The following is a 56,502-nucleotide window of genomic DNA, read 5'->3' on the forward strand; positions in this document are numbered from 1 at the left end:
CAACGCGAGGCCGCGAACACCATGCGCTTCTCGACCGGGTCCTGCCACGTTGCGATGCGGTCAGCGTCCACGGTGAAGATCTGGCCATTTAGTGGCTCTGATGCGGCCGACATGAGGTAGACCGCCATCGGTGCGATGTCCTCTGGTCCGCCCTTCATGATCATGTTCGACGCTTCGGTCATGCGCGTGTTGGCGACCGGGGCGATGGCGTTGCAGCGGAAAGAGCCGCCCTCCCCGGCCATGGCCACACTCTTCATGAGCGCCACGACGCCTGCCTTCGCAGCGCGGTAGTTGGCGCGCACAGGATCACCTTGCAGGTAGCCGGAGGAGATCGCGACCATCGACACCGGGCGCCCTGCAGTAACAGCCTGCGCTGCGGCAGCTCGGAAGACTGTGAAGTGACCCTTGAGGTGCGTGTCGACCACGAAGGAGAAGTCGTCCTCGGACATCTCCAGGAAAGGCCGGTGGCGCAGCACGCCCGCGCAGCAGACCACGCCATCCAAGCCGCCGAAGGCCTCGACCGCTGACCGCACGATCATCTGCGCGCCGGTCATCGAGGTGACTGATTCACTGACCGCGATCGCGGAGCCGCCCAACTGCTCGATCTCACGCACGACCGCGGAGGCCACCTCGGAAGTCGGCGAGGTTCCATCAAGTCCGACGCCGTAATCCGCGACGACCACGTTGGCGCCCTCCGCTGCCGAGTCCAAAGCGATAGCGCGCCCGATACCGCGACCTGCTCCAGTGATGACGACGGTCTTGCCCTCGAGTACTCCCATGCGGGCGCCTCCTTCCTGTGTCGTGGCGATTGTCCGGGAGAAGGATCAGGCCGTCCACCCCTGCCGCAGAACGGTGCAAGCGTTCCAAGCGACTGAAAATTCGGAATGTCGACTAGTCGATCTAGTCCCTGGCACCACTGAGACCCGTTGGCACACAACGACTCTTCCCCTATACCTATCCCCTGAGATTTGCGGGAATTGCATTCGCCGAAAACTTGCGCCCAATCGTCACGCAGACGCGGGTGCGAGGGTCGGCCCCGTTTCATTCTTCGCTCCTGCTCGGTAGATCACCAACAAGATGATCGCAATCAACGGCTGCAAGATGTCCGATGGAATTGCCCACACATTCGATGGCGCTGTGTTGTCATGAGCTACGTACTCCATGATGTGACCAATCGCGTCGCCGCCGTATTGGATCGTCAGGACGACCACCGCAGCGGTCATCCAGGTCCCGCGGAATCGTTGCCAGGCACAAGCAATGAGCAGCACACAGAGGGCGAAGTCCCCCCAACCAACTTCCCACTGGAACATAGAAGGTGCATAGCCGATCTGCTGAGCAACCTCGCCGGAGATGCCGCTCACATGACTCGTTGCACCAACAAGTCCGAAGACTCCGGTCGTCACCAGCAACCACAACAGCAGCAGTTCGACGACCCGATGCTTCGTACGCCTGTTGGGCACGCGGTCAACGAGAATATGAATGATGGCGCCGATAGCCAGCACGATCCAGGAACTCAGGAAATACGCCATCACGCCTCGCCTCGATTGTCCCGTCGGCAAAGATTAGCGTCGAGTTGGGTCCATGCTGTGACTCGCGACGCGCACTGGCCTACGGCCAGGTCACCAACCACCGCATCCGGATCATTGATGGCGAGCGCAAATCCTTCAGGCACTTTCAAGCTTAGACGTCCTAGCAGCTAGCTCGAGTGATCGAGGTGGCCGTAACTGAATATGTGGAGGCTGACAACGTCGATTTCGCGTCGTGGGTCTCCGAAGAAAGCCGCCAGGCGATTCCTGACTCGAACGAACGGCCGCTCGCGGACACCACCGGCCGCACTCCAGTTTGCATTCGGAACGACCAGGAACAGATGCTGAGAATCTGGCGAGATATGCGCTTTCCATAGGTCCTTGAGGTCATGATTGTTATTGACCGTGCCGCCCCGCTCAACTTCGGCGAGGATTCCGCGATTGTTGGAGATGCGATAGAAGAAGTCTGGACGAGCGCGAGTGACAAATCCGTCCTCCGGCGTTAAGACAATTTCTTCACCAAATCCCAATTTGTTTCGCAACAAGTCCGCCACGATCGACTGAATCGCGCCACTTTGTGCTCCATGGACGTGAGCAACACCAATGCGATCAGCGCTTGCCTCGAGATACTCGGCGAGTTCGTCAGCGAGGCGGTCGACCACCAACATCTCTTCAATCTCGGCGGGAGTCAGATTTGCGCGTGTGAAACGCGCGGACTCGACCCCCATGCTCGCGAGCTTGGCAGCTCAAGGATCCAGAAGCTAGTCAGCGGATGGCATTGATCAGCCATGAGTGAGCCCCAGCCCTGGCAAGCAGGACTGGGGCTCACTTTGTTGTTCGAAGTTGCCTACTGAGCGGCTCGCGGGAAGTTGTAGAGCTTGCGTGCATTCCACTCAGTGATCTTCTGCGCTTCATCGTCAGGCACGTCAGTCATCGTGGCTTCGAGCAGCTTGCGCGTGTGTGGCCAGTTGCTGTCGGAGTGCGGGTAGTCGCTCTCAAACATGATGTTGTCGACGCCGATGAGATCGCGGTTGCGGACACCAGCTTCGTCAACGATGAAGCAGCCGTAGACATGATCCTTGAACAGATCTGAAGGCTTGATCTCGCGGTTGACATCGTTGTACCAACGGTGACGATCCCAGACGTAGTCAATGCGTTCCAACATGTAAGGCATCCATCCGATGCCGCCCTCAGACAAGGCCATTTTCACGCCTGGGAACTTGTGGAAGACCGGAGAGAGCAGCAGTTCCGCGAGCGCGCTGGCCGAGTTCAGGCCGAACAGTGAGATGCCGACAGTGAAGTTGCTGGTGCGGCCTTCATCCGAGACGAGCGGGAAGCCACCACTGCCGAAGTGAAGTGACAGCGGCAGATTTGCCTCTTGGCAGGCAGCCAGAACTGGATCCCAATGCGTGGTGTGCCAGGAAGGCAAGCCAATGCGATCTGGAAGCTCAGGGAAGGTAATGCTCTTGGCACCCTTTGCAGCTGTCCGGTTGATCTCCCTGACCGTGGCCTCAACATCCCAATACGGGACCAGCATCAGTGGGATCTGTCGATCCGGATATGGAGCACACCATTCATCAATGATGAAGTCGTTATAGGCCTGAATCACCAGTTCCGCGAGCTTGAAGTCCTTCGACTGGGCAAGCGCGCTTCCAGCGAAGCCCGCAAAGGTCGGGAAACACAATTGTGCGTGGATGCCCTCAATATCCATGTCCTTGATGCGATCTTCAATCTGGTAGCACCCAAGGAGCATGTCGGAATAGCTGCGAGGCTCCTGACCGAACTCCTTATGAGGCTTGCCCGCGACTGCATTCGTCGCGAAGTTCGATGCCTTCTGGCCTTCATAGATCCACCAGTCAGCACCCTCGATGTTCTCGATGCGAGGAGCTGCATCGGCGTACTTGGCAGGGAGACGATCCAAGAACACCCGCGGGTGTTCGACGACGTGATCATCGACGGAAACGATTTGCGTATCGGCTGGCAGAGCCATGGTGTACCTCCGGGAAATGGTGACTGGCCCAGGTGAATCCTGATGCGCACTAGCCAAGCACAGGGTCGACTTGCTCGGGTCCGAATGCTCGGACTCAGTTGTCCGGCTCCAGCTAGTGACCGGCTTCCTGGACGCGCTCGATCACCACGATGGGGATGACGCGATGGTCTGCCGCGCGCACCTGGTAGCGCGGCAAGCCCGTCACCACCTCGGCCATCAGTTGGAAGAGGCGGTCTCGCTCTGCGCCAGGTTCAACAGTTCTGGCGATTGCCGAGTACTTATCCCCGCGGTACTCCACTGTGATGTGCGGCTCTGCATTCAGGTTCTCGTACCACTGCGGGTTCTTCGGGAGCCCTCCCATGGACCCGACCACGACCAAGTGATCACCGTCGGGCTGCACGGCGATGGGCGTGGTCCGCGGCTGGCCCGAGACGCGACCAGTGGTGGTGAGCACCACGACTGGCATGCCGCCGTCCTCGTAGATGCCCTCGTCTCGATAGCGCTTTACGACCTCGCGATTGTGCTCGCGCATATCGACACGTGCGGGCTGTTCAGCCATGAGTCTCCCTCTCGAGCAAGCGAACCAACGGTGGAGTCAAACACAGATGCGATTCTGTATGCCGCCTGCCATGCTCCGTTGATCCTAGAATCCTGCTATGACGACCAATCCTGATCGTTCGCATTACTTTCCGGCGATCGAGAAGAAGTACGGGCAGCCGATGTCGTACTGGTTTGAGCAGATGGACCAGATAACGGATCGCAAGTACCCGGAGCAGATTGCCTTCCTCAAGGAGAATCACGGTTTCAGCCAGGCTCACGCGAACGCCCTGGTGATGTTTTCGCGAGGTTCAAGGACCACACGTCGCTTCGACAGCTTGGATCAGTACCTCGAGCCCTTCGACGAAACCAAGCAGAAGACGGTGCGCGCGATCTTCAAGGCGATTCAGTCGAAGTACCCGAAGACTGAACTGGTCATCGCCTGGAACCAGCCGATGTTGAAACTCGATGGCCAGTACATCTTCGGCGTGACGGTGCTGACCAACTACATCTTGATGGCTCCGTGGAGCAAGGACGTGCTCGAAGAATTCTCACCGCGATTGACCGACTTTAAGGTCAACAAGAAGACCATTCAGGTGCCGGTCGATTGGAAGCCCGACACCAAGTTGCTGCGGGATATGGCCGCAGCACGCATCGCCGAGTCTGCCCCCTGAGTTCCGAAATCCCCGCCAACCGCCTCAGCCGCAGAATCCAAGTCCGCACACCTGCGTTGAGATCACGACGTCTGTCAAAGTCACCAAGCCGAGGACAATAACTGAAGCGTGCGCGAGCCACGACCATGATCCAGTCAGTGGCAGGCCACGATCCGAGTTCGGTTGCCCTGCGAATTGGCGCTCGAACATCAGCATCAAACCGATGAGCACAGAAGCTGCAACGAAGGCGATGAACCCCCACGACGCAAGATGCAGACCCATGAAGGGGGTAGATCCCCACGAGCTGATCGGTGGGTACGAGGAAACGACGTCGAAGAACGAAATGACGATGCCAAGAACTGCGCTGAAGAGCATCAACCCGTAGTGACTGACGCGAATTCCCCACCGCACGTTCAGCAGCGCCCCCAAGGCAATGCCGGTAAAGCAGAAGCGAATCATCATGCAAAAGGAACAGGGTTCTTGATCCTGGCTGAACTCGAAGAACATCGCGCCGCCAATAACGGCGGCTGCCGCAAGCGCGCCGAGTGCATTGAGCCGTTGCATCACATTCATCACAATCCCAATCCAGGATTGCCCCATTGCAGATGAAGGAAGATTGCCGCGATGCCAAGCATTCCGATGAAAGTCAGCACCAGAACCAATCTTCGGCTACGTCCCCTCCACGCCGCGAGGATCGCAAGGAATGCGAGCAGGAACATCCAGATCACGCCGACCTCCGATTCATGGCAGGACAATCGCATTGGCGACTTGGTAGTCGCTGGGCCAGTCGACTCCCTGCGCCACCAGTCCGAAGGTATGGCTCTTGCCGTCGCAGGTGAACGGAAGCGAAAGCGCACCCTGGGCGTCATAACCGTCGCCTAGCTCCGTTCCGTCGCGAGTCCACGTCACGCCGGTCACCGTTCCCTTGATCTTCCAAGCGACATCGATCCAGGTCTGCGTGCCGTCATCACGCACGCACTTGGCAGACGCCGGAACGGTGAGCGACGTAATCGCCGTGCTGTTGCCACGGTCGTTCGTCGACTGCGGAATGCCCGGAACTGATTGGCCTGCTGAAGGCGTGCTCGTGATGGCTGTTGGCAGCGGAGGAGCAGCACATGCCACGAGCGCAGTCAGCCCGAATATCAACGGCAGCGCCAAGGACGCAGTTCTCTGGCCCCGCCTTTTCAGGGCGAAAGTGTTCACACAGGGAAGCCTGTCAGGGGATTTACGGATTGTCTTGCTCAATGAGCCGATGTTGCGACCCAAGCGCGACACAACTCTATGGCTTTCCACATAAATCCGGCTTAACCTCAAAATCGAAGGTGAGGTGAGCACGATGACTCTGCACCACGATCAAGAAGCAAATGCAAGTTTGGAAGAACACAATCCTCTGGCGGATCTGGGCACTCCCGCTGAAATGCGTTCGGTGAATCAGATTCCTCCTGAAGACGAGGCATTGCGAGCACAGGGGACCCCAACCGCCCCCTATGAGTTCGCGCGGCAACGACGCCATGGATTCAAGGGATTGCGTGACTCAGTGGCCTACTACCCGCAGTGGGCGATGCTGAGTGTCTTCGGTACGGCGGAACTGAGTAGGGAAGTTGATCCGATCGAGCAACTCAAACGTCGATACGGACGAGCGGAGCGCGCTGTCTGAGTCGGGTTCTTGACGCGCTTGATCACACGACGCCGTACAGGCGATCTCCAGCATCCCCGAGGCCCGGCACAATGTAGCCATGCTCGTTCAAATGATCATCGAGTCCGGCCGTGACGATCATGACTTCAACATCTCGATCGGAGAATGTCTGTTCAACATGCTTCAGCCCCTCCGGAGCCGCAAGTAGACAGATGGCCGTGACATCGCGCGCGCCACGAGCAAGCAGCAGATCAATCGCAGCGACCAAGGTGCCGCCAGTTGCGAGCATCGGATCGAGCACGAAAACCTGGCGGTTGTGCAGATCGGGTGGAAGTCGATCTGCGTAAGTCGTGGCCTCAAGAGTGACCTCGTCGCGAACCATGCCAAGGAATCCCACTTCAGCAGTCGGCATGAGTTTCATCATTCCGCTGAGCATTCCAAGACCGGCTCGCAGAATCGGCACGACAACCGGACGAGGATCAGCGAGTTCGACACCCTCCATAGTCGCGACCGGGGTGACGATCTGCACGGCTTGCACCAACAATGAGCGGGTGGCCTCGTAAGTCAGCAAGGTCACGAGTTCCTCTGCAAGAAGCCGAAAGGTCACCGAAGAAGTGTCTTGATCGCGCAGTTTGGTGAGTTTGTGAGCGACAAGTGGGTGATCAATGATCATGGTCCGCATGGAGACGAGGGTAGTGCTGAAATTCCTTTGAGTCAGATCGCAATTGGATCCGCCAAGATCCACGGATGGTTCTTGCAATCGCACCACTCTCGACGGAAATCACCTTGAGGAGAGTCCATGACATTCCCCGACATCAATTTCCTGTCCGTCATTCTTTCCACAGTTACCGCTTTCATTGTTGGCTTCATTTGGTTTGGCCTAAGACCTTCTTCCCAATCTGGTGGCGCGGGCTTGGGCGCTGGCTGCCGACCATGACGTCACTTCGGCTTCTGGTGCATTGATCGGCCTGTGCATCGGAGCGATGATCTATGCAGCAGTGCATGCCGACGAGTAGAGCCGCGCATCGATTTGCGCGTCGTCAGGAATCTGCGATGGCCTCTTTGGATTCCATGTGCCGCACACAGTCATGCGATCGGCAACCACCCATGCACCATCGACCCGTTGCGCAACTTCGTAGTCCTGCAAGTCGTGGCCTTGTCCGTCGCCAACGACAATCCGTGCAACCGCCCAATCACCAGCACACTCAACACTCGAAACTGATTGAAGATCCAAGCCAGCCGACTGCGTTGCCGAAGTCGCGGCGTAGAAGTCGTGAACGGCAGTGGTGATAGCTGGCTGATCGCACGGATCCAATGCGCTTGTTGCACTGCTCGAGGAAGTGATGGTCGGTTGCTCATTGGAGGCGCAAGCGCTCAACACGGAGGCGAAGGCGAAAGTGCAGACAGCAAGCGCAAGGGTGCTTTGCTTCATTCGCATGCTCAAGCTCCTTCACATCGGCAGGTTCAGCATGCCCGAGAAATGAGTCAGGGACGGTCAATGACCGTCCCTGACTCAACACGCACGTACTTACTGCGTTGGCAATTGCCCCATCATCCCGCCCGATGACTGACCGGGCTGACCTGGGAATTGCGGCATGGGTCCCTGCTGACCTTGTGGGTAACTCTGTGAACCGTCCAGCTGTCCTTGCTGTCCTTGCTGTCCTTGCTGTCCTTGCTGTCCTTGCTGTCCTTGCTGGTTCATGTTGAACCCAGGGCGGTGTCCCATGCTTGGCCCAAACTGGTTGCCTTGATTGCTTTGTCCGCTCTGGCCACCCAGGTTGTGTTGAAGCTGTGCCAGACGTGCCGGACGGATGCCACCAAGGTGATTTGAATTCGAGCCGACTGCGTAGCCGACGATGCCGGCAGCTGCGATGAGGAACACGACAAGTGCTCCCGCACCAGCGGCCAGGAGGACCTTCATGGTCGAGTGACGTGATGGCTGTTCTACAACAACCGGTGCCGGAGTGACGGCGACAGCCGGTGCGACCGCTGCCACGGGCGCTGGCTGGACCGGCGGCAGCTCAGTGGTTGCGTTTGTTATGGATTCTTCGTTGTCGGGCATGACCGCTCCTTCTCTGGCTCGCATCATGCGAGTAGTTCCACGGATCTTGCCAAGCTTGTGTCAAGGAGCAGTGGGATAAATGTTTGGGTTCGGTGAATGTGGTACTGCTTGCTCCTAGGCTGCGCTGCATGTCAGCACATCCTGAATCCCAAGGCTCGACCACGCATCGGTGGCTTTTCGGGGCAAATGCCCTGCTGGCATGGCTCGGCCTGGCCATCGCACTGCTGTTGACGATTCTGGGCACATACCCGAACACCAACACCATTCCCACGCTCTATGGCTTCAACGAAGTAGGCAGCGCTGGATTGGTTGGCAGAGTGCTCGACTTCTTCAGTTACTTCACAATTCTGAGCAACATCGTGGTCGCCGTTGTTGCGACTCTGCTTTGGCGCAATCCCAATCGCAAGTCAGGTCTGTTTCGTGTGCTGCGTCTGGATTCATTGATCATGATCACGGTGACTGGCCTTGTCTACGCGATCATCTTGGCGCCGAAAGCGCAACTTCAGGGCTGGGAGTACGTGTCCAACACTCTGGAGCACTACATCACGCCAGTACTGACAGTGCTGGTGTTCATCCTCATTGGTCCGCGAGGCTTGATTCGTGTGCGAACGATTTTTCTCGCGCTGATTCTGCCTTTGCTATGGGTGGCGTATTCACTCTTACGGGGAGCCGTGATTGATTCATACCCCTATGGATTCCTGGATGCTGCCCGATATGGATATGGCACGGTGATGATCAACCTCATCGGCATTGTCGGCATCGGAACGCTGTTTGGCTTTATCTTCCTCGGCATCGAAAAGCTGATAGGAAAGCGCGCAAGCCACTAGTCGCGTGGCCCACGAGTACATGCACACAAGAACTAACGTAAGCGTGTGAGCCGTCGCAGAAAGACGTCCAAGGCGCCGAAGATGACCGGCTTCACTAATCTGCGTCACTACGAAAAGCGCCATCTGCGTGGCGACCTCATTGGTGGCATCACCGTCCTGGCCTATCTCGTCCCACAAGTGATGGCCTACTCCGCACTTGCCGGAATCCCCCCGCAGGTTGGCCTGTGGGTGATTGTGCTGGCCCTTGTCGTCTATTTCTTCGTTGGAACCTCGCGATTGGTGAGTGCCGGACCCGAATCGACGACTGCACTGCTCACGGCGGCGACACTGGCGCCATTCGCCGTTGGTGACCCAGGTCGATACGCGTCATTAGCAGCGCTCCTGGCCATCTTGTGCGGGCTCTTTGCCTTGGCCGCCTGGGCGCTAAGGCTCGGCTTCATTGGGGACGCGCTCTCCAAGCCTGTGCTCGTGGGGTACATGGCAGGCGTCGCGGTCATCATGATCATGAGTCAACTGGGCAAGATCACCGGAGTCGATGTCAGCGGTGACTCGGTCATCACCGACCTCGTGTCCTTCGTTCAGCGCGCAGGGGTCGATACGATTTCGTGGCCAAGCCTGGCCATGGGTGTCACGGTCGCAGGACTGCTGATCGTGCTGAGCAATCACTTTCCGCGATTCCCAATTGCACTGTTCATCGTCGCTGGAGCAGCAATTGTCACCTCAGTCTTCGACCTTGAATCCCATGGCGTTCAAACTGTTGGCGTCATTTCTCAAGGCATTCCTTCGCTGACTTTCAGTGGAGTCACAAGCAGCGACATCAGCATGCTCCTGCTGCCTGCCTTCGGGGTGTTCATTGTTGGATACACCGACAATCTGCTGACTGCGCGCATGTTTGGCGATCGGCATCATCACCACATCGATGCCAATCAGGAACTCCTCGCCCTCAGCGCGGTCAATCTCGTGTCCGGCGTCGCTCACGGCTTTCCGGTGAGTTCGAGTGCCAGCCGCGCAAGTCTCGGTGAGTCAGCCGGCGCACGCACTCAGTTGTATTCGCTTGTCGCAGCCTTCGGGGCGCTGATCGTGCTGCTCGGGCTTGGCGGTCTGCTCGCGAGTTTCCCATTGCCTGCGTTGGGCGGTCTGGTCACCTACGCAGCGCTCAAACTCGTGGACCTTCATGAGTTTCGTCGGCTTTTCAGATTCCGACATCGCGAGTTCTACTTGGCTATTGCGGCAACTGCGTCAGTGCTCGTCTTCGACATTCTCTGGGGAGTGCTCTTTGCCATTGGCTTGTCGGTATTCGAATTGCTGACTCGAGTAGCTCGACCGCACGCTGCCGTTCTCGGCCAGATCTCCGGCATGGCCGGATGGCATGACATCACTGACTACCCCGATGCCCAGCAGATCCCAGGCCTCTTGGTGTTTCGCTACGACTCGCCGTTGTTCTTTGCCAATGCTGACGACTTCGCGACCAAATGCGAGGCGGCAGTCGACACGACGACACCAAAACCGCGGTGGCTTCTGCTGAACATGGAGGCCAATGTCGAGGTCGACATCACGGGGCTCGACGCGCTCGAGCGGGTCCGTGATCACTGCTCCCGAGCAGACATCCAACTCTGCCTGGTGCGTGTGACCAAGGAAATCGAGTCGGAGTTGATGTTGCATGGGGTCGGCGGCCGTATTGGTCGGGAGCACATGTTCCCGACCCTGCCAACGGCAGTTGCCGCCTTTGAACAGGAATAAGGGCGCTTAGGCGCCGTTCACTGCGAGGGGCCCCTGGACTTCCAGAAGCGACTGGACCTCGGTGGCCCGGTAGCGGCGATGTCCGCCAAGTGTCCGGATGCTGGTCAACTTGCCAGCCTTCGCCCAACGGGTCACCGTCTTGGGATCGACCCTGAAGAGGGCTGCGACCTCTGATGGGGTGAGCAGTTGCTCGATATCCGCTCCGCGACCAGTCACGAGAACCTCCTGTCGGCCCGGCCCAATGCCTGACGTGGGACGTACTGTGACATTCACCACGGACTGGGGCAAGCATTTTGGGCGGATATATTCGGAAAATATTCATCACGTGACACTTTCCGAGCCATTCGTGAGGGAATGGTCCACAAATCCGAACCCATTGCATCTGGTCATTACCAAGAACAGGTACGCTACTCACCGCAGCATGGGCGCAGCCCGCTGCACTTTTTCCGTCCAATGAGCCGGGGCGCAGATCCCGGATGAGGGGGTCGAGCCATGGGGCGCGGCCGAGCTAAGGCTAAGCAAACGAAGGTTGCCCGTGCCCTGAAGTATGGGGGACCGCAGACCGATTTTGACCGTCTCCAGGCTGAACTGGCCGGCGGCGAGGTGACTGCTGCCTACGTAGCCGAGATCACCGTGGAAGAAGTCGAAGAGGACGAAGAGGACGATCCCTACGCCAAGTACTACGAGGAAGATGAAGAAGAGGACGAGGAGCGCTAGTCAGCGCTAGTCAGCGCTGATAGTCCCCCCGAAGCAGTACTGCACCGCCCTTGCCGCCTTTTGCCTCGGCATCACCGTGTTCGCCGTCTCGGCGCTCTCGCACTTCACCGCAGATCCACGCTGTGATGCCACGTGATCTCAGCAATGCAATCGCAGAGTCAGCCTCATCGGCTCCCAGAATCGCGACCATTCCGACGCCCATATTGAAAGTTTTTTCGCCTTCGAGGCGAGCAACATTGCCGGTTCGGAGAATGAGATCAAAGATGGGCAGCGGCTGCCAACTGGCTCGTCGGATGTCCGCCGCAAGATCTGCAGGGAGCACGCGAGCAATGTTCGCCGCAAGGCCACCGCCCGTGACGTGACTGAACGCATGCACCTGCACACCCTTCATCAACGCAAGACAATCCAATGCGTAGACGGCAGTCGGCTCGAGCATCTCTTCACCAACAGTGCGACCAAGTTCAGCGATATGCGCATTCAAGCCGGGGCCTGAGTCGCCCAACAGCACAAAGCGAGCAAGTGAATAACCGTTGGAATGCAAGCCGGAAGCGCCAAGTGCGATGACGACATCGCCTGGTACAACGCGATGCGGGCCAAGGAGTTCGTCCGCTTCGACAACCCCAGTTCCGGCGCCCGCGACATCGTATTCATCAGGCGCCATCAACCCTGGATGTTCCGCGGTCTCGCCACCGAGCAGCGCGCATCCGGCCAACTGGCAACCGCGCGCAATGCCGGAAACAACTGCCGCAATGCGCTCTGGTTGCACTGAACCAGTGGCGATGTAGTCAGTCATGAACAATGGTTCTGCTCCACAGACCACGAGATCGTCGACAACCATCGCCACAAGATCGATACCGATCGTGTCGTGAATATCCATCGCTCGTGCAACTGCGATTTTTGTGCCCACTCCGTCAGTCGAGGTTGCCAGAAGTGGCTTTCGGAATCTTGTGAGTGCGCTCGCATCAAACAGACCGGCGAAGCCGCCAAACTCACCAACAGTTTCAGGGCGTTGGGCAGCTGTGACAGCAGCACGCATCAAGGCGACTGCGAGCTCACCAGCTTCAACATCCACTCCGGCGGCCGCATAGGAAGCACCGGTCATACGGGTTCAGCCTCGAATGTCACTGCAAGAGAACCCTGCGCCTCGGCAGCTTTGACCACACGCCGCTCGATGCCATCCATCACCTGCTTGCTGACGACCTCAGGATCGGGGATCTGCACCGGATAGACGCCATCAAAGCAAGCTCGGCACAGTCGATCTGCGGGGATTGTCGTGGCCTCAGTGAGCGCTTCCAGCGAGACGTAGCCCAAAGAATCAGCGCCGATCGAATTGCAGATCTCGCTCACCGTCAATCCGGTCGCAATGAGTTCGGCACGAGTGGCGAAGTCGATTCCGTAGAAGCAAGGCCACTTCACGGGTGGGCTGGAGATGCGCACATGAATCTCCAGAGCTCCGGCTTCGCGAAGCATCCGCACAAGTGCTCGCTGTGTGTTGCCGCGCACGATCGAATCGTCGACGACGATCAATCGCTTGCCGGCAATGACATCGCGCAGCGGATTGAGTTTCAGACGGATGCCCAACTGGCGAATGGTCTGCGAGGGCTGAATGAAAGTGCGACCGACGTAGGCGTTCTTGACCAATCCCTCGGCAAAGGGAATGCCAGACTCCTGGGCGTAGCCGATGGCCGCATAGCGCCCTGATTCTGGAACCGGAATGACCAGATCGGCTTCCACCGGAAACTCATTTGCAAGCCGGCGGCCGATCTCAACTCGAGCAGCCTGTACGCCTCGCCCTGCGATGGTCGTATCAGGGCGAGCGAGATAGACATATTCGAAGAGACAACCCTTCGGATCGGCCTCCGCAAAGCGCTGCGAGCGCAGACCTTGCCCATCAATGGTGATCAACTCACCAGGCTCAACCTCGCGCACGAATGCGGCTCCAACGATGTCGAGCGCAGCCGTCTCACTGGCGAGCACCCAGCCATTCTCGAGCCGGCCAAGTACCAGCGGTCGAATGCCTTGCGGATCACGGGCCCCATACAAAGCGTCGTCATCCATGAATACCAAGGAGAAAGCGCCACGCACATTGGGCAACTCCAAGCGAGCAGCTTCTTCGATGCTGAGATCCGGATGGGCGGCGATCAAGCCAGTGAGCACATCGGTGTCACTGGTGATATTGATCTGACTGTCGAATTGCAGCTCACCTGAGTCCTTCGAGAGCTCGCGCAGTCGGACGCGCAGAGCAGGAGTATTCGTGATATTTCCGTTGTGCCCCAAGGCGATGTGGCCGGTGGCTGTCGATCGGAAGGTCGGCTGCGCGTTCTCCCAGATGCTCGCACCTGTGGTCGAGTAGCGCGTGTGGCCAATTGCGACGTGACCGCGCAAAGACTCCAGACTGGCTTCGTTGAAGACCTGCGAGACCAAGCCCATGTCCTTGTAGACCACAATGTTTCCGCCATCGCTGACAGCGATTCCGGCTGATTCCTGGCCACGATGTTGCAGGGCGTAGAGCCCGAAGTAGGTCAGTTTGGCTACTTCTTCACCGGGAGCCCAGACCCCGAAGACGCCACAAGCGTCTTGAGGGCCTTTCTCACCTGGAAGCAGGTCGTGGGATAGAAGCCCGTCACCTCGCACGGTCGTAGGTTACGCGACTTCTAGCGGAAACCATTGCGACAGGTCGGAGCGTTCGCCACTGGCGTGGACTCTTCCCTCTTTGCTGGCCTGATCCCAGGTGATGCGTCCCACACAGAGCAGCAACCACGTGGTCGCGTCGGTCTCAACGACCGCTGGAGGAGTGCCTCGACGGTGCCGAGCCCCTGGAATGGCCTGAACCGCGGCGAAGGGCGGGATCCTGATCTCGACGCTATGTCCGGGTGCGACTTCGACCAAGGCCGCCAGCGAGTCCTTCACAGCCTGCTTGAGCACTGTGCGTTCAGCGGGCTCACCAGCATCAATCGCAAGGAGAGCCGAAGTGATGGCAGGCGTCATCAGCCGAAGAGCGCCGGAATCGTGCGCGTGTGCGCCTCGCGCAGCTCATCGAGGCCGAAAGTGAACTGCCCGGTGAATTCAAGTGAATCCCCTGCAGTCACCAAGCCGATCTCGGTCACCGGCAGTCGCAGGTGCGAGCAGTAGTCGACGAATGCTCCCGCCAGCAGACTGCTCGCGGCAACGACCGCGCGCGCAGCAGACTCACTGAACAGGAACACAAAGGGATCAGCGTCGTCGGGGATCCGAATCCGTGCACCCAGCCCCGAATGCAGTGCCATCTCGACGAGTACCTGGGCAATGCCGCCGTCGGACACATCATGCGCAGCAACAATCAACTGATCACTCGAAGCCGTGACCAGCACTTCACCAAGCAGGCGCTCGAGCTCGAGATCAACCTTGGGCGGCAGTCCACCGAGATGACCGTGCACATGGTTGGCCCACTCACTGCCAGCCAATTCATCGAAGGTGTCGCCCAACAAGAAGATGCGCTCTCCCGCATTGGCCCATGCAATGGGAGTGCGCAATTCGACGTTGTCGATCACCCCAAGCACACCAACAACTGGGGTTGGGAGGATGGCCGTATCGCCAGTTTGGTTGTAGAAGGAGACATTGCCGCCAGTCACCGGGATGCCCAACTGCAGGCAGCCATCGGCCAGGCCGCGTGTGGCTTCAGCAAACTGCCACATCACTGCAGGATCCTCGGGCGAACCAAAGTTCAGACAGTTCGTCACGGCCAGTGGCACAGCTCCTGATGCCACGACATTGCGGTAAGACTCGGCAAGGGCCAACTGAGTTCCGGTGTACGGATCAAGTTTGGCGAATCGGCCATTGCAGTCAGTCGAGATCGCAACACCCAGGCCCGACTCTTCATCGATGCGGATCATGCCGACGTCTTCAGGCTGGGCAAGCACGGTGTTGCCGAGCACGTAGCGGTCGTACTGCGCGGTGATCCACTCTTTGGAAGACAGATTCGGCGACGCGACCATCGTCAGCAATGTCTCGCGCAACGCTTCAGGAGTCATCGGGCGTTCTAAACGCTCAGGACCATCAGCCTGCAATGCGTCTTGCCAGTCAGGGCGGGCGTACGGACGGTCGTAGATCGGACCTTCATGCGCAACTGTGCGCGGCGGAACGTCGACGATTTGCTCGCCGTGCCAATCAACTGTCAGGCGACCGGAGTCGGTGACCTCGCCGATGACGACGGCTTCGATCTCCCATTTGTGGATGAGCGCCATGAAGGAGTCAAGGTTGTCTGGCGCGACAACAGCGCACATCCGCTCCTGAGACTCACTCATCAAGATCTCTTCTGGCGTCAATGTTGCATCGCGAAGCAGCACGCGATCAAGCCACACGTGCATGCCGCCATCGCCATTTGACGCAAGCTCGCTGGTGGCACAGGAAATTCCAGCGCCGCCGAGATCCTGAATGCCTTCAACCAGTCCGGCGTGCAGCACCTCGAGAGTGGCTTCGATGAGCAATTTCTCCATAAATGGATCGCCGACCTGAACGCTTGGGCGCTTGGTTGATCCGCCCTCGCTGAAGGTCTCCGACGCAAGAACGGAGACGCCACCAATGCCATCGCCACCTGTGCGGGCTCCATAGAGCACGACTAGGTTGCCGACGCCCTTGGCGCTGGCAAGGTGGATGTCCTCGTGACGCATCGCGCCGACACACAGCGCATTGACTAGTGGGTTTCCCAGGTAGCTGGAGTCAAAGACAACTTCGCCGCCAATATTCGGCAGACCCAAGCAGTTGCCATATCCGCCGATGCCGGAGACGACGCCAGGCAATACGCGACGAGTGTCAGCCGCATCAGCTGGGCCAAAGCGCAGCGGGTCCATCACCGCGAGCGGGCGGGCACCCATCGAGATGATGTCGCGGACAATTCCGCCAACACCTGTGGCTGCGCCCTGATAAGGCTCGACATACGAAGGGTGATTGTGGCTTTCGACCTTGAAGGTCACCGCCCAGCCATCACCGATATCAACAACACCCGCGTTCTCGCCGATGCCTACAAGCAGTTTGTCGGTCTTCGGCTGCTTCTCACCAAACTGGCGCAAGTGCACTTTGCTCGACTTGTACGAGCAGTGCTCGCTCCACATGACGGAATACATTGCGAGTTCACTGCTTGTTGGACGGCGCCCGAGGATGTCGCGAATCCGTTGGTATTCATCAGCTTTTAGGCCAAGCTCCGCGAACGGTTGCTGGCGATCTGGTGATTGTTCAGCCTGCGCGACGGTGTCGATGCTCACGCGTTCACCATCGAGGTGAGAACACTCGTGAAGAAACCCAGGCCGTCAAGGGTGGGACCAGTCAGCAGGTCTACGGCGTGCTCCGGGTGCGGCATCAGGCCGACGACATTGCCGCGCGCATTGCGAATTCCAGCGATATCGCGGCGACTGCCATTGGGATTGGCACCCAGATAACGGGCAACAACTCGGCCTTCTGCTTCGAGTTCGTCAAGAGTGCGCTCATCGGCAACGAAGCAACCTTCGCCATTCTTCAGCGGCACCACAATCTCTTGTCCATTGGCATAGCTGCTCGTCCAGGCCGAACTGTTGTCGTCAATGCGCAGCGCTTGATCTCGACAGATGAAGTGCAGGTGATCATTGCGAGTCAGAGCGCCGGGCAGCAGGTGCGACTCACACAGGACCTGAAAGCCATTGCAGATGCCCAGAACCGGAAGTCCGCCATTGGCCGCATCGACCAACTTCGACATCACGGGCGCGAAGCGGGCAATGGCCCCGCAGCGAAGGTAGTCGCCATAAGAGAAGCCGCCTGGAAGCACGACAGCATCAACATTCTTGAGGTCGGCATCGCCGTGCCACAGGGATATTGGCTCGCCGCGAGCAATACGGATGGCTCGGGAGGCGTCGGCATCATCAAGTGAGCCAGGAAAGGTCACAACTCCAATGCGCATTCCTACTGCGCCTCATCCACGACAAGCACGAAATCCTCAATCACCGGATTGCAGAGCAGTTCACCGGCAATGGCGTGGAGTTGTTCACGCAGTTCGGGGGTGACCTCACCGTCAAACTCAATGACGAATTGCTTGCCCTGCCGAACACCAGCCACTCCGGGCACGCCAAGGCGGCCTAAAGCCCCCTGCACGGCACGACCTTGGGGGTCCAGAATTTCGGGCTTGAGCATGACGTCTACGACGACGCGGGCCACGGGCACTCCTGAGGCTTGGGGATGGGCGAAGTCTATCGGCTGCGCTGAGATGTCCACGCCGACCAGGCGGAGGCAACCATTGCCTCCAGATCACGTTGGGCTCGCCAGCCGAGCACGTCGAGAATGCGCCCAGTTGCCGCCGTTGAAGCGGGAGGATCCCCGGCTCTTCTGGACGAAACCTGTGCCTGAACATCGCTGCCGATCACTGCTGAGATGGTGTCCATCACCTCACGAACGGAGGAACCCTCACCGCGGCCGACATTGAATGCGTCTGCCGCAGAGCGGGATTCGCAATGGGCGGCGGCGGCGGCGTGCGCGCTCGCAAGATCAGCAACGTGAATGTAATCGCGAACGCAGGTGCCATCTGGGGTCGGATAGTCATCACCAAAGATCTGCGGCCGCTCCCCCTTGTCCAGTGCTGCGAACACCATCGGGATGAGGTTGTTGATGCTGTCGTCGCCGAGTGCATCGCAGCCAGCGCCAGCCACATTGAAGTAGCGCAGGGCCACCCACGATAGTCCGGTTGCGATGCCCTGAGCAGCCGCAAGCCACTCGCCGACCACCTTGGTCTGCCCATATGGCGACTCTGGCTTGAGGGTGGCTGTCTCTGGAATTGGATTGTGCTCTGGAGTTCCGTACACAGCAGCGGAGGAGGAATAGACCAAGCGCGTGACATCTTCGGCCTTCATGGCCTCAAGTAGCGCAATCAGGCCATCAACGTTCTCGCGGTAGTAGTGCAATGGAAGCTCCACCGACTCCCCTACTGCCTTCTTGGCAGCAAGATGGATCACGCCATCGATCGAGTGCTGCTTGAGGGCTCGCGAGACGGCCTCGCGATCGGCGACATTTGCGTGGACAAACGCAACGCCTTCGGGAATGCGGTGCGCGTGACCTGAAGAGAGGTCATCAAGGACAACAACTTGGCGACCACTGTCCAGCAGTTCACGGATGACGTGCGAGCCGATATATCCAGCACCGCCGGTTATCAGCCAGGTGGTCATGCGAAGCGCTTTCCGGTCAGCCGTTCATACGCTTCAACATATTTGGCACGCGTTTGTTCGATGACTTCGTCTGGCAATGCTGGTGGTGGCTCACCACTGGACTTATCCCAGCCCGACTCAGGCGAGGTCAACCAATCGCGCACGAATTGCTTGTCGAATGACGGTTGCGCTCCGCCGGGTGCCCAGGTCTCGCGCAGCCAGAAGCGCGATGAATCTGGGGTCAGGACCTCGTCAGCCAGCATGATGCGACCCGAGAACCGACCGGTCTTGGCAATGCCGAACTCAAGCTTGGTATCGGCCAAGATCAGATCTCGTTCATCGGCAATCTCCGACGCTCGCTCGTAGATAGCCATGGTCAGACGCTTGAGTTCTTGCGCTTCCTCTTGGCCAATCATGACGATGACCTCATCGAAGTTGATGTTCTCATCGTGATCGCCGATGGCGGCTTTCGTAGCTGGTGTGAAGATCGGCTTCGGCAGCAGCGAACCGTCCTTCAGGCCCGGGGGCAGCCCTACATTGCAGATCGAACCCTTGGCTTGATACTCGATAAGACCCGAACCGGTGAGATATCCGCGTGCAACACATTCAACGGGCAGCATGTCGAGATCAGCACAGACCATCGCGCGGCCCTTGACCTCATCAGGAACCTTGCCGGGGGTGACGTGGTTGGGGACGATGTCCTCCAACTGACGAAACCACCACAGGGAAAGTGCTGTGAGGATGCGTCCTTTATCGGGGATCAACGATGGCACGATCTGGTCGTAGACAGAGATGCGATCACTCGCGACGAACAGCAGTCGACCCTCAGCGGTGCGATACAGATCGCGCACCTTGCCTGAATAGACGTGCTCATACTCGGCGGGCAATCCGTAGTCGGGTACAGCGGTCACAGAATGTCTCCAGGTGAATAGCCAGCGGCTGCAGGGTGCTCAGCGGTGATCGCTGCCACTCGATGGACAATCGATTGGACCTGTGCCGCGGCCGCTCCGGTGAAGGACAGTGGTTCTGCGATCAGGGCCTGCAACTCGTGGAGCGAGAGCTCAAGGCGCGGATCCGCGGCGAGGCGTTCAAGCAGATCATTTTCAGCAGCTGCTTCCTCGCGCATTGCCAAGGCCACGCTGACGGCATGCTCCTTGATTGCTTCGTGCGCAATCTCGCGACCAACGCCTTTGCGTACTGCAGCCATCAGCACTTTTGTCGTCGAGAGGAACGGCAGATAGCGATCGAGTTCTCTGTCTATGACGGATGGGAAGGCTCCGAAATCGTCGAGCACTGTGAGGAAGGTTTCGAAGAGCCCGTCTATGGCAAAGCTCGCATCAGGCAGTGCAACGCGGCGCACGACTGAACAGGCGACATCGCCTTCATTCCATTGATTGCCTGCCAGATCTGCAGTCATCGTCAGATAGCCGCGAAGAATCACGGTGAGCCCATTGACTCGTTCGCATGATCGCGAGTTCATCTTGTGGGGCATCGCTGAAGAGCCGACTTGGCCCGGACGGAAGCCTTCAGTGACCAGATCCAGGCCTGCCATGAGACGAATAGTTGTTGCAAGGCTTGAAGGTCCTGCGGCCACCTCGAGGTAGGCCGAGATGACATCGAAATCCAAAGTTCGCGGATAGACCTGACCAACGCTGTCGAGCAGTTGAGCGAATCCGAGATGCTGCGCGATTCGGCTTTCGAGCGCGGCGAGCTTTGCGGCATCGCCATCAAGCAGATCGAGCATGTCCTGTGCCGTGCCAACAGGACCCTTGATACCACGCAGCGGGTACCGGCCAATGAGGTTCTCGATGCGGGCGTATGCGATCAGCAGTTCATCGGCGGCTGAGGCGAATCTCTTGCCCAGAGTCGTGGTCTGAGCAGGCACATTGTGCGAGCGCCCGGTGATTGCAGTGTCGGAATATTCCAGGGCAAGGCTTGAGAGCCGCTGCAGCGCAGCTACTGTCTTATCACGCACGAGCAGCAGCGACTTCAGTACCTGCAACTGCTCAACATTCTCGGTGAGGTCGCGCGAGGTCATCCCCAGGTGAATGAGTTCATGACCGGCGAGATCGTTGAACTCCTCGATTCGCGCTTTCACATCGTGCTTGGTGACCCGCTCACGAGCAGCAATGGAATCGAGGTCGACCTTGTCGACAACAGCCTCATATTGCTCAATGGCATCGCTAGCAACTGCGAGTCCGAGTCCTGATTGGGCGCGCATGACCGCGATCCACAATTGGCGTTCCATGACGATCTTGGCCTCGGGCGACCAGATCGAGCACATGGCCTCAGATGCGTACCGACCAGCAAGGACATTGGGAAAAGTGGCCGTCACTGGCCCATTCTTTCATGCTCCACTGGCGAGCTCCGCGATGTCACGCCGGTGGTGGGAGCCGGCGAGGCTGATGAGGTCGACTCCGGCATAGGCCCGTTCGCGAGCTTGGGCAAGCGAATCGCCCACTGCAGTCACCGAGAGCACTCGTCCGCCGGCCGAAAACACCTGCCCTTCGTCATTCCGGCTGGTGCCGGCATGCAGAATCTGCACTCCTTCAACCTCAGCTGCGGCAGCCAGACCTTGGATCACATCGCCAGTGCGGGGGCTCTCTGGGTAGCCGGACGAGGCGATCACAACGGTCACGGCCGCGCCCTCATGCCATTCCAAGGGGGGAAATTCGGCCAAAGTGCCTTGAGCCGAGGCCAGGAGCAATTGGCCCAGTGGCGACTTCAAACGAGCCAGGACAACCTGGGTTTCGGGATCGCCAAAGCGCGCGTTGAACTCGACAACGCGAATACCTCGCGACGTCAAGGCAAGTCCGGCATACAAGAGCCCACTGAACGGCGTGCCGCGGTTGCGCATTGCGGCGATCATCGGCTCGAGAACTGAAATTGTGATCTCTTCCACCAGATTCACCGGCGCCCAGGGCAATGGCGAATAGGCGCCCATGCCGCCGGTATTGGGGCCGGCATCGGCGTCGAAGGCACGCTTGAAATCCTGCGCTGGTTGGAGGGGAATAATGACGGATCCATCTGTGATGCCGAAGAGCGATACCTCAGGCCCATCGAGGTACTCCTCAATCAGCACACTCGGAGCATTGTTTTCGAAGCAGGCGCGAGCGTGACGGAGCGCCTCTTGGCGATCAGAAGTGACGACAACACCCTTGCCGGCCGCTAGTCCATCGTCTTTGACAACAAAGGGAGCACCGAACTCGTCGAGCGCTGCGGCCACTGCTTCGATGTCTGTGCACACGCGCGCTTGTGCCGTGTCCACCCCGGCCTCGGCCATCACCTGCTTGGCAAATGCCTTGCTTCCCTCAAGTTGAGCAGCCGCAGCTGAAGGCCCAAAGCAGGCAATGCCCTGCGCGCGAACTGCATCTGCAACACCGGCGACCAGGGGAACCTCGGGTCCAATGACGACAAGATCGGCCGAAATTTCGGCTGCGAGTGCTGCGACAGCCTGAGGTTCAGCTGCCTCCACGTGAAATACATCGATCTCGCTGGCGATGCCGGCATTTCCGGGGGCGCATGCGACATACGTGACGGATGAATCGGTCAATAAAGCCGCAACCAAAGCGTGTTCGCGTGCACCAGAACCGACAACGAGAACACGCATGGCGTGACCCTATCTAGCGCACAGTGCCATCAAGAGATCTAAGAACCGACGTAGTGCCGATCGACCACACTGAACACGGCATCGAGCCGCTTGAGGGCTTCCCGCGTTTCCTCCACCGAAATCGTGCAGGGCGGCACCACGTGAAGTCGGTTGTAGTTGGTGAACGGGAGCAGCCCATTGGCCTTGCACGCTGCAAGGAGATCGGCCATCGCCGGCGAGGATCCGCCGTAGGGCGCCAGCGGTTCGCGGCTGGCTCTGTCCGAGACCAGCTCAAGGGCCCAAAAGACACCAAGGCCGCGCACTTCACCAATCACTGGGTGCTTGTCTTGCAATGCGCGAAGTCCCGGACCAAGCACGTCTGTTCCGATCATCCGGGCGTTCTCGACTATGCCCTCGTCCTGCATCGCGCTGAGCGCAGCAACAATCGAAGCGGCGGCGAGCGGGTGGCCTGAGTAGGTCAGACCACCAGGAAACACCAGCTCGTCGAAAGTGTGAGCGATTTCGTCAGCGATGATCACTCCACCTACAGGTACGTAGCCAGAGTTCACGCCCTTTGCGAAAGTGATCAGATCTGGTTCGATGCCGAAATTCTCGAATGCAAACCAGGACCCCGTACGGCCGAATCCACACATCACTTCATCTGCGATCAGCACGATGCCGAAGCGACCGCACAAGGCACGAACTCCGCTCAGATAACCTTCAGGAGGTACGAGGATTCCGGCCGTGCCGACAACTGACTCCAACAGGATCGCTGCAATGCTCGCAGGGCCCTCGAACAAAATGACTTGCTCAAGATGCGCCAAGGCACGGTCGCATTCTTCTGCTTCGGTGCTTGCCCAGAAACTCGATCGATACAGATAGGGCCCAAAGAAGTGCACGTGACCGTCGGCAAATTCGTTCGGCCAACGACGTGGATCTCCAGTTGCAACAATGGCTGCCCCTGTATTGCCGTGGTAAGAGCGATAGAAGGTCAGCACCTTGCGGCGACCAGTGTGCAGTCGCGCCATGCGAATCGCATTTTCGACCGCATCAGCGCCGCCGTTGGTGAAGAACACCTTGTTCATCTGCTGTGGCGCAAGCGTCGCAATGAGCGCCGCCGCCTCGCTGCGCTGAACATTCGCGTGATTGGGATTGATCGTCGTCAGCACGGCAGCTTGATCCTGAATTGCCTTCACTACCTTGGGGTGCTGATGACCGATATTCACATTGACGAGTTGAGAAGAGATATCGAGATATCTATTGCCCTCGTAGTCCCAAACCCAGCAGCCTTCAGCCCCCTCAACCGCCAGTGGATTCAGCGCGCCTTGTGCACTCCAGGAGTGAAAGACGTGTGCTCGGTCTAGGTCCGCAACCCGTTTGCCCTCTTCAGGATTCACAAGCGCCATCATGCCTTGCTCCCATGCGACGCGCACCGATCAGCCGAACTGAGAACTAACCAATCAAGTCGTGGATCGAAATCGTCGCATCACGATCTTGGCCAACGCCGATCGCACTGATGCGGGTACCGGAGATGTCTTCGAGGAACTGCACATAGGAGCGAGCATTGGCCGGCAGATCCTCGACCGTTTTGGCCTTGGAGATGTCCTCACTCCAACCAGGCAGAGATTCATAGATTGGTATGGCATGGTGAAAACCGGTCTGCGTCATTGGCAGCTCGTCCATCCGGGTGCCATCGACGTCGTAGGCCACGCACACCGGAATCCGGCTGAAGCCGGTGAGGACATCGAGCTTGGTGAGAAAAGTGTCGGTCAGGCCATTGACGCGAGTAGCGAATTTTGCGATCGGGGCGTCGAACCAACCGCAACGACGATCACGGCCGGTCGTCGTGCCGACCTCACCGCCCACCTTGCGCAGGCGCTCACCATCAGCGTCAAGGAGCTCAGTTGGGAAAGGCCCAGAGCCAACACGAGTGGTGTAGGCCTTGAGGATGCCGATGACATTCGTGATGCGCATCGGTCCGATGCCGCTTCCGGTGCACGCGCCACCTGCAGTGGGATTGCTGGAAGTAACAAAGGGATAGGTGCCGTGGTCTACATCGAGCAGAGTGCCTTGACCACCTTCGAGCAACACCACCTTGTTCTCATCGAGGGCTTTGTTCAGCAGCAGCGAGGTGTCAGCCACATAAGGCCGAAGCGGCTCGGCGAACTCGAGTAACGATTCGACAATCGCGTCGACGTCGAGGGCGCGACGGTTATAGACCTTGACCAACACCTGATTCTTGCCATCGAGTGCGCTTTCGACCTTCTGACGAAGAATCGAGGGATCGAAGAGATCCTGCACGCGAATGCCAATGCGCGAGATCTTGTCCGCGTAGGTAGGCCCGATGCCGCGGCCAGTGGTGCCGATCTTGGAGTTGCCAAGGAAGCGTTCAGACACCTTGTCGAGAGTCACGTGATACGGCGTGATCAGGTGCGCATTGGCGCTGATGAGCAACTTTGAAGTATCCACACCTCGCTCATTGAGTCCGCGCATCTCCTCGAAGAGGACGGCGGGGTCGATGACGACGCCATTGCCGATGACGGGGACGACCTCAGGAGTCAGGATGCCGCTGGGCAGCAAGTGCAACGCAAACTTCTGATCGCCAATGACAACGGTGTGGCCAGCGTTATTTCCGCCCTGGTAGCGCACGACGTAATCGACGCGCCCTCCGAGGAGGTCGGTCGCCTTGCCTTTACCCTCGTCTCCCCATTGGGAGCCGAGCAGAATGATCGCGGGCACGGGCCGAAACGCTACCTGAGTCAGGGGAATTCCCCTATTCGGTTTGAGTGCTTGACTAGCCGCATGAGTCGAGAGCGAGGAGTCCTGTTGCTCGGGTACGGGCTGAGATCAGCTGCGCGGAATGCTCGGATCGCAATCAGCAAGGAAAGCCTCGATGCGTTCTGCTTCCTCGGTCTCGTTGATTGCCTGAGCAGCGCGGCCGAGAGCGATCAAGCAGCGAAGGAATCCGCGATTGGGCTCATGGCTCCACGGCACAGGTCCATGGCCCTTCCAACCATTGCGTCGCAGCGCGTCGAGGCCACGGTGATAGCCGACGCGCGCAAATGCATAGGACTCAAGCACTCGGCCTTCGGCCCAGGCCTGATCGCTGACCACAGCCCAGGCAAGGGAACTCGACGGATACTGCTGGGCAACCAGACCCGGATCCTCACCAGCGGCGAGGGAGCCGAGCGGATCTGTGTCTTCGGGCAACAGAGTCGGAGCGGGTCCGCCGAGCAGATTTTCCATCACTATTTGATTCCCTTACTACTTGATCGCCGTCCCCGTCGAACGTAGATCCTCGCAGCCTTGCAGGACACGCGCTGCCATGTTCGCCTCGGCAAGCTTTCCGTAGGTGCGCGGGTCGTACTGCTTCTTATTGCCGACCTCGCCATCAACTTTGAGCACTCCGTCGTAGTTCTTCAGTATGTGATCAGCGATCGGCCGGGTGAATGCATACTGCGTGTCTGTATCGATGTTCATCTTCACGACGCCGTAGTCAAGAGCTTCGCGGATCTCGCTGAGCAATGATCCTGAGCCCCCATGAAAGACGAGATCAAAGGGCTTTGTGACTGCGTACTTGGCGCCGACTGCCGTCTGGATTTCCTCCAGCACCTTCGGGGTCAACACGACATTGCCCGGCTTGTACACGCCGTGCACGTTGCCAAAGGTCGCGGCAACCATGTAGCGACCGCGTTCACCAAGCCCGAGTGCCTCGGCGGTGGCGAGGCCATCTTCAGCACTGGAAAAGAGCTTGGCATCGTGGCTGGCCTCGATGCCATCTTCTTCGCCGCCAACCACGCCAATTTCAATCTCAAGAATGATGTTCGCCTTGTGACAGGCATCCAGCATCCGTTGCGAGATCTCCATGTTCTCTTCAAGTGCAACCGCCGAGCCGTCCCACATATGGGATTGAAAAAGCGGCTCCAGCCCCTGTGCCACCCGCTCGTGGGAGATGACAATGAGCGGCTCCATGAAGCCCTCAAGTTTGTCCTTCGGACAGTGATCGGTGTGCAAGGCGATATTCACGCCGTAACTGCGCCCAATTGAATGGGCGAACTCCGCGAGGGCCTGAGCGCCAGCCACCATGTTCTTGACGGCCTGACCAGAGGCGAACTCAGCGCCGCCCCATGAAACCTGAATGATGCCGTCGCTCTCTGCCTCAGCAAAGCCGCGCATCGCAGCAACAATGGTCTGCGACGAAGTGCAATTAATGGCTGGATAGGCGAACTTTCCGGCCTTCGCACGATCGAGCATTTCTGCGTAGACCTCTGGGGACGCAATCGGCATCGGGTTCTCCTGCGGCTGACGGGCGGCTGACGGCGCTCATCCTTCCACGAAACAGGCCTAGGCCCACATCACGCTGCTGAGTCTGAAACCGCCGACGTCAGTGAGCGCACTGAGCTCGAAAGCAGGGTGAGCAGAATCGCGATAGTGGCGACCCCTGCGCAGATGAGGAAGGCGGTTTGCAAGCCGACCGCACTCACGAGCGGCCCGGCCAAGGCGAGCCCTATTGGACCGAACATGAGTGAACCCATCGCGTCGTATGAACTGACCCGTGAAAGTGCTTCGCGCGGAACATTCGTCTGCAAGGCGGTGTACCAGAGCACTTGGAAGAACTCGATTGCCACACCCCAGGCAAAGGATCCAAGGGAGATGATCCACAGAGGCGCCGCAAAGGCCAAGCTCACTAGCCATAGGGGAAGAGTCAAGGTGACGAGCATTCCGAACAGCATGGGGCGGCGGATATTGATGCGCGAACTCGCGAAGCCACCGGCGAGCAAGCCAGCTGACTGGAAGGCGAGCACGACTGCCCAACCCGCTGCTCCCCCGTACTCATCTATTGCAAGTACCGGACCCATGACCTGCTCGGCGCCATACAGGGCCATCACGATCGTGCTGAAGGAGAACACGACAACCACAACCCAGCGGAAGGACACAAATACTCGCCAGCCATGTGCGAGATCGCCTAGCATCCCCTCGCCTGAGTCGTGCGGCTTTGAAATATTCCGAAAAGTGAAGACCAAGATGCCGGCCACCAAGAACGAGGCCGAGTCCACCGCGATTGCAATGCCCGCTCCCGCTGCAGCCACGATGATTCCACCGATCGCGCTGCCGGCAATCAGACCAACATTTGAGGCAATGCTCAAATATGCATTTGCTGGCTGCAGCAACTCATCTGCAACTACATCAGGGACGAGGCCCGAATAGGCCGGCCACCAAAGGCCATTGAGGCAACCGATGATGAACGACAGCACAACAAGTGCTGGAATCGTCACCGAACTGCTGAGAAACATGTAGGCCAGCACGGCAACAACACCACTCAGGACAAGATCGGTGTAGGCAATTACTCGAGCACGTCCGAGCCGATCAGCGATAACACCTCCCACGGGAAGCACCAATACCAGCGGGATCGCTTGGGCGGCGAGCACGATGCTGAGCGAAGTCGCGTCAGTATTGGGCATCGCCAAGATTCCGAATGCCAGAGCAATTGGAGCAATGCCGTTACCCAGATTGCTGATGGTTCGCGCGAAGAAGAGCTTCCGGTAACGACGATCCGCTGACAAGACCGCAACTTGACTCACTGCGACGACCCGGATGCGCTCCCACCTTGGACAGCCGTGATCACTGCGTGCTGACGAATCCAGGTGTGCATTGCGATTGCTGCGGCCGCTCCCACATTGATCGACCGAGTGGATCCAAATTGCGAAATAGCAATCAGACCATCACATACAGATCGGGCTTCTTCGCTGAGTCCGGTGCCTTCCTGCCCAAACAGGAGGACGCAATGCTCTGGAAGGGCAGCGGTCTCCAGCGGGACCGAACCTTCAACATTGTCGAATCCCAAGATCAGTAACTTTGATGACGTCGCCCAGATTCGAAACTCCTCGGCATCGGCATGGTGATGAATGTGCTGATAGCGATCAGTCACCATTGCCCCGCGGCGATTCCATCGCCGACGGCCAACGATGTGCACCTCGCGGGCGAGAAAGGCATTGGCCGTGCGTACGACGGAGCCAATGTTGAAATCATGTTGAAGATTCTCGATCGCGACGTGAAAGGGATGCCTGCGGGTATCGAGTTCGGCCACGATTGCCTCAAGCTTCCAATAGCGAAACTCATCAACAACATTTCGACGATCGCCGGCCTCGAGCAGATCCTCATCCAAGCGAGGGTCTTGGGGCCAAGGCTGGGGATGTGGGCCAACACCTACTGACGAATCATGGAGATCCACGTCTGCGACGATAGCCTGCCGAGGTGAATCTCGTAATCAGCGCAGGCATCACCGTGCAAACCCTCGGGCCGAGTTGGATGAATCCAGAGTCGATGCTGAACAGCCTCGGCGGCTTGGCTTTCTGGGTGGTGGTCGGCATCATCTTCGCTGAGTGCGGGCTTCTGCTGGGCTTCTTTCTGCCGGGAGACTCGCTGCTCTTCGTCGTGGGCCTGTTCATCGCGCAAGGATCCATCGACATGAATCTCTGGTTGGCCTGTCTTGTACTCATCGTCGCGGCCGTCGCCGGCAATCTCACCGGCTACTGGATCGGCAGGGCAGCAGGGCCCGCGTTGTTCAACAGGCCCGACTCCAAATTCTTCCGCAAGGAATACGTCGACAAGACTCACGAATTCTTCGAGAAGCACGGCGGTCGAGCAATCGTGCTGGCGCGCTTCGTGCCAATCGTTCGAACCTTTATCACAGCAGTTGCTGGCATCGGCCGAATGGATTTTCGCAAGTACCTCATCTACAGCTCGATTGGCGCCGTTCTGTGGGCCGGCTTGGTCACCATTGCTGGCTACTATTTCGGCAATATTGGGTTCGTCAAGAAGAACATCGAACTTGTGCTGATCTTGGTTGTGCTGATCAGCGTGATTCCGATTGTCATTGAGTACATCCGGCATCGCCGGCAGCGCGACCAACTATCAGGCGAGACCCAGATCAGCGAGTGAGTAGGCAGCGCGGTACTCAAGACCACGCTCAACGATTGCAGGACCTGCTCCGCGATCAACGATGACTGCGACAGCAACTGTCGTTGCCCCAGCTTCCTTCAGGGCATCGACCGCCGTGAGCACCGAGTCGCCAGTTGTTGATGTGTCTTCAACGGCGAGCACTGCGAGGCCTTTGACATCAGGCCCTTCGATTCGGCGCTGAAGGCCGTAATGCTTCTCCTCCTTGCGCACAACGAAGGCATTCAGTAGCTCACCATTGCGAGCCGCATCATGCAGCATCGCTGCCGCAACCGGATCGGCTCCAAGCGTGAGGCCACCCACAGCCGCATACTTCAGATCAGAAGTGAGTTCGCGCATGACCGTGCCAACGAGAGGCGCGGCCTGGCCATCGAGGGAGACTCGGCGAAGATCGACGTAGTAGTCGGCTTCCTTGCCACTGGACAGGATCACCCGCCCGCGAACCACAGCTCGTTCGATGATCAGCAGACGAAGGGCTTCCCAGGCTTGTGATGGCACGGCGCGATCCTAGTTGTTCGGGTCGGGTAAATCCGTGCCACTCGATGTGCGCTGTGGGACAAGGCCGACGTACCGTAGATCCATGCGAAGGTTGGGCGCCCTGGCGCTAGTGCTGCTGTTTGGCATGCTCGCTGTGCCGGCCCAAGCCGCACCGACTTCTCGCCCAGAGATCATCAATGGAACGGCATCCAGTCCCGGCACGTACTCGTTCCTGGTGGCCTTGCTCGACACCCAGAAGTACGGATCGGCGGGGGCATTCCAAGCGCAGTTCTGCGGCGGGACGCTCACAAGCGCGACCACGATCGTGACCGCTGCTCATTGTGTTGTCGATCATAAGTCGGGCGCACGCACGCAGGCAGCTTCTGTTCTGGTTGCCCTTGGTCGGTCGCTCAAGGATGTGAGCCTGCGAGTCGTAACTGTCAGCGCTGTTGCCGTGCACCCCGCCTACTCCATTTCCACCGGCGACAACGACGTCGCGGTATTGACCCTGACGACACCTCAAACAGACATCACTCCCTTGTTGCCGGTGAGTGCTGCTGATTCAGCCAGCGTCGACTTGGCAGGCAATCACGTCCAGGTCGTTGGTTGGGGAACCATCAGCACTTTCAGCAAGTCATTTCCGGACAATTTCCGCGTTGGCGATCTCGTGCTGCTGCCCAGTGCCACATGCGGCCAAGGACAGAACTTCGTCCTCAACGGGGTGACGTTCCTCGCCTACAACTCAGACGAGGCGAATCCAGTGACGATGCTCTGCGCTGTCGGAACGACAGCCACGGGCGCAATCATCGACAGTTGCAGTGGCGACTCAGGTGGCCCACTCATTTTTGGCGATGGCGCAAACGCCAAATTGGTCGGCATCGTGAGCTGGGGCCTGAACTGCGCTACTCGGCATCCAGGTGTGTACACCCGCGTCACCGCAATGTCTGACTTCTTGATCTCAACGGGAGTTCTCGCCTCCACCGCGCCACCGCTGGTGCAAATGAGTGGACTCAACGAGCGGATCCGGGTGCTCTTCCCGGCTGTTCTGCCCAATGCGGCCTTCTCCTCATTCACTGCCAGCGCCGTCCAGGCGGCTACCGGCCAGATAACTCAATGCTCGGCGGCTCCCAGCGCTAATCGCTTGTCCGCGAGCTGCGAGCTTCCAGGCTTGCTCAACGGCACGCAGTACTCAGTCTCGGCGACAGCGACGACAGCGACCGGAACGACTGCACCGAGCGCGCCAACGGTTGTTATGCCCGCGGCAGTGCCCGACGCAGGTCAGATCGACCGGGTGGCCATCACTCGTCATCGCATTGCGGTGACCGTGACTAGCTCCACAAGCGAGGGCGGCAAGATCACCGCTGTACGAGTGGCCTGCCTGCCAGTGGCCGGCGGTGCCGGTTTCAGCGCCAAAGTCATCAAGGGCAAGGCTGTGATCAAGCAACTGCCCAATGGCGACTATGCGTGCGCAGTCACTGCCCGCAACGAACTTGGCAGCAGCCGTGGCCTTGACGAACTCGTGACGATCAGCGCCTGATACTCAGACTCGAGCCGTCCGACTCGGCGTCAATCTGCAGCACATCACCATCGTGCACTTCTCCGTTGAGTATGCGCACAGCCAACTTGTCCCCGATCGCTGTCTGCACGAGCCTGCGCAGCGGTCGGGCTCCATAGATTGGGTCAAATCCCTTATCCACCAACCACTCTCGGGCGGCATCAGTGAGCTCGAGGCGCACTCTACGATCTGCCAGGCGAGATTGGAGCGCCTCGATTTGGATGTCAGCAATCCTTGCCAATTGCTCGCGGCCCAAGGGTTCGAATATCACCATCGCATCAAGCCTGTTCAAGAACTCCGGTCGGAATTGCTGCCTCACGGCCGTGAGCACCTGCTCTTTGCGAACCTCGAATGCCGTATCGACATCAACCAGGTATTGGCTGCCAAGGTTTGACGTGAGTATCAGAATCACATTGCGGAAGTCGACAGTGCGACCTTGCCCATCGGTCAATCGACCATCGTCGAGTACTTGCAACAAGATGTCGAAGGCCTCCGGATGGGCTTTCTCGACTTCATCCAACAGCACCACCGAATAGGGCCGACGTCGCACGGCCTCAGTGAGTTGACCGCCCTCTTCATATCCGACATATCCAGGAGGAGCACCCACAAGCCGAGCAACGGAATGCTTCTCGGAGTACTCACTCATGTCGATGCGCACCATCGCGCGCTCATCGTCAAAGAGAAAATCGGCCAAGGCCTTCGCCAATTCGGTCTTGCCGACTCCAGTCGGCCCGAGGAACAGGAAAGATCCGGTGGGTCGGTTGGGATCAGAAATGCCTGCACGCGCGCGACGGACTGCGTCGCTGACCTCACGAAGGGCCTCGACCTGACCAACCACTCGATTGCCGAGTCCTTCCTCCATCCGCAGCAGTTTCTGGCTCTCACCTTCGAGCAGCCGGCCTGCCGGGATCCCGGTCCAACTGGCAACGACTTCTGCGATGTCGTCTGCGGTGACTTCCTCATTTACCATCGCAGGACGGCCATTGGCCTCCTCGCTCGCGCTGGCCAGCTCAGCCTCAAAGTTCGGGATCTCGGCGTACAGGATGCGCGAGGCTTGCTCAAAATCTCCCGCACGCTGGGCACGTTCGGCCACCGCTCGCAGATCGTCAATCAGCACCTTGATCTCACCAATGCGATCAAGTCCGGATTTCTCGGCATCCCAGCGGGCCCGCAGTCCGCGCAGTTCCTCGTCCTTGTCAGCGATCTCAATGCGCAATTTGCCAAGTCGCTCCAACGAGGCTTCATCGCTTTCCTTGGCGATCGCCAGCTCCTCCATCCGCAGGCGATCAATCTGGCGCTGCAGCACATCGATCTCGACAGGGGATGAGTCAATCTCCATGCGCAGCCGGGCGGCGGATTCATCCATCAAATCGATGGCCTTGTCGGGAAGGAAGCGCGCTGTGATGTAGCGGTCAGACAGCGTGGCGGCAGCCACAAGGGACGAGTCGGAGATCACCACCTTGTGGTGTGCCTCGTACTTCTCCTTGATGCCTCTGAGAATCGCAATGGTGTCCTCAACTGATGGTTCATTGACGAATACCTGCTGAAAGCGCCGCTCGAGCGCAGCATCCTTCTCGATGTACTTGCGATACTCGTCGAGCGTCGTCGCACCGATCATGCGCAATTCGCCGCGCGCCAGCATGGGCTTGAGCATGTTGCCGGCGTCCATTGCCCCTTCTCCGCCCGCACCAGCTCCCACGACTGTGTGCAACTCATCGATGAACGTGACGATCTGCCCGTCCGAATCCTTGATCTCGTCCAGGACCGCCTTCAAGCGCTCCTCAAACTCGCCCCGGTATTTCGCTCCGGCCACCATCGCGCCCAGATCGAGCGAGTAGAGAGTCTTGCCCTGGAGGGATGTGGGCACGTCACCTTCAACAATGCGCCTGGCAAGGCCTTCAACGACAGCCGTCTTGCCAACGCCCGGTTCACCAATGAGCACTGGGTTGTTCTTGGTGCGGCGAGAGAGCACCTGGATGGTGCGACGCACCTCCTCATCGCGCCCAATGACGGGATCGATCTTGCCCTCACGGGCACGTGCAGTGAGGTCGATGCCGTACTTCTCAAGCGCTTGGAACGTCTTCTCCGGCTCCTGAGAGGTGACGCGAGCCGATCCACGCACCGCCTGCAAAGCCTCGATCAATGCCATGGGAGTGGCCCCGACCGCGGCCAGGCGATCGGCCACTCCCGGGCCGCCGTCCTTGGCGAGGCTGATCAGCAGGTGCTCGGTGCTGACGTACTCATCGCCGCGCTCCTTGGCTAGATCCTGAGCGGCATCGATCACCTTGAACGAGGCACTGCTGAGCTGCGGCGAGGCAACTGCTGCCCCAGTCGCGCTTGGCAGATCCTGCAGAGCCCTGCGTGTCTCTGACGTGAGCGAGTTGAAGTTGACCCCACTCGACTCAAGCAGCGCGCTGGCAATTCCCTCTCCCTGCTGCAGCAGCGAGTCGAGCAGATGAATGGGCTCCACCTGCGGATTGCCATTGGCAGCCGCAATGCGAACGGCCGCGCCAAGCGCGTCCTGGCTTCTCGTGGTGAATTGAATATCCATTGCCCGTTGTCCTATCTCTGGTTGCGGCGATTTGGTCGCCAGACCACCAATGCTGTTGAAGACTTCTCGCGGTGGAACTCACGAAGCTGACTACGCAGGAGCTCGATTTCCTCTTGCAGAACAAGGATTCTTCGGATCCCCTCTAGCGAAAGCCCTTCGGCCGAGAGATCAGTGATTTCGCGCAGCCGAGCAATATCTCGGCCTGAGTACAGGCGATTACGTCCACCGGCCCTCGTTGGCGAAACCAAGCCGAGTCGGTCGTATTGGCGAAGAGTCTGCGGGTGCAGTCCAGCCAGCTGTGCGGCGACGGAGATTGCGAACACCGGGTGGTCGTCGGCAATCTGGAAGGGTTCCATGTCACTGCCCGGCCAGGTTCATCAGACCCGCTCGCGGATCAAGGTCAGCGGTGGCTTCGGCGTAGGACTCCAAGGCCGCTTTCGCCGAAGCGCTGAGTTTCTGCGGCACCAACACTTCGACAGTCACAAGGACATCGCCGCGGCTATTGTCCCTGCGTGCTATTCCCTTTCCCTTCACACGAAATGTACGACCTGTTGTAGTGCCGGCCGGAATCTTCAGCGTGACGTTGCCATCGCGAGGAGTGGGAACCGTGATGTGTGCACCCAGCGCCGCTTCAACAAATGTCACGGGCACAGTGAAAGCAATGTTGTCGTCCTTACGGGCGAACAGTGCGTGCGGAGTGACGTGCACTTGCACATAGAGATCTCCTGAAGGTCCGCCGCGCTCTCCGCTTCCACCTTTGCCAGCAACGCGAATCCGTGAGCCATCTTTCACACCGGCCGGCATGCGTACTTGCACCGTGCGGGATTTGGTTCCGGTGCCTGACCCGTGGCAGCTCGGGCATGGATCATCAATCACCTGGCCGCGACCGCGACAGCTTGGGCAGGTTTCGGCAAAGGCAAAGCCGCCCGCATTGCGTGCGACCTGACCGCTGCCCTGACACTCCATGCACGTGTGTGCGCTCGTGCCGGGGCGGGCACCGGTGCCTCGACAGGTTTCGCAAGCGGCCTCAGTGCTGAGTCGTAACGGAACCGTCACACCATCAAGGGAATCGTCAAAAGACAGATTCAGATTGCTCTCAAGATCTGCCCCGCGACGAGGTTGGCTGGAACGACCTCCGCGACCGCGATTGAAGATGCCACCGAGCAGATCGCCAAAGCCGCCGTCATTGCCGCCAAAGAGGTCTTCCATGTTGACATTGGACGTTGCCCCACGAGGAGGGCCGCCGCCTTGCCGCCCGAATCCTCCCGATGCGAAAGCCGTGCGCGCCTCGTTGTATTCCTTGCGCTTTTCGACATCGGAAAGCACGTCGTATGCCTCGGAGACTTCCTTGAACTTCTCCTCAGCCTTGGCGTCGCCAGGGTTCTTGTCTGGATGATGTTGTCGGGCCAGCTTGCGGTACTTCTTCTTGATCTCGTCAGGTGTGGCGTCTTTTGCCACGCCCAAGGAGGCATAGAAGTCCTTCTCAAGCCAATCCTTATTCACAAAACTTCCCTTTAGTCGGTCCCAGCAACGGCGACCCGAGCTGGGCGCAATATGCGTCCAGCAAAGCGGTATCCGGGCTGATACACAGCGGTGACGGTCGGTTCAGTGACAACTTCATCACTGACGCTCGTCAATGCTTCGTGCACAGTCGGATCGAATGGCTCTTGGGCTGCTCCGAATGCCTCGAGGCCGAGTTTGGCGCAAGTGCTTTGCAGTGATTCACCGACGCTCTTGAACGCACCCTCAAGATCACCATGCTCGCGTGCTTGATCAACTGAATCAAGCACCGGCAACAATGCCGCAAAGACTGTTCCGATCGCCGTCTCGCGTATGAGTTCGCGATCACGATCCACCCGCTTACGGTAATTCGCATACTCCGCATGCACCCGCTGCAGATCGCTCGTCAACTCTGCGACCTTTGCCTCGACTTCACCGAACTCGCCTTCAACAATCCCACCTTCGTCGGGTGCGCCAACCTCTGAAGGTTGGCGCACCTCGAAGGTGTCAGGATCGATGCGGCGCTTATCGGTGATGCGTACGCCGGTGTCCTCAGACTCTTCGTCGCTCACTTGGTCTCGTCCTCATCGACGATCTCGGCATCGACAACATCCTCATCGGACTCAGCTGAAGCGTCGGCGCCGCCCTCGGCTGCACCTGCGGCTGCCGCCTCCTCGTACATCGCAGCACCAAGAGCCTGGCTGGCCTGGGCAACCTTGTCCGTTGCCTCACGCATGGCCGCGAAGTCGTTGGCAGCAATAGCCTTCTTCAACTCGTCCAATGGTCCGTCGACATTCGAACGGGCATCCGCCGGGAGCTTGTCAGCGTTGTCTGCCAGGAACTTCTCTGTCTGGTACACGAGTGACTCAGCAGTGTTGAGGACGTCTGCCTCTTCGCGGCGCTGCTTGTCTTCGTCAGCGTGTGCCTCCGCGTCGCGCATCATCCGATCGATGTCGTCCTTGCTCAGAGCCGAACCACCGGAGATCGTCATCGACTGCTCCTTGCTGGTGGCGCGATCCTTCGCTGAGACGTGCACGATGCCGTTGGCATCGATATCGAACGTGACCTCAATCTGCGGGATGCCACGAGGTGCAGGAGGCAGGCCTGTGAGCTCGAAGGTGCCAAGGCGCTTGTTGTACGCCGCCATCTCGCGCTCACCCTGGTAGACCTGAATGAGAACCGAAGGTTGGTTGTCTTCAGCGGTTGTGAAGGTCTCTGAACGCTTGGTCGGAATTGTGGTGTTGCGTTCGATCAACTTCGTCATGACTCCACCCTTGGTTTCGATACCAAGTGAAAGAGGAGTGACGTCGAGGAGCAACACATCCTTGACCTCGCCCTTGAGTACGCCCGCCTGGAGAGCAGCTCCGATTGCGACGACCTCATCGGGGTTCACGCCCTTGTGCGGCTCCTTGCCGGTTTCGGACTTCACCAAATCGCTCACTGCCGGCATACGCGTGGATCCACCAACAAGGACTACCTGATCGATCTTGTCGATCGTGATGCCGGCGTCCTTGAGTACAGAACTGAAGGGGGCCTTAGTGCGCTCCAGCAGATCAGCTGTCAACTGCTCGAACTGCGAGCGAGAGATGCTCTCTTCGAGGTGAAGCGGGCCCTCGGCGCTGGCAGTGATGTATGGCAGGTTGATTGAACTGTTCATCGAACTCGAGAGCTCAATCTTCGCCTTCTCAGCAGCTTCGCGTAGACGCTGCATGGCCATCTTGTCCTTGGACAGGTCAACGCCGTGCGCGTTCTTGAACTGCGTGACCAACCAGTCGACAACTTTGTTGTCCCAATCGTCACCACCGAGGTGGTTGTCACCACTCGTGGCCTTCACCTCGACAACGCCATCGCCGATCTCCAGGAGCGACACGTCAAAGGTGCCACCACCGAGGTCAAAGACCAGAATCGTCTGCTCCACATCACCCTTGTCCAGGCCGTATGCCAAAGCAGCCGAAGTCGGCTCGTTGATGATGCGCAGGACATTGAGACCGGCGATCTCGCCAGCCTCCTTGGTTGCCTGGCGCTCGGCATCGCTGAAGTAGGCAGGCACCGTGATGACGGCGTCGGTGACGTTCTCCCCGAGGTAGGCCTCTGCATCACGCTTCAACTTCATCAGGGTGCGAGCACTGATCTCTTGAGCGGTGTAGGCCTTGCCATCAATGTCAACAGTCCAGTTGGTGCCCATGTGGCGCTTCACCGAGCGCACAGTGCGGTCAACGTTGGTCACGGCCTGGCGCTTGGCGACCTCGCCGACCAGGACTTCACCGTTCTTGGCGAAGGCCACGACGGACGGAGTCGTCCGGGCGCCTTCGGCATTTGCAATTACGACGGGTTCTCCGCCTTCAAGTACTGAGACGACAGAGTTGGTCGTTCCCAGGTCAATACCCACTGCACGGGCCATGTTGTCGTACTCCTTCTGCTGTTCCGGTTGAATCGGGCGGTCATTGCGTCCAGTTTGGGCCTCATCTCGCTCTACGGCAAGTCATTTGGCACAAGACTTGAGTCTAAACGACTCATATATGTGTAACTGTCTGCACTTAGGGTTGATTCCCGAGGTGATTACAGAATCTTATGATCTGGATCACATCACACGGTGCGGTCTTGGATCTCCCAAAGGTGATCGGTCAGATGCCAGGGGCGACGCCGAGTTCGATAGCGCTCTGTCCAAGCTCGTCGGCCCAGTGCCATGGCATCCGCGAATGCCGATTGGCAGGCCTCCAGAAGTACAGCTGAGCGCTTGGCCTGAGTCGACGAGGGGCTCAGTTCTTCGATGGCAAAGGCCTTGTCGGGGGCGCCAAAGTCGGTTGTGCTGTTGCCCGGCACTCGCTCAATGATGTCCACGCCGACGAATTGCGGAATCTCAATCCCCGCTCGGCGCGCAATCAAGGAGTATCGGCGAGTGGAGTCGAGCAGCGATTCGACCGCAACTTCCTCCGACTTAGCCGAACGAGCTCACCCAGGAATTCCAGCGCAGAGGCGAAAACCCTTTTAGTACCAAGCTCGATTCCGAGTTGCAATTTCTGACGTGCTGCCACCAGGGCTCAGATCAGACTTGGGTGCGGTGGAAGTTCGCGTAGGACTTGCTTGGTGTCGGTCCACGCTGACCCTGGTAGCGAGAGCCGTACTTCTCTGATCCGTATGGGTGTTCTGCCGGACTGGACAACCTGAACAGACACAACTGACCGATCTTCATGCCCGGGTACAGCACGATCGGAAGATTCGCGACGTTTGAGAGTTCCAGAGTGACGTGCCCTGAAAACCCTGGATCGATGAAGCCAGCCGTGGAGTGGGTCAGCAGACCCAGGCGGCCAAGAGATGACTTGCCTTCAAGTCGCCCCGCGATGTCATCGGGCAGGCTGACGATCTCGTATGTGGAACCAAGCACGAACTCGCCCGGATGCAGAATGAATCCTTCATCACCCTCGGGTTCCAGGAGTCGGGTCAGATCCGGCTGTTCCATTCGCGGGTCAATCACGGAGTACTTGTGATTCTCAAACACCCGGAACCAGCGATCCAGCCGAACATCGATGCTCGAGGGCTGGATCATCGCCTCGCTGAACGGCTCCACGGCGACGCGCCCGCTCTCCAGCTCGGCCCGAATATCTCCATCAGATAGCAGCATGGGACGAGGCTACCGATCAAACATCTGCGGTTCACAGACGGCGGTATCCAGTTCGCGTCACCAAATGCCAGCAAGCCCGCTAGTTTGTCGAAAAAAACGGGAGGACAGGCCGATGACGTTCGAGACGATGGGCTTGGCAGTGCACGAATTGCCGCCCACTGTTGACCAGATCCACGTAACCGAACAGCGATTTGTGAACGGCGCAGGTTTGGAAATCGTCATGAATCAATATGAGCCTGTCGGCATCGAATCCCCAATAGTCATCTGGTGCCTGCCATGCGGCGGTTGCTCGCGGAACTACTTCGATTTCAAGGTTGAGGGAGCCGAAACTGACTCCTTCAGTTTCGCGCGCTACTTTGCGCGTCGGGGCATCACGGTGATCACTGCCGACCACATCGGCGTTGGTGACAGCACCCACATGCCCGAGGAGCCGGAAATCACGACCGCAAACTTCCTTGCCGATCGCATGCACGAGGCCGTTGTCGCGTTCAAGGCTCGGCCCGAATTCGTGGGCAAGCCCTTCGTTGGAGTTGGCCATTCCTTTGGCTCCGGAATGTTGTTGACTCAGCAATACCGCTATGACGATTTCGCTGCGCTAGTTGTGCTTGGTTGGAGCAGCATCCAACTGGCCGTCGTCTACCAGGACGGATCGATTCGAGCTCTCAATACTCCTGGCGACCGTGCGCGCATCTCCGTGACCAACCTCGGATTCGATGCGCCGCAGAAATTGATCGACGCGAACAGGTCAATCGCGACTACCCGCGTCATCCCGGCCGGCGATGAAGTCAACCAACCGGGCTGGTGCGTGCCTGCATCAAAGAGCGTTCGGGTACCTGTGTATCTCGGCTTTGGTGAGTTCGACACCTTGCTGGATCCCTATGGCGAGGCTGAACTCTATTCTGACGCGCCTGAAGTCGTCACATCAATCCTGAGCGGCTCCTACCACTTCCATAATCTGGCTCACGGACGCGAGTTGATGTGGTCAGGCATCATCGACTTTGCAAAGAAGCGCGCAAGCAAGTAGTGCAAGACACGAGAACACTCACGGAACCAAGCGCCAGATGACACGTCAAAGTCTGGTGTCAAGACGAGTGTTCGGGACGGCCGTAGTGAGCCTGGCCATTGCCATGAGCGAGTCGCTTATCACGACGCCAGCTCCAGTGGCGGCTTCTAGTTCGTCAATCGCTGCCAATCTGCCAGCTGAAGTGGCGGCCTTTCGCACATCGATGATCACGCAACTGGATTCCTACTTCAAGGAATACGGCGATCGACTCAGCATCTCTGAACGAAAAGAGATGAACGCGCTGCAAACCCAAGTTGATCGTGAATTGCTTGCGCTGCAAGCCAAGACGCGGTTAACAGCCCGGCTTGAAGCAAAGAACGCACCCGTCCTTAGACGGAAGGCAGCTGCCAGCGCGGCCGCACGGGCCTTCGACTCAACGTACGACCGAGCGATGGCAGGGCTGGAAAAATTTCAACCAATTCTGCAGCCGAAACTTTCACTGTTTGAAGCCTTAAGTGCTAAGTCAGATCTTGACGGGCAACTCTCGAAGTTCGACGAACTCGGACGCCATATCCATCAATTCGCTGGAAACTAGCCAAGCCCTGGCGCAGGCCAGGGCGCTCCTACCGCAGTGCGTGCTCGCATGTGATCGCCGGCAACCAGCACCTCACTCAGGCCAAGGGTGAAGGAATAGACGGCTTCTAGATCTGCTGTCGACAGCTGCGACCAAGCACGCAGGCAGCCGATGTCGGTGCGAAGTTCGATCTCTTCGCGCAAAGCGGCACCCGCTTCAGTCAACGCACCATCACTATCAATCAAGCCGCGCGCTTGAAGTGACGCAACTCCGCGTTGCCAAACCTCGTCGTCAAGTTTTCTCGTGTTTCGCAGCATCTCCACGTCCAGTGCATCCCCCTTCCACAATGCGCCCAGCACCTGTGCCTCAATCACCGTTACATCGTGCGCAACGAGTTCCGCGACATGAGTGTCGCCACGAAATTCGCGAAGAGTCGTCCATGCCCGCCAGAGCTTGGCCCAAGGATCGTCCGGTGAGGTCACCGCTTGGTTCGCTGCTGCAAGTGGGCGACCAGCAGTGTCAAGGGTCTGCGCAAGATCCGTGAGCAGCGCAGCTTGGCGCGCCAACTCGGCTCGATCAACAGAATCCCCAAAAACTCGATTCATCATGACGGGGATGACTGCGTGCGTTCCATCGACGACATCTGACGGTTCGATCGTCTGCCAAATCGGTGTCAGGTGAATCTCGAAACGGGAACGTGGGAATCCATGGAATGCAGCGGCCAGAACTGCAGGCTCGGCCTTCCCCAAGGGAGCTCCACGGAGGGCCAGGAAATTCGATTGCCGCGGCATGCCCAGATTCGCCATAGCTTCGTGCGCTTCCGGAGCAGCCAGCCCAAAGAGGGCAAAGGGTTCCGCGGCAGCCCACAGAGCACGCGAAACTGTGGGCGACAACTGCTGATCACTCACTTGAACCCCGCTCATTGGAATGCACCGCGCCAACCTAGTGCCGCTCAATGCAGGTACGCTCATATCCGCGCAACTGCGTCTCGCGGGTGTAGTTCAATGGCAGAACATCAGCTTCCCAAGCTGACAGTGCGGGTTCGATTCCCGTCACCCGCTCCATCGAAAAGCCTTGCAGCGTAAGAGGTTTTGCTACTTCTGACGAATACTCGACTGACCCCCGGTGACCCGGAATTACCCCAAAATACCCCACGTTGTTCCACGCTAGTTCCACGAAATGAGAGCGGCGACCTGGTCACATCCAGCGAGTTCGCTATCTCTGAGACCTGCCACTTTGACGGGGCCGCGAGCCCCAAACTGCGCGCCGCAGCTCGTCGGCCTCCGCGCCCGTCATCCTGTGCGCACGCCAGCACACTCCAGAAGCGATTTGCTTGCATGAACCGCAGAAACCCGTGCCTCCTGCCGCTATGTCAGTTTGGTGGGACAGGATTGTCTCGTGAAGGTCTTTGTGAGTTCCGTGATCAGCGGCTTCGAGGCAGAAAGAGACGCGGTGGCGACCGCCGTCGCAGCTCTCGGACATATTCCGGTGCGCGTAGAGGACTACCCAGCAATTGTCGGATCTGCACAGGCCGCATGCTTGGCAGGAATCCGGGCTGCCGATGTTGTGATTCTCATCATTGGCGAGCGTTACGGAGCCGTGCAGCTCGCAGGTTTGTCCGCCACGCACGAGGAGTATAGGGAGGCGCGAGACAGTCGACCACTTCTGGTGTTCATCCAGCAAGGTGGGTCGCCTGAACCTAAACAGGCCGCGTTTATTGAAGAGGTTCAGGCGTGGGAACGAGGCAGTCTCACAGCACCTTTTGGGAGTACGGAGGGACTCCGAGACGCCGTGACCCGAGCGTTGCATGAACATGTTCTCGCGATCGAATCGGGATCGCCTGATGAAACGCAGATGATTGCAACGGCGAGCAGCTTGCTTGAGAATCGGCTTCGGCCATTTCACCCCACACTCGAACTGGCTGTCTCGTCCGGCCCGCGAAGAGCGGTCCTGCGACCCAGCGAACTGGAGTCCAATGGCTTGAGCCAGTTTCTCGTTGCCGAAGCCCTAACGGGGCAACACTCGATCCTTGCTATCGCAGATGGGACAGAAGTCACCAGGATGGGCGAAGCCATCGAACTGCGACAGTCAGCAGTATCGCGAATGGTGAGGCTGGACGAGGGCGGGAACATGCTTGTTCGCCAGCCTGTGCTCGCGTCCCACAGCGGTAGGACTGGAATACCCTCGATTATTGAAGAGGACATACACGAAAGCATCCAGAGGACTCTGAAGTTCTTCGCCGTTGTGCTTGACCGTATTGACCCGGCTTCCCGTCTAAGTCATGTCGTTCTTGCGACTTCGCTGGTCGGCGCGAGTTACGTTCCATGGCGGACACGGACTGAGCAGTTGGCGAATCCCAACAGCGCGACACTTAGCACTGGTGCCAGCCAGGGAGCCATCGTGAATCTCAATCCCCCATTGAGGAGACGAGCGGCTTTGTCGCATGAATCTGTGCAGATCGCCGACGACCTCACTGTTCAGCTGCGACGGCAGTTTCGGTCATGACCAACATTCAGGAACGTGAACTCTTGAGGGCACGGTGGCAACGCTCGCTACTGACCTTCGCGTTGGACTCAGAAGCGCGTGAGGATTTTGCAGTGAGCGGCTTGGCCATGCGGCTCACAGACGTGACCGTACAAGTTTTACTAATGCCTGCTGATCCCGAAGCTGATGCTTTTCCAATTGGGGAAACTACTCATCAGTGGATTTCCGAAATCGACGCTATCAATCTGGATGCAATGAGATTCAAGCTTCCCGGAGAAGCACACCGATCTGCACATGCGCTCGTGCTCTCACATCGCTATAACGATGATCGGTGGAGTTCATACGTCGCCGTCCACAGGTCTGGAGCCGTTGAGTGGGGCCTCGGAGCTGACGGCGGTTGGACCAGGGAAACTCGCGACGCCGTGCCCATTCGTCGCATCGCCCTTAGCCCGACCGTTGCTCGTGTTTGGGCAACTCTCCGGTTGGCCTCAATGGTCCAGACCAGTTACGCAATAGCCGGGCCGTACAACTTGGTCGTAGGCATTCGTGGCACATACCAGGCAGAACTCGGATCACTGGGCGAAGGATGGGCTGAGCCAGGAGACTTTCAAAACCGCGTTAGGCCGTGCCCGGAGCGCCACCTGCTCTGGCAGATCGAGATTGAAGAGCTGCCCGACGAGGAGGTCGCCCGACAGATCGCCTACAGCATTGGCGACAGAATCGAAGACGCGTGGGGAGTGAAGCAGCGGCGTTATCTAGCGGAGCGCGGCCCATACCAAGGCAAACTCGATCCGCGCCGGTGCTAAGTCAACATCTGCGTCTGCCACTTGTCTAACAGGCAAATATTCGGAATCCGAGGAGGCCGCGGAATGAAGGATCGACGAATTCACAGTGGGCGTCTCGTTGCGGTTGAGGGAAGAGATGAGCACGGCATGGTGGTCGACGAAGGCAAGAACTTTGGAAGCGTGTATTGCGTCGGAGTCCATTTCGCCAGCACAGGAGAAGTCGTGTTCTACGAGAAGACGCGCGTGCGCACGATTTCCGAGTAGATAGTCAGCAGAACTCGGTGGAACCGACGTCCTATGAGATCTCTTTGCAATAGATCCGGTTCTTTCCGAAGACGAGCTCAGGCGCCCGCTGTCTGCTTCGCTCGTTGAACATTAGAGCGAAATTGCTACTCGTAACGTAAGCCCGGGATTCAAATCCCCGAGGCGGCTCCATTTTCAAACCTACTCTGACCAGCGGAAACCCTAGAATGCGATTAATGGGATTTAGTGGGTGGAAGGCGCCGCCCCTCCAAGGCCCCGGCCATACACGGGAGGCTGGCAAACTCAGCAGTGCCCTCAGGAGGCCACGTGGCTAGAGAAGAGTTCCCTGAAAAGGGGAAGGCGATCGAACTCATCGATGTCGCGTTGATCGGCGCCGCTAGTTCTGTTCCGGTCGTCGGGGGCTTGACGGGCTCAGTCGTCGACCACGCGCTCAACGTTCGGTGGACCCGGCGTGCGAGCGAATGGATCAAGAAGCTAGGAGAGGACGTCGACGAGCTCATCGAGAAGACTGACGGGCTAACTCCGGAGGCCATTGTTGAAAGTGAGGTGTTCGCCGACACGGTGACTCGCGCGACATTCATTGCGCTCGGCGAGCACCGCGAGGAGAAGCTTCGCGCTCTCCGTGCGGCCGTCGTGAATGGACTGCTCCCTGGCGCGCCAGAAGAGGACATACAGATGATGATGCTTTCTCACATCGAAGCTCTGACGCCCTCCCACCTATGTCTACTCAATCTTCTTCACGATCCCTCCGTCGCCTATCCAAACGGCACTGACGGAATGGTGTCGAGCAGTCACAGTCACACGGTGGAGAGCACTTTCGGATGGGACAAGAGCTTCTACGACCAGCTCGCTCGAGACCTTGCCGCACGCGGACTCATCGCGAACGGCAGTCTTCACGGGGCAATGAGCGCGGCAGGAGCCCTTCAGAGCCAGACGACCGATGCGGGCAAGGCATTTCTGCGATTCATTACTGCGCCAGGAGACCAGGCGCCTTTTCTTCCTGACAAAGACATCGATCTTCCGACCGGCCGGGTCAACTAGTCCACGAGCTACCTGCGGCTAGTGCTCCACTCAAACGAATCCGTCAGACTGGTCTCGTGAGTCGGAATCAAGCAAGTGCGCCTCAAGTCCGTGTTTCTAAACCGCCTTCGATTCAGGATGTACTTGAAGGCGCTGCAGTCCGCGTCGTAGAGCTTGCGACGGGCAGGGCTGTGACATTTAATGACGATGGTCGCGAAGACGGCCTCGTCGATCTACTTTTGCTGGATGACGGTCCAAGTGTGGCGATTGAGGTAGTACTCGACGCAGATCCGAAATACGAAGCAGCGATGAAGCTTCTCTTGAAGACAGATGGCGGCTATCCGTCCACTGTCGAGCTATCAAATTGTTGGCGAAGCTGGCAAGTCACTGTCTCGCGTCATGCTGTGATTCGCAACGTCAAGATGGAACTCAACGCGCTACTTTTTCAGCTGGAATCCGAACGGGTTTATCTGGAGTCCGTCATTGAATTTCCTCGACTTTCGAGTGCCAGCCCTCAATCAGTGGCGCGGCTGAGAGAAATTGGTGTTGTTCGGCTGTGCTCAGCGCCGTCGAGTCGTGGAGGCAGTGCGTTGCTGCTCCTAGAAGGCGTGGAAGCTGCAGTGGGCTCTCATTGGGAGACATTGCTCACCCATGTTGAAACGACCCTCGAATCACCTCAATGGGCCGATGTGCAACACAAGCTTGAACAGAGTGGGGCCGATGAGCGGCATGTCTTTCTTGGCTTGACGATGGGGTCGCCGGGCGAGGCGTGGTTTGCCTTGGATGATGGCTCTGCAGACCTGCCTACGCGCGCGCCGCAACTACCGAACTGGGTGACACATCATTGGATGCTGAGACTCCCATACGGACGAGTGATTCATTGGTCGCCGACAATGGGATGGTTCGATCCCTACCGGCCAACTGTGTTCCGTTGACTGCGGGAAGTTCTGAATTTGGCAATTGAGAGGCGAGTTCGCAATACGTTGGTCCCAGGTTCATATCCCCGAGGCGGCTCCACGCGATTGGACTGGGTGTGCTTCTCCCGACACGTCCGGCATGTTCGCGTGCGACAACATGTAGCGATCTAGATGCTGTGCACACGTGCCGCGATTTCTGCTGCACGGTGTTTTGCATCATTAAGTCCACATCCATCAGCCCACACGGAGAGGATAAAGTTGGTCCCGTCGATTGCGGGTTTGAGATTCCATCCCGTGTAAGAGTTGAGTTGCTGGGCGAAGGTCGTGACACCGATGACGGCACCAAAGCAATGTAGTGCGATATAGCTGTCGCGATGGGGGTTCTCCAAGCCGGGAGAATGACCTAGGAGTAGTCGCAAGCCTTCGTCTTCCTTGCTGTGGACGACGCCAGACAGCACGTTCCAATTGGAAGATCCCTTCAGAAGCTGGGTTGTCATCCTTGCTGTGCTGACACGCTCGCCTATGACTGGCAAGGATCTGCCGTCGCGCTTCCACTTGGTTTGGCTGCGCGTTTCCACTGCGCTGAAAATGGCTGAAATCTCAAGTTCGGCTTTGTCCATTCCGCCGGAATCAGCTTGACGTCGAGCTGCATTGAAGTCCTCGCCTGCCCTAGCAAGCGTTTCATTGAGTGTCCGAATAAGACGTTCTGTGGGTTCGACTGGGGTCTGGAGGAGGTATGCAGCGTGAGCTGATGCGTCGAGAATAACGCGGGCTAGGACTAACGGCGCTCTCGAGGTGCCTGGGTCGTTTAGAAGGAGGCACAGGGCGCGAGCATGGTCGATGGCTGCATCGAAAAACCTGTGAATTGCAAATAGGACGGGTCCTTCGTCCATTTGTTGCTGTGGTTGCAAGACTTCAGGTGGCCAGCCACTGAGGCGCCAGTCCTCAATGTCACGCGCTGCCTGGCTTTCCCGAGATGATCGCCATGCTCCGAGATATGCGTCAGAGGGCTCGACGGGTTGCTCCTCGGGCGGCAGGCCATCGAGCGTCCTTTCCCAATCTTCAGCTGCCAGGATTGCCGTGTCGTGTTTCACGCAAGCTTCCACAAGGTTCACCCAGGCGTTCAGTCCTTCTGCAAGTCGAGAACGCGTTGCTCGGCGTGCAGCTACAGCCCGTCCAATCTCCGCATGCAGGTTCAATTGTGCCAAGAAGGTGTTGATGTCTCCGGAGTCCAGCAAGGCAGCCCAGTCTGGCTCCATCATCTCGCTCACGCGCTTCATTGTGGCGCTCCAACCAGTCAGGTCAATTTCGATGCCGTCCAGTTCGGGATCCGTTCGGTGAGTGGGCCTCGTATCAAAAGAGGATTTGGGCGAAACTCAAACACGCCAAAACGCCTGAAAACAAAGGGTCTTCGCGCACAGGGGCTCACCGAGAACCACCCAGAATGACAAGGAAAGGGCCAAGAAAGGGCCATCGCCGTGCCTTAAAGCACTCAGTTCCTCCTGATGCGAAGCAGTCAAGCTAGTCGCGGCCATGCTGGACCGCACCAAATCACTAGGCGCTCTCATCTGGGCGAACGGGCTCGGGGCTTCTCCGCGTGAAGGCTCTCCAGCGAGTGCAATTCTGTGGCAGCTTCAACAGCACGAGCGCTGACCTTGCGCTACTCACGCGGATTGTCACCCTGCAACTACCGATTGCTCCCGTACGCAGGTTGCAGTCTCTAGTTTCGGGCAACCCGGCGGTGCACCAGCACTCCTTGAGCCTCGGTGATAAGTCGCCACATATCCCTGTCCAGGCCAAGCTCTTCGATCAGAACTCCGTCTGTGAACTCGACCAAGTCGCAGGAGTCAGCGCTACTGCCACGGAGAATCGAGTCAAGAGTCGCAAAATTGGCATCGGTGATTGTTGCTAGAGGGACCGCGAGCGAAGCGATCTCGCTCGGGACCAATTCGAGAACGCCTCCGCCGAAACTTCGTCCGTTCAACTCCGCCGTCAACAGGGTGAGTGAGTTGTGAAAGCTACCGACGATGTCCCTTTCACGCCCAGCAAATGCCTCTAGCGGACGACCCTGGTACACCGTGTCGGTGGTCGCAGCGCTTACTTCATTGTGAATTAGCCGCGGGTATCGATTCGAGCGCTTGGACATCATCAGCGTGCCAGGTGGCACCACTGGCACCTGCCACCATGGAGAACGAATTCGAGTCTTGTAGCGAGTATCGAGCCCACTCGCTTCACCGTTACTCACATACGCGAGCGCTCCCGGAGTTGGAGTCTTTGCCAAGCTGCTGTCGAGAAGCCAAACCGGGTGACCCTTGGCGAGATTGCTGCTCTGGTCAGACTCCGAGTAGCAGAGGCCCGGTGCATGGCGCGCGCGATCCAGTAACGGCCTAGTCCAGCCTTCGAGTTGGAACAGAGTGCGCGTGGCGTCATCGATGCAGAAGTACGCGTTTGCGCCGGTGACTGTGGAGACGGACATCTTCGCCACCGACCCAAACCGGAAGACGCCAGGGAGGCTAAGAGCTGCGGAGACTGCCTCAAGGTGGTCGGGCCGAAGTAGCAGTCCCGTCCATGTTGGGGCGCATTCATCTAGCAGGTGGCTCCAGGAATCCTGCTGCTCATGGTCGAACACGAAGACCTTGACTCCATGTGCGGTGCCCCGGGCTACCTGTCCGGATAGAACGACTACCTCCTGGAGCACTCCAGGGAAAGATTTCGGCGGGAACAAGTCCACGCGTAACCCCGTAGCGTGTTGGGCAAGCCACGACCTCACTACTCGCCCCGATAACCCTGTAAAACATTCAGCCGGAACGATGAACGAAAACACACCGCCGTCTCTCAGATTGCTGAGTGCAGCAAGAAAGACCGGGATCCACAGGTTTGACACTCCCGTGAAGGTCACGCCCAGGTGAGACCCGAGGCCATCGATGTGAGCCCTATCAGTTTCCGAAAGGAACTGAAATCTCACGAAGGGCGGATTGCCAACTGCGACATCGTGGTATTCGCCCAACGTGCTCTCGTCGAGGACACTGGCTGTGACAATCCGACCGTCTTGCGCGGCCCGCTCAAGGTGACAGGCGGCCAGTAGCGCTTCTTCGGGAACGACTTCAACTGCGGTCACCCACGAGACCTGCTGCCCAACCGGATGCCTCGCCAGTCCACGAATGAAAGCGCCATCCCCAACCGACGGTTCCAGCAGTTTGACCAAATCTCGGCCGTCGAGCAACTCAAGGACCCTGTCCAGGCAAACGTCAACAAGCGTGTCCGGGCTGTAAAACCCGCCCCGCAACTTCTCGGCAGAAACGTCATCGGTCGTTTTCATCGCGCCCATCTTCGCACCCTGGTCCGACAGAGCTCGGGCTTCATGCCACCTGTATGCCAGTTCGTGTCTGAGTTCCCCGGGTTGAGCCCTTCTGGCGGGCAGTATTGGCGCATAAGAGATCCTTGGCTCTGACATTCCCTGGCAGGAGCGGTTAACGCGTGAGCGATGCAATCCAGCACGAAGTTGAACGGCTAGTCGCCAAGTTCAAGGCAGACGAGGCGCACTACGCGGACCAATCAGGCGTGTACAAGGAATCGGACACACGCAGTGAATTCGTCGATCCGCTCCTTAGGGCGCTTGGTTGGGACGTTGAGAACCTCGCTGGCATTACTCCGGCTCTGAAGGACGTTCGCCGCGAGGAATCCCAAGAACAGGAGGACGCGTCCACCAAGTTTCCCGACTACACACTCTGCATTGGCGGCGTCCGCGTCCTGTTTCTTGAGGCCAAGAAGCCGTCTGTCGACGTCACGAGTCACATGGAGTCCATTCGACAGGCTCGTCGCTACGGCTACTCAGGCAGTCACCCGATCGCAATTCTGACCAATTTTCGTGACCTGGTGGTCTACGACACCACCTTTCCAGTGCAGGTAGGCGACCTGGCTGCGACCGGCCGGTTGTATACTTGGAACTACACAGATTTCCCCGCGCAACTCGACGAAATCCAGGCGATCCTGGCACGGAGCGCCGTCGCAAAACCGCAGTGGACAGCACAATTTGGCGGATCTTCGCCGCAGCAGCCGGTCCCTGTGGGCGAGGAATTCATCAGGCACTTCAACGGTTGGCGATTGGCGCTTGGCCGAGACTTGTATGCCCGACACAAGTCCATCGCAGCAACGGATCTCAATGACGCCGTGCAACGCATCCTGAATCGACTCATCTTCGTCCGTATGTGTGAGGACCGCGGAATCGAAGGCGAGCGAACGCTGCGAGACGCAGTATCGGGTGGGCATACAAAGGTCACCAGTCTTCTGAATCGACTTCATCGGCGATATAACACTGGACTCTTCACCTCCCGCCCTGGCGATGCGTCCTTGCAGGTAAGCGAGCAAGTCCTGCAGGAGATTGTTTCCAACTTGTATTCGCCTCAGTCACCTTTCTCGTTCGCAGTCCTCGATGCCGCCTTCTTGGGATTGGTGTACGAGGCCACTTTGGTCGAGCACTTGGCAATCGTGCCAACTGCTGGAAAGACCAGAAGATCTCACGTCGTACTCAAGGCCAAGCGAGAGTATGAGCATCGCGAGGTGGTAACTACGCCGCAACCCCTTGTCGACCAAACGGTCCGCGAAGCAATGTCGGCACTTGACGCAACTTGCACACAACCCAAGACGCTCGACTTTGCCGTTGGCTCCGGACGATTCCTGCTCTCTGTTCTTGACCGGCTGATTGAAGACGAGACAGCTCGTCAGCCGCCGGGCTCAGCGACTCTGGTCAAGACGGGCTCGAACGAGTACCGCCTCAAATTCGACGAGAAGTGCCGCCTCCTCAGCAACCTCTACGGAATCGACATCGACTTCAATGCCGTTGAAGTGGCGAAGTTCAGCCTTCTCGTTCGTCTCCTGCAGGATGAGAGCAAGGCCTCCCTACCGCCTGCAGGAACCAGAAGTATTCTCCCGAATCTGGATAGCAACATTTGGTGTGGCAACACACTCGTTCGCGCGCTACCTGGAGCGAGTCAGGCGCAGGAGGAACTTACAAACCCGCTTGACCTAACAACGACAGCCATCCCAAGCTCCGTAGACCTTGTCGTTGGTAACCCTCCATACATGAAGACTGAGGATATGAAGAAGTTCGATCCTGTCGAACTCAACTACTTGAAGCAGAACTACAACTCGGCCTTTCAGCAATTCGACAAGTCCTCTGCCTTTATCGAGTTTGCATCGAGGATTCTCAAACCCCGAGGTGTGCTCGGGGTTGTTGTACCCAATAAGTGGCTGACTGTGGTTGCTGCTATGCCATTGCGGAGTCTTCTCAGGAGCACTCTCTCGCTAGTACGGCTGGACAATTTCCGCGAGGTGCAAGTATTCCCTGGGAAGTCGATCTACATTTGCACCATCGTCGCCAAGAAGGCAGGCAAGGGTACTTTCACCTACTCTGAACCCCGGTCCGTGGCCGAATACCTGGATGATTCTGGACCGACTCACCGAATCTCCGCGGCGCGATTGCCGACATCAAGTCAGGGATCGTGGGTACTTCCTACAAATGCCGGTCAGGAAAAGGTTCTCAGCGCGATTCACACCAATGCGATTCCTCTTGAAGAGATTGTGGAAGAACGCAATGGAATCCAAACTAGCCGCGGCAAGATCTACGTGATTCAATCGCCTCGCATTGTCGGACGGTATGTGGAGTGGACTGCCAGCGATGGCAAATCGTGGAAGGTCGAAAGAGCCATAACTCGACCATTCCTTGATGACTCGCGCAACGTGCACTCATATCATGAAGTGGTAGCCGACTCGCTCATCTTGTTCCCATATGAGCTAGGCGGAGGGGCTGGCTCTGCCTCCGCTTGGGCCGTTATCGATCCCAAGGTGATGCGAAAGAGGTACCCCTTGGCCTACAAGTATTTCCTCGCAAACAAAGCTGAGTTGGACAAGCGAGATATGTCAGCGGATGAACGATCGAAAGCGTTCTACAGTTTCGGACGATCCCAAGCTATTGGCTACGCCCATCTTGCCCCGAAGATCTTCTATACGAATAACCAGAGGGGCGACAAGTACGGTATCGATGTCACGGGAATTGTCTACGCGTCCGGAGGAACGGGCGGGGAAGTTGCGCTCTTCCAGAAGGACATGGAATACAGCCTCGACTTCGTTCTTGGATTGCTGGATCAGGCCCCTATCGAGTTCTTCCTGCGCAAGCGCGGCAGCGTCTTTCGGGGTGGTTACTACTCGCGCGGCACGGACGTAATCGGCGACACTCCGGTACCGAAGCTCGACTTCGCGAAGGCAGCAGACAAGAAATTCCACGATGATGTTACCCGAGAAGTGCGGGTGCTTCGGTCACTACACATGAAGACTTCGTCGATATCTACCCGCCATCAACTGCGCCACCAAGCCGCCATCACTGCTAGTGGCTCAGCCATTCGAGATCTCTTCTTAGCCCGCTGGAAATTGACCGTGAGCGACCTCGACTCACTGGGGTTGTGAATGCGAACTGTCTAGATTGCATCGCCTGACGTCCACACGGGGAGCGGGCAGGGCGCTTCGGATGGAGTTGCGCTCGAATACTTCCTCGGCATACCGATAGAACGTAGATCGCTTGCTGCTGCCGCGAATAGGTGGGATCCGCCTCCAACTTGGCGAACATTAACTCCAATTACTCATGGAAAAGCCTCACGAACGAGTCCGAGATCAATCAGGGAATGACCATTACAAGTTCATCAATCATGACCTTCACGATCCAGGAGCAGGCCCACCAAGCACACACAACTCAACACCTCCCGGGCTGGCATCACAATGCCCTAAGGGTGACCGACTACCGGACAAGAGCATCGGGATGCCAGCCCGGGAGGTGTTCTCGTCGGTTTGGTTCTTGAGCTCATATTCGGGCGTGTCTTTGGCTTGGTGTCTCGCCTGGTTGGTCGTCTTCTCGTGCTGCATCTTTGGTCGGATGCTTGCTTGCTTCTCTTTGATGCCTGGATTGCCTTGGCGGCCGTTGCCAACAACGCGGCACCGACCGCGCCCGAACTTGCGAGGTACCGAGGGGGTAGCACTGTTGAGTAGGTGACGGCGGCAATTAGAGCCACCCCACCGGAGGGATCACCAATGAAGAACGCTTTTATGACTTCGACCAGCCGGGCCTTGGTCGAACTACGCGCTGCTCAGGTCCGACACGGTCGGATGCGTAGCAGGGCAGATGCGAAACTCGACGCAGCCAAGGTGCGGCACGCCGCAGAGATCGCAGCGGCTGCAGGCATCGAGGCCGACGCTTGGCAGGTGCTCCTGGCGATTCCCGGCGTCTCGATCGCTACGGCCTCCGCGCTGCTCGATGTCAGCCAAACCTCCGTCAGCCGCTGGGCCAACCGGACCAGCAAGCCGACTTCGCGCGGAGGTCTGTCATGAGTACACGGGCGAGCACGCGACTGCTGAGCATTGATCAGGCAGCTGATGCCCTAGGTGTCACGCCGCGGATGATTCGCCGCCTGACTTCGAGCCGGCAGTTGCCGTACGTGAAGGTCGGGCGACTGGTCCGGATTCGCGACATAGACATTGCGCGTTGCGTCGAGGAGTGGACCGTGCCGTCAGTCGAGTTACGAAAGGCGCAGCGGTGAGGACGTCGGAGCCAGGCGATCTGGATGCGCTCGTCTCCGTACTCAACCTCTACGCGCAACGTGCCTCCCAGCGCTTCGACGTATTTGCGCAAGGTTTCGAGTCGTTACGCGGTATCTCTCCCCGGCGCTCGCTGCAGGGCACGGCGTACTCGTCGGGCCTCAAGTGGCGTCACGAGGTCCCTGCGGCGCGCCTCAGCGAGCGCGTCCTGAAGTCGTACGGTCATCACTGTTGCCTGCGCCTCGATGAGCGCGCGCCATACCCGCGTCGCGCGGATCCCGTCATACTCGGTGATCTCCTCAACTGGGAGGCGGCGCTGGATAACGTTGACGAATGCTGGGTCAGCGAGTCGAACGCGATGTGGAGTGGCGACGATTATGCGCGACGGCTCGACGAGTGCGAGATCGAGCAGGGCCAGTACCGACTCGCAATCGAGATGGGCGTCGGGGCCGACCCTCAACACTGCCTCGGCGAAAGCGTCGGTGGCGTCTCGACGTATGTCGGGGAACCGATACAGCCCTCTGGCCACGTTCTTCAGGGCACCTCGACTGGTGAGCTTGCGCAACTCCACGGCCGGCACCCCCAGGGCGCCGGCGTCGCGGGTAGTGACATAGCCATGCTGGGTCTCAGCGATTTCACGCAGCACGCTTCGGTGGCTCAACGTGATACCTCCTACCCCGCTGCCTATGGCAGAACAGTACTGAAATCAGTACTGTTCTGCCAGCCTCTAAGACTAACTCCGGACAATGCAGTTTCCGCGCACACAACTAGATCCTCGTCGTCCTCCACAGAACCGGGCTTCCTAACGCACCGACCTCCGTCATCCGACCCGGCGGTAGGCGTATCTTTTATGTTACGCTCTACGCCGGAGGTAGACATGAATGGCATCCGCGCATTCTGGGACGACTTGGCACACGATCTTGAGGACCCCGAGTTCCTTCGGGAGTACGTAGTCGAGTCGATGCGGATCGCGACACTCGATTTCGTCGTCAACGCCCTCGATGAGGCGCGCAAAGCAGCCGGGCTTTCCAAGGCCGAACTCGCTCGCGCGATCCAAGTTGACCCTGCCGCTATTAGAAGGCTGTTCTCGTCAGACCATGCGAATCCCACCCTGGGCACGCTTGCTGAAGTCGCGGCGGCGCTAGGGATGCGCATAACTCTGGAGCCGCTGTCCAAGGCCGAACGTCAGACCGTCACTGTGGCCCTTCTTGAGGGGCGGGTAGCAGACACCAAGAAACTCGCCAGGCACTTAGAGATGCTCAGGACTCCGACGAGCATTTCTGCGTAGCCATCATCAGATTGAGCGCAGCTTCCTTCTGATGGCTACGCGATGTGGATGCGCTCGTCCCCGTACTCAACCTCGACGTGCAACGTGCCGCCAAGGGCTTCCACGTACTTGCGGAGGGTATCGACTTGAGAGCGTTCGATCTCTCCATGCTCAATGCGAGAGACGCGGTTTTGACTGACATGGAGTAGCGAGGCGAGTTCAACCTGGGTCAGGTTCGATGCCTCGCGCAATTCGCGAAGCCGATAGGCACGGACCTCATCGAGCAAGCGCTTCTTGTGCGCATCGACCACAGCGCGATCCACAGGGCGCTCGCGCAGCAGATCTTCAAGGCTCTTAGCCATGATGCCCTTCCTTTCCTCGTCGGTCCAAGTGCTCGGTCAAGCGTGCATCAGCGAGCGGGATGTTGACTCGATACCACTTCTGCCAATTCCCAGCCTTGTCTCCGGCCATCAGCAGGATCGCGCGGCGATCCGGATCGAATGCGAACAGCACCCTGAGTTCGGATCGACCGCTAGATCCCGGCCGTAGCTCTTTCATGTTCTTGTGTTGCGAGCCGACCACTGAGTCGACCAGAGGCCGTCCCAGCCCGGGTCCGCGTTCGGCTAATAACTCAAGAGCAGCGATGACCTGTTCGTAGGACTTCTGGTCCAGCGAAACTAGCCAGTCCCCGACAAGGTCAACTTCCACTTCCCAACGAGCGGTCACGCTACACCTTCTAGGCTATATAGCGCAAGTGTTGTATTCATCCGGAAGGCCTCGCTGCAGTCCGTCTAGTGATGGGCCGGACGTTGCTCGGGCTCCTGCGCCAATTCGTCCATGCGATCCGCTATGCGCCGTCCATGGTCCACGGTGGCGTGCAGGTAGATCTCTGCCGCCTGGGTGGTGGACTGCCCGAGCCGGTGCTTGAGCTCGGCCAGGGAGGCGCCCGCCTCGGCGGCAAGGGTCATGCCGGTGTGCCGGAGGTCGTGCGGGCGCATGTCGGGTCGGCCGATCCGGTTCAGGGCTCGCCGCAGCATCTGGTAATAGGTTGTGCGAATGTAGCTGCCGCTCTCGGTGGTGAAGATCAGGCTTGAGGGCCCAGCGCGTGTGTACGTCTTGAGATGGTGCTCGAGTTGGGCCGCCAGCATCTGTGGGATCGCGATCGTCCGGATTCCAGCTCGACTCTTGGGGGTATCGAGGTCGTGTACGCCCTTGACCGGGTAGACGCGCTCCCGCACGCTCAGGCTCGCGAACCCTGCCGTCAGGTCGATGTCGCGTCGTTGGAGCGCGGACGCCTCACCGATGCGCAGGCCTGACCAGACGAGCAGGTGGACGAGTGCCTCGTAGCGCTCGGGCACTTCCTTAGCCAAGGCCAGTACCTCGGGGATGCTCAGCACCGGGCGCTCAGCAGATTTGCGGGAGGACGCTCCCTTGATGCGGCACGGGTTCGCCGTGACGAGATCGTCTTCGACGGCCGTGCCGTAGACCGAGTGCAGGAGCCGGTAGGCGCGCGCGACTGT

Annotated in this window: 62 protein-coding genes and 1 tRNA gene (1 of these 63 only partly in view); 20 read left to right on the top strand and 43 right to left on the bottom strand. The window is 58.6% G+C overall.

The genetic code is table 11. The features are described from left to right. The 5 genes from Q7L55_02350 to Q7L55_02370 form a co-directional block, all read right to left on the bottom strand. On the bottom strand, positions 1–779 hold a 779-nt coding region (locus tag Q7L55_02350), incomplete at its 3' end, for an SDR family oxidoreductase (GenBank protein ID MDO8731400.1). 228 nt (positions 780–1,007) lie between these two features. Then, positions 1,008–1,529: a hypothetical protein gene (locus tag Q7L55_02355; GenBank protein ID MDO8731401.1), complete on the bottom strand. Its 522-nt coding sequence runs from the start codon at positions 1,527–1,529 to the stop codon at positions 1,008–1,010. Between the two features lie 167 nt (positions 1,530–1,696). Then, a complete protein-coding gene (locus tag Q7L55_02360) occupies positions 1,697–2,254 on the bottom strand; it encodes a hypothetical protein (GenBank protein MDO8731402.1) in 558 nt (185 codons plus the stop codon). 119 nt (positions 2,255–2,373) lie between these two features. Beyond that, the gene (locus tag Q7L55_02365; protein MDO8731403.1) at positions 2,374–3,516 is read right to left on the bottom strand and encodes an amidohydrolase family protein; all 1,143 of its coding nucleotides are present in this window, start codon (positions 3,514–3,516) and stop codon (positions 2,374–2,376) included. A gap of 112 nt (positions 3,517–3,628) precedes the next feature. Continuing rightward, entirely contained in the window at positions 3,629–4,075 is a 447-nt protein-coding gene (locus tag Q7L55_02370; protein MDO8731404.1) for a nitroreductase/quinone reductase family protein, read from the bottom strand. Positions 4,076–4,172: 97 nt separating this feature from the next. Here Q7L55_02370 and Q7L55_02375 point away from each other — a divergent pair, with 97 nt between their 5' ends. After that, positions 4,173–4,727 (top strand): DUF4287 domain-containing protein, encoded by a 555-nt coding sequence (locus Q7L55_02375; GenBank protein MDO8731405.1) that lies wholly within the window; start codon positions 4,173–4,175, stop codon positions 4,725–4,727. A 24-nt stretch (positions 4,728–4,751) separates the two neighbouring features. On the opposite strand, the gene Q7L55_02380 is transcribed toward Q7L55_02375, so the two are convergent. From Q7L55_02380 to Q7L55_02390, 3 genes are read right to left on the bottom strand one after another with little or no spacing between them, the layout of a single operon-like run. Continuing rightward, positions 4,752–5,279 carry a disulfide bond formation protein B gene (locus Q7L55_02380; protein ID MDO8731406.1) on the bottom strand — a complete coding sequence of 176 codons (528 nt, stop codon included), beginning with the start codon at positions 5,277–5,279 and terminating at the stop codon, positions 4,752–4,754. Then, positions 5,279–5,434, bottom strand: a complete 156-nt coding sequence (locus Q7L55_02385) for a hypothetical protein (protein ID MDO8731407.1) — start codon at positions 5,432–5,434, stop codon at positions 5,279–5,281. Before Q7L55_02385 ends, Q7L55_02380 begins: the two co-directional genes overlap by 1 nt. 13 nt (positions 5,435–5,447) lie before the next feature. Further along, positions 5,448–5,909: a hypothetical protein gene (locus tag Q7L55_02390; protein ID MDO8731408.1), complete on the bottom strand. Its 462-nt coding sequence runs from the start codon at positions 5,907–5,909 to the stop codon at positions 5,448–5,450. A 133-nt stretch (positions 5,910–6,042) separates the two neighbouring features. Between Q7L55_02390 and Q7L55_02395 the strand changes: the two genes are divergently transcribed. Beyond that, positions 6,043–6,363 carry a hypothetical protein gene (locus Q7L55_02395; protein MDO8731409.1) on the top strand — a complete coding sequence of 107 codons (321 nt, stop codon included), beginning with the start codon at positions 6,043–6,045 and terminating at the stop codon, positions 6,361–6,363. Between the two features lie 22 nt (positions 6,364–6,385). Here the strand turns inward: Q7L55_02395 and upp are convergent, their stop codons facing one another. Next, a complete protein-coding gene (gene upp / locus Q7L55_02400; GenBank protein ID MDO8731410.1) occupies positions 6,386–7,024 on the bottom strand; it encodes a uracil phosphoribosyltransferase in 639 nt (212 codons plus the stop codon). 117 nt (positions 7,025–7,141) lie between these two features. On the opposite strand from upp, the gene Q7L55_02405 reads away from it, so the two are divergent. Beyond that, positions 7,142–7,279, top strand: coding sequence for a hypothetical protein (locus tag Q7L55_02405; GenBank protein MDO8731411.1), 138 nt, complete (start codon positions 7,142–7,144; stop codon positions 7,277–7,279). Positions 7,280–7,330: 51 nt separating this feature from the next. Here the strand turns inward: Q7L55_02405 and Q7L55_02410 are convergent, their stop codons facing one another. Then, entirely contained in the window at positions 7,331–7,780 is a 450-nt protein-coding gene (locus Q7L55_02410) for a hypothetical protein (GenBank protein MDO8731412.1), read from the bottom strand. Positions 7,781–7,870: 90 nt separating this feature from the next. Beyond that, positions 7,871–8,404, bottom strand: coding sequence for a hypothetical protein (locus tag Q7L55_02415; GenBank protein ID MDO8731413.1), 534 nt, complete (start codon positions 8,402–8,404; stop codon positions 7,871–7,873). A 128-nt stretch (positions 8,405–8,532) separates the two neighbouring features. Between Q7L55_02415 and Q7L55_02420 the strand changes: the two genes are divergently transcribed. Next, positions 8,533–9,231 (top strand): Pr6Pr family membrane protein, encoded by a 699-nt coding sequence (locus Q7L55_02420; protein ID MDO8731414.1) that lies wholly within the window; start codon positions 8,533–8,535, stop codon positions 9,229–9,231. A gap of 45 nt (positions 9,232–9,276) precedes the next feature. Beyond that, complete coding sequence (locus Q7L55_02425; GenBank protein MDO8731415.1) at positions 9,277–10,971, top strand: SulP family inorganic anion transporter; 1,695 nt, start codon at positions 9,277–9,279, stop codon at positions 10,969–10,971. A gap of 6 nt (positions 10,972–10,977) precedes the next feature. Here the strand turns inward: Q7L55_02425 and Q7L55_02430 are convergent, their stop codons facing one another. Continuing rightward, positions 10,978–11,187 carry a BldC family transcriptional regulator gene (locus Q7L55_02430; protein MDO8731416.1) on the bottom strand — a complete coding sequence of 70 codons (210 nt, stop codon included), beginning with the start codon at positions 11,185–11,187 and terminating at the stop codon, positions 10,978–10,980. A gap of 276 nt (positions 11,188–11,463) precedes the next feature. Here Q7L55_02430 and Q7L55_02435 point away from each other — a divergent pair, with 276 nt between their 5' ends. Beyond that, on the top strand, positions 11,464–11,688 hold the full coding sequence (locus Q7L55_02435; GenBank protein MDO8731417.1) for a DUF3073 domain-containing protein: 225 nt from the start codon (positions 11,464–11,466) through the stop codon (positions 11,686–11,688). A gap of 10 nt (positions 11,689–11,698) precedes the next feature. Here Q7L55_02435 and purM read toward each other — a convergent pair whose 3' ends face one another. The 16 genes from purM to Q7L55_02515 form a co-directional block, all read right to left on the bottom strand. Continuing rightward, complete coding sequence (purM, locus tag Q7L55_02440; protein MDO8731418.1) at positions 11,699–12,790, bottom strand: phosphoribosylformylglycinamidine cyclo-ligase; 1,092 nt, start codon at positions 12,788–12,790, stop codon at positions 11,699–11,701. Beyond that, complete coding sequence (purF, locus tag Q7L55_02445) at positions 12,787–14,322, bottom strand: amidophosphoribosyltransferase (protein MDO8731419.1); 1,536 nt, start codon at positions 14,320–14,322, stop codon at positions 12,787–12,789. Before purF ends, purM begins: the two co-directional genes overlap by 4 nt. A gap of 9 nt (positions 14,323–14,331) precedes the next feature. Then, on the bottom strand, positions 14,332–14,676 hold the full coding sequence (locus Q7L55_02450; GenBank protein MDO8731420.1) for a sterol carrier family protein: 345 nt from the start codon (positions 14,674–14,676) through the stop codon (positions 14,332–14,334). Then, positions 14,676–16,928, bottom strand: a complete 2,253-nt coding sequence (gene purL / locus Q7L55_02455; GenBank protein MDO8731421.1) for a phosphoribosylformylglycinamidine synthase subunit PurL — start codon at positions 16,926–16,928, stop codon at positions 14,676–14,678. Before purL ends, Q7L55_02450 begins: the two co-directional genes overlap by 1 nt. Then, positions 16,925–17,596 carry a phosphoribosylformylglycinamidine synthase subunit PurQ gene (gene purQ / locus Q7L55_02460; protein MDO8731422.1) on the bottom strand — a complete coding sequence of 224 codons (672 nt, stop codon included), beginning with the start codon at positions 17,594–17,596 and terminating at the stop codon, positions 16,925–16,927. The genes purL and purQ overlap by 4 nt, the downstream gene beginning before the upstream one ends. A 2-nt stretch (positions 17,597–17,598) precedes the next feature. Continuing rightward, entirely contained in the window at positions 17,599–17,850 is a 252-nt protein-coding gene (gene purS / locus Q7L55_02465; GenBank protein ID MDO8731423.1) for a phosphoribosylformylglycinamidine synthase subunit PurS, read from the bottom strand. 32 nt (positions 17,851–17,882) lie between these two features. Then, a complete protein-coding gene (gene galE, locus Q7L55_02470; protein ID MDO8731424.1) occupies positions 17,883–18,851 on the bottom strand; it encodes a UDP-glucose 4-epimerase GalE in 969 nt (322 codons plus the stop codon). Continuing rightward, entirely contained in the window at positions 18,848–19,741 is an 894-nt protein-coding gene (locus Q7L55_02475) for a phosphoribosylaminoimidazolesuccinocarboxamide synthase (protein ID MDO8731425.1), read from the bottom strand. The genes galE and Q7L55_02475 overlap by 4 nt, the downstream gene beginning before the upstream one ends. Then, positions 19,738–21,165 (bottom strand): adenylosuccinate lyase, encoded by a 1,428-nt coding sequence (gene purB, locus Q7L55_02480; GenBank protein ID MDO8731426.1) that lies wholly within the window; start codon positions 21,163–21,165, stop codon positions 19,738–19,740. The genes Q7L55_02475 and purB overlap by 4 nt, the downstream gene beginning before the upstream one ends. A gap of 12 nt (positions 21,166–21,177) precedes the next feature. Further along, positions 21,178–22,440: a phosphoribosylamine--glycine ligase gene (purD, locus tag Q7L55_02485; protein MDO8731427.1), complete on the bottom strand. Its 1,263-nt coding sequence runs from the start codon at positions 22,438–22,440 to the stop codon at positions 21,178–21,180. A 38-nt stretch (positions 22,441–22,478) separates the two neighbouring features. Beyond that, positions 22,479–23,828: an aspartate aminotransferase family protein gene (locus Q7L55_02490; GenBank protein ID MDO8731428.1), complete on the bottom strand. Its 1,350-nt coding sequence runs from the start codon at positions 23,826–23,828 to the stop codon at positions 22,479–22,481. A 43-nt stretch (positions 23,829–23,871) separates the two neighbouring features. Then, positions 23,872–25,158 carry an adenylosuccinate synthase gene (locus Q7L55_02495; protein MDO8731429.1) on the bottom strand — a complete coding sequence of 429 codons (1,287 nt, stop codon included), beginning with the start codon at positions 25,156–25,158 and terminating at the stop codon, positions 23,872–23,874. Positions 25,159–25,266: 108 nt separating this feature from the next. Next, positions 25,267–25,665 (bottom strand): DUF3151 domain-containing protein, encoded by a 399-nt coding sequence (locus tag Q7L55_02500; GenBank protein ID MDO8731430.1) that lies wholly within the window; start codon positions 25,663–25,665, stop codon positions 25,267–25,269. A gap of 18 nt (positions 25,666–25,683) precedes the next feature. Next, positions 25,684–26,706, bottom strand: coding sequence for a class II fructose-bisphosphate aldolase (gene fbaA, locus Q7L55_02505; protein ID MDO8731431.1), 1,023 nt, complete (start codon positions 26,704–26,706; stop codon positions 25,684–25,686). Between the two features lie 68 nt (positions 26,707–26,774). After that, positions 26,775–28,001 carry an MFS transporter gene (locus Q7L55_02510; GenBank protein MDO8731432.1) on the bottom strand — a complete coding sequence of 409 codons (1,227 nt, stop codon included), beginning with the start codon at positions 27,999–28,001 and terminating at the stop codon, positions 26,775–26,777. Continuing rightward, the gene (locus tag Q7L55_02515) at positions 27,998–28,651 is read right to left on the bottom strand and encodes an RNA methyltransferase (GenBank protein ID MDO8731433.1); all 654 of its coding nucleotides are present in this window, start codon (positions 28,649–28,651) and stop codon (positions 27,998–28,000) included. The genes Q7L55_02510 and Q7L55_02515 overlap by 4 nt, the downstream gene beginning before the upstream one ends. A gap of 23 nt (positions 28,652–28,674) precedes the next feature. On the opposite strand from Q7L55_02515, the gene Q7L55_02520 reads away from it, so the two are divergent. Next, positions 28,675–29,361, top strand: a complete 687-nt coding sequence (locus tag Q7L55_02520) for a VTT domain-containing protein (protein ID MDO8731434.1) — start codon at positions 28,675–28,677, stop codon at positions 29,359–29,361. On the opposite strand, the gene Q7L55_02525 is transcribed toward Q7L55_02520, so the two are convergent. After that, positions 29,335–29,877, bottom strand: a complete 543-nt coding sequence (locus tag Q7L55_02525) for an orotate phosphoribosyltransferase (protein ID MDO8731435.1) — start codon at positions 29,875–29,877, stop codon at positions 29,335–29,337. The genes Q7L55_02520 and Q7L55_02525 overlap by 27 nt on opposite strands. Before the next feature lie 82 nt (positions 29,878–29,959). Between Q7L55_02525 and Q7L55_02530 the strand changes: the two genes are divergently transcribed. After that, positions 29,960–31,393: a serine protease gene (locus Q7L55_02530; GenBank protein MDO8731436.1), complete on the top strand. Its 1,434-nt coding sequence runs from the start codon at positions 29,960–29,962 to the stop codon at positions 31,391–31,393. Here Q7L55_02530 and clpB read toward each other — a convergent pair. From clpB to dcd, 7 genes are all read right to left on the bottom strand, one after another. Next, positions 31,383–33,962, bottom strand: coding sequence for an ATP-dependent chaperone ClpB (gene clpB / locus Q7L55_02535; protein ID MDO8731437.1), 2,580 nt, complete (start codon positions 33,960–33,962; stop codon positions 31,383–31,385). The genes Q7L55_02530 and clpB overlap by 11 nt on opposite strands. Before the next feature lie 11 nt (positions 33,963–33,973). Further along, entirely contained in the window at positions 33,974–34,318 is a 345-nt protein-coding gene (locus tag Q7L55_02540; GenBank protein MDO8731438.1) for a MerR family transcriptional regulator, read from the bottom strand. Position 34,319: 1 nt separating this feature from the next. Then, entirely contained in the window at positions 34,320–35,465 is a 1,146-nt protein-coding gene (gene dnaJ, locus Q7L55_02545) for a molecular chaperone DnaJ (GenBank protein ID MDO8731439.1), read from the bottom strand. Between the two features lie 11 nt (positions 35,466–35,476). After that, a complete protein-coding gene (gene grpE / locus Q7L55_02550; protein MDO8731440.1) occupies positions 35,477–36,034 on the bottom strand; it encodes a nucleotide exchange factor GrpE in 558 nt (185 codons plus the stop codon). Then, on the bottom strand, positions 36,031–37,863 hold the full coding sequence (gene dnaK / locus Q7L55_02555) for a molecular chaperone DnaK (GenBank protein MDO8731441.1): 1,833 nt from the start codon (positions 37,861–37,863) through the stop codon (positions 36,031–36,033). Before dnaK ends, grpE begins: the two co-directional genes overlap by 4 nt. A gap of 185 nt (positions 37,864–38,048) precedes the next feature. Further along, the gene (locus Q7L55_02560; protein MDO8731442.1) at positions 38,049–38,348 is read right to left on the bottom strand and encodes a hypothetical protein; all 300 of its coding nucleotides are present in this window, start codon (positions 38,346–38,348) and stop codon (positions 38,049–38,051) included. Between the two features lie 160 nt (positions 38,349–38,508). Further along, complete coding sequence (gene dcd / locus Q7L55_02565; GenBank protein ID MDO8731443.1) at positions 38,509–39,084, bottom strand: dCTP deaminase; 576 nt, start codon at positions 39,082–39,084, stop codon at positions 38,509–38,511. 112 nt (positions 39,085–39,196) lie between these two features. Between dcd and Q7L55_02570 the strand changes: the two genes are divergently transcribed. Next, positions 39,197–40,108 carry an alpha/beta fold hydrolase gene (locus tag Q7L55_02570; protein MDO8731444.1) on the top strand — a complete coding sequence of 304 codons (912 nt, stop codon included), beginning with the start codon at positions 39,197–39,199 and terminating at the stop codon, positions 40,106–40,108. 103 nt (positions 40,109–40,211) lie between these two features. Next, positions 40,212–40,682 carry a hypothetical protein gene (locus Q7L55_02575; protein ID MDO8731445.1) on the top strand — a complete coding sequence of 157 codons (471 nt, stop codon included), beginning with the start codon at positions 40,212–40,214 and terminating at the stop codon, positions 40,680–40,682. On the opposite strand, the gene Q7L55_02580 is transcribed toward Q7L55_02575, so the two are convergent. Continuing rightward, positions 40,679–41,584: a hypothetical protein gene (locus tag Q7L55_02580; GenBank protein MDO8731446.1), complete on the bottom strand. Its 906-nt coding sequence runs from the start codon at positions 41,582–41,584 to the stop codon at positions 40,679–40,681. The genes Q7L55_02575 and Q7L55_02580 overlap by 4 nt on opposite strands. A gap of 67 nt (positions 41,585–41,651) precedes the next feature. Between Q7L55_02580 and Q7L55_02585 the strand changes: the two genes are divergently transcribed. The 6 genes from Q7L55_02585 to Q7L55_02610 all read left to right on the top strand — a co-directional run bounded on the left by Q7L55_02585 (position 41,652) and on the right by Q7L55_02610 (position 46,149). Beyond that, positions 41,652–41,725, top strand: a tRNA-Gly gene (locus tag Q7L55_02585). Between the two features lie 334 nt (positions 41,726–42,059). After that, positions 42,060–43,166, top strand: coding sequence for a DUF4062 domain-containing protein (locus Q7L55_02590; GenBank protein ID MDO8731447.1), 1,107 nt, complete (start codon positions 42,060–42,062; stop codon positions 43,164–43,166). Then, complete coding sequence (locus tag Q7L55_02595; protein MDO8731448.1) at positions 43,163–43,951, top strand: hypothetical protein; 789 nt, start codon at positions 43,163–43,165, stop codon at positions 43,949–43,951. The genes Q7L55_02590 and Q7L55_02595 overlap by 4 nt, the downstream gene beginning before the upstream one ends. A 63-nt stretch (positions 43,952–44,014) precedes the next feature. After that, positions 44,015–44,194, top strand: a complete 180-nt coding sequence (locus Q7L55_02600) for a hypothetical protein (protein ID MDO8731449.1) — start codon at positions 44,015–44,017, stop codon at positions 44,192–44,194. A 306-nt stretch (positions 44,195–44,500) separates the two neighbouring features. Beyond that, on the top strand, positions 44,501–45,235 hold the full coding sequence (locus Q7L55_02605; protein ID MDO8731450.1) for a hypothetical protein: 735 nt from the start codon (positions 44,501–44,503) through the stop codon (positions 45,233–45,235). 56 nt (positions 45,236–45,291) lie between these two features. Beyond that, positions 45,292–46,149: a hypothetical protein gene (locus Q7L55_02610; protein MDO8731451.1), complete on the top strand. Its 858-nt coding sequence runs from the start codon at positions 45,292–45,294 to the stop codon at positions 46,147–46,149. 149 nt (positions 46,150–46,298) lie between these two features. On the opposite strand, the gene Q7L55_02615 is transcribed toward Q7L55_02610, so the two are convergent. Together Q7L55_02615 and Q7L55_02620 are read right to left on the bottom strand one after the other, a co-directional pair. Beyond that, positions 46,299–47,225 carry a hypothetical protein gene (locus Q7L55_02615; protein ID MDO8731452.1) on the bottom strand — a complete coding sequence of 309 codons (927 nt, stop codon included), beginning with the start codon at positions 47,223–47,225 and terminating at the stop codon, positions 46,299–46,301. Between the two features lie 626 nt (positions 47,226–47,851). Next, entirely contained in the window at positions 47,852–49,459 is a 1,608-nt protein-coding gene (locus Q7L55_02620) for an SAM-dependent methyltransferase (protein ID MDO8731453.1), read from the bottom strand. Positions 49,460–49,608: 149 nt separating this feature from the next. On the opposite strand from Q7L55_02620, the gene Q7L55_02625 reads away from it, so the two are divergent. The 3 genes from Q7L55_02625 (at position 49,609) to Q7L55_02635 (ending at position 53,717) form a co-directional block, all read left to right on the top strand. After that, positions 49,609–52,593 carry a type I restriction endonuclease gene (locus Q7L55_02625; GenBank protein MDO8731454.1) on the top strand — a complete coding sequence of 995 codons (2,985 nt, stop codon included), beginning with the start codon at positions 49,609–49,611 and terminating at the stop codon, positions 52,591–52,593. Between the two features lie 618 nt (positions 52,594–53,211). Next, on the top strand, positions 53,212–53,508 hold the full coding sequence (locus tag Q7L55_02630) for a hypothetical protein (GenBank protein ID MDO8731455.1): 297 nt from the start codon (positions 53,212–53,214) through the stop codon (positions 53,506–53,508). Continuing rightward, positions 53,505–53,717: a helix-turn-helix domain-containing protein gene (locus Q7L55_02635; protein ID MDO8731456.1), complete on the top strand. Its 213-nt coding sequence runs from the start codon at positions 53,505–53,507 to the stop codon at positions 53,715–53,717. The genes Q7L55_02630 and Q7L55_02635 overlap by 4 nt, the downstream gene beginning before the upstream one ends. A 104-nt stretch (positions 53,718–53,821) precedes the next feature. Here the strand turns inward: Q7L55_02635 and Q7L55_02640 are convergent, their stop codons facing one another. Continuing rightward, entirely contained in the window at positions 53,822–54,376 is a 555-nt protein-coding gene (locus Q7L55_02640; GenBank protein ID MDO8731457.1) for a type IV toxin-antitoxin system AbiEi family antitoxin domain-containing protein, read from the bottom strand. A 216-nt stretch (positions 54,377–54,592) separates the two neighbouring features. Between Q7L55_02640 and Q7L55_02645 the strand changes: the two genes are divergently transcribed. Beyond that, complete coding sequence (locus Q7L55_02645) at positions 54,593–55,003, top strand: helix-turn-helix transcriptional regulator (GenBank protein MDO8731458.1); 411 nt, start codon at positions 54,593–54,595, stop codon at positions 55,001–55,003. Positions 55,004–55,038: 35 nt separating this feature from the next. On the opposite strand, the gene Q7L55_02650 is transcribed toward Q7L55_02645, so the two are convergent. From Q7L55_02650 to Q7L55_02660, 3 genes are all read right to left on the bottom strand, one after another. Beyond that, positions 55,039–55,344, bottom strand: coding sequence for a helix-turn-helix transcriptional regulator (locus Q7L55_02650; protein MDO8731459.1), 306 nt, complete (start codon positions 55,342–55,344; stop codon positions 55,039–55,041). Next, complete coding sequence (locus Q7L55_02655; GenBank protein ID MDO8731460.1) at positions 55,337–55,708, bottom strand: type II toxin-antitoxin system RelE/ParE family toxin; 372 nt, start codon at positions 55,706–55,708, stop codon at positions 55,337–55,339. Before Q7L55_02655 ends, Q7L55_02650 begins: the two co-directional genes overlap by 8 nt. A 65-nt stretch (positions 55,709–55,773) precedes the next feature. After that, positions 55,774–56,502 carry the 3' portion of a tyrosine-type recombinase/integrase gene (locus Q7L55_02660; GenBank protein ID MDO8731461.1) on the bottom strand. 498 nt of this gene lie beyond the right edge of the window, so 729 of the gene's 1,227 nt are visible here — the last part of the coding sequence; its start codon lies beyond the right edge, outside the window; its stop codon occupies positions 55,774–55,776.

This window comes from Actinomycetota bacterium (assembly GCA_030650795.1).
Taxonomy (GTDB): domain Bacteria; phylum Actinomycetota; class Actinomycetes; order S36-B12; family S36-B12; genus UBA11398.

Excerpts from the sequence above, each read along its gene's own strand:
- galE (MDO8731424.1), bottom strand. The coding sequence starts at position 18,851 with ATGACCACCTGGCTGATAACCGGCGGTGCTGGATATATCGGCTCGCAC.
- Q7L55_02450 (MDO8731420.1), bottom strand. The coding sequence starts at position 14,676 with ATGACGCCTGCCATCACTTCGGCTCTCCTTGCGATTGATGCTGGTGAG.
- Q7L55_02570 (MDO8731444.1), top strand. The coding sequence starts at position 39,197 with ATGACGTTCGAGACGATGGGCTTGGCAGTGCACGAATTGCCGCCCACT.
- upp (MDO8731410.1), bottom strand. The coding sequence starts at position 7,024 with ATGCGGACCATGATCATTGATCACCCACTTGTCGCTCACAAACTCACC.
- Q7L55_02575 (MDO8731445.1), top strand. The coding sequence starts at position 40,212 with ATGAGCGAGTCGCTTATCACGACGCCAGCTCCAGTGGCGGCTTCTAGT.
- Q7L55_02405 (MDO8731411.1), top strand. The coding sequence starts at position 7,142 with ATGACATTCCCCGACATCAATTTCCTGTCCGTCATTCTTTCCACAGTT.
- Q7L55_02580 (MDO8731446.1), bottom strand. The coding sequence starts at position 41,584 with ATGAGCGGGGTTCAAGTGAGTGATCAGCAGTTGTCGCCCACAGTTTCG.
- Q7L55_02645 (MDO8731458.1), top strand. The coding sequence starts at position 54,593 with ATGAATGGCATCCGCGCATTCTGGGACGACTTGGCACACGATCTTGAG.
- Q7L55_02500 (MDO8731430.1), bottom strand. The coding sequence starts at position 25,665 with ATGGAAAATCTGCTCGGCGGACCCGCTCCGACTCTGTTGCCCGAAGAC.
- clpB (MDO8731437.1), bottom strand. The coding sequence starts at position 33,962 with ATGGATATTCAATTCACCACGAGAAGCCAGGACGCGCTTGGCGCGGCC.
- Q7L55_02365 (MDO8731403.1), bottom strand. The coding sequence starts at position 3,516 with ATGGCTCTGCCAGCCGATACGCAAATCGTTTCCGTCGATGATCACGTC.
- Q7L55_02415 (MDO8731413.1), bottom strand. The coding sequence starts at position 8,404 with ATGCCCGACAACGAAGAATCCATAACAAACGCAACCACTGAGCTGCCG.
- Q7L55_02650 (MDO8731459.1), bottom strand. The coding sequence starts at position 55,344 with ATGGCTAAGAGCCTTGAAGATCTGCTGCGCGAGCGCCCTGTGGATCGC.
- Q7L55_02530 (MDO8731436.1), top strand. The coding sequence starts at position 29,960 with ATGCGAAGGTTGGGCGCCCTGGCGCTAGTGCTGCTGTTTGGCATGCTC.
- Q7L55_02635 (MDO8731456.1), top strand. The coding sequence starts at position 53,505 with ATGAGTACACGGGCGAGCACGCGACTGCTGAGCATTGATCAGGCAGCT.
- Q7L55_02490 (MDO8731428.1), bottom strand. The coding sequence starts at position 23,828 with ATGATGGCGCTTGTGAATCCTGAAGAGGGCAAACGGGTTGCGGACCTA.
- Q7L55_02600 (MDO8731449.1), top strand. The coding sequence starts at position 44,015 with ATGAAGGATCGACGAATTCACAGTGGGCGTCTCGTTGCGGTTGAGGGA.
- Q7L55_02435 (MDO8731417.1), top strand. The coding sequence starts at position 11,464 with ATGGGGCGCGGCCGAGCTAAGGCTAAGCAAACGAAGGTTGCCCGTGCC.
- Q7L55_02410 (MDO8731412.1), bottom strand. The coding sequence starts at position 7,780 with ATGCGAATGAAGCAAAGCACCCTTGCGCTTGCTGTCTGCACTTTCGCC.
- Q7L55_02380 (MDO8731406.1), bottom strand. The coding sequence starts at position 5,279 with ATGAATGTGATGCAACGGCTCAATGCACTCGGCGCGCTTGCGGCAGCC.
- purQ (MDO8731422.1), bottom strand. The coding sequence starts at position 17,596 with ATGCGCATTGGAGTTGTGACCTTTCCTGGCTCACTTGATGATGCCGAC.
- Q7L55_02630 (MDO8731455.1), top strand. The coding sequence starts at position 53,212 with ATGAAGAACGCTTTTATGACTTCGACCAGCCGGGCCTTGGTCGAACTA.
- Q7L55_02360 (MDO8731402.1), bottom strand. The coding sequence starts at position 2,254 with ATGGGGGTCGAGTCCGCGCGTTTCACACGCGCAAATCTGACTCCCGCC.
- Q7L55_02370 (MDO8731404.1), bottom strand. The coding sequence starts at position 4,075 with ATGGCTGAACAGCCCGCACGTGTCGATATGCGCGAGCACAATCGCGAG.
- fbaA (MDO8731431.1), bottom strand. The coding sequence starts at position 26,706 with ATGCCGATTGCGTCCCCAGAGGTCTACGCAGAAATGCTCGATCGTGCG.
- Q7L55_02540 (MDO8731438.1), bottom strand. The coding sequence starts at position 34,318 with ATGGAACCCTTCCAGATTGCCGACGACCACCCGGTGTTCGCAATCTCC.
- purD (MDO8731427.1), bottom strand. The coding sequence starts at position 22,440 with ATGCGTGTTCTCGTTGTCGGTTCTGGTGCACGCGAACACGCTTTGGTT.
- Q7L55_02620 (MDO8731453.1), bottom strand. The coding sequence starts at position 49,459 with ATGGGCGCGATGAAAACGACCGATGACGTTTCTGCCGAGAAGTTGCGG.
- Q7L55_02395 (MDO8731409.1), top strand. The coding sequence starts at position 6,043 with ATGACTCTGCACCACGATCAAGAAGCAAATGCAAGTTTGGAAGAACAC.
- Q7L55_02420 (MDO8731414.1), top strand. The coding sequence starts at position 8,533 with ATGTCAGCACATCCTGAATCCCAAGGCTCGACCACGCATCGGTGGCTT.
- purM (MDO8731418.1), bottom strand. The coding sequence starts at position 12,790 with ATGACCGGTGCTTCCTATGCGGCCGCCGGAGTGGATGTTGAAGCTGGT.
- Q7L55_02375 (MDO8731405.1), top strand. The coding sequence starts at position 4,173 with ATGACGACCAATCCTGATCGTTCGCATTACTTTCCGGCGATCGAGAAG.
- Q7L55_02595 (MDO8731448.1), top strand. The coding sequence starts at position 43,163 with ATGACCAACATTCAGGAACGTGAACTCTTGAGGGCACGGTGGCAACGC.
- dnaK (MDO8731441.1), bottom strand. The coding sequence starts at position 37,863 with ATGGCCCGTGCAGTGGGTATTGACCTGGGAACGACCAACTCTGTCGTC.
- Q7L55_02355 (MDO8731401.1), bottom strand. The coding sequence starts at position 1,529 with ATGGCGTATTTCCTGAGTTCCTGGATCGTGCTGGCTATCGGCGCCATC.
- dcd (MDO8731443.1), bottom strand. The coding sequence starts at position 39,084 with ATGCTGCTATCTGATGGAGATATTCGGGCCGAGCTGGAGAGCGGGCGC.